The 42,241-nt window shown below is 66.7% G+C and carries 38 protein-coding genes and 1 other RNA gene; 22 read left to right on the top strand and 17 right to left on the bottom strand.

Annotation, left to right across the window (positions count from 1 at the left end):
- The 8 genes from ACYP33_RS18050 to ffs form a co-directional block, all read right to left on the bottom strand.
- A partial coding sequence (locus ACYP33_RS18050; protein WP_459623193.1) for a LysM peptidoglycan-binding domain-containing protein occupies positions 1-440 on the bottom strand: 440 nt, incomplete at its 3' end.
- 5 nt (positions 441-445) lie between these two features.
- The gene (locus tag ACYP33_RS18055) at positions 446-1,345 is read right to left on the bottom strand and encodes a protein-L-isoaspartate(D-aspartate) O-methyltransferase (protein ID WP_459623098.1); all 900 of its coding nucleotides are present in this window, start codon (positions 1,343-1,345) and stop codon (positions 446-448) included.
- A complete protein-coding gene (gene surE / locus ACYP33_RS18060; RefSeq protein WP_459623100.1) occupies positions 1,342-2,103 on the bottom strand; it encodes a 5'/3'-nucleotidase SurE in 762 nt (253 codons plus the stop codon). Before surE ends, ACYP33_RS18055 begins: the two co-directional genes overlap by 4 nt.
- A 74-nt stretch (positions 2,104-2,177) precedes the next feature.
- Positions 2,178-3,383 carry a CaiB/BaiF CoA transferase family protein gene (locus tag ACYP33_RS18065; RefSeq protein WP_459623102.1) on the bottom strand — a complete coding sequence of 402 codons (1,206 nt, stop codon included), beginning with the start codon at positions 3,381-3,383 and terminating at the stop codon, positions 2,178-2,180.
- A 48-nt stretch (positions 3,384-3,431) separates the two neighbouring features.
- Positions 3,432-4,028: a recombination mediator RecR gene (gene recR / locus ACYP33_RS18070; protein ID WP_414451786.1), complete on the bottom strand. Its 597-nt coding sequence runs from the start codon at positions 4,026-4,028 to the stop codon at positions 3,432-3,434.
- 28 nt (positions 4,029-4,056) lie between these two features.
- Positions 4,057-4,383: a YbaB/EbfC family nucleoid-associated protein gene (locus ACYP33_RS18075; RefSeq protein ID WP_414445441.1), complete on the bottom strand. Its 327-nt coding sequence runs from the start codon at positions 4,381-4,383 to the stop codon at positions 4,057-4,059.
- 86 nt (positions 4,384-4,469) lie between these two features.
- Positions 4,470-7,112, bottom strand: coding sequence for a DNA polymerase III subunit gamma/tau (locus tag ACYP33_RS18080; RefSeq protein ID WP_459623104.1), 2,643 nt, complete (start codon positions 7,110-7,112; stop codon positions 4,470-4,472).
- Between the two features lie 206 nt (positions 7,113-7,318).
- Positions 7,319-7,417: signal recognition particle sRNA small type (gene ffs / locus ACYP33_RS18085), an RNA gene on the bottom strand.
- A gap of 478 nt (positions 7,418-7,895) precedes the next feature.
- Here ffs and trxA point away from each other — a divergent pair.
- From trxA to ACYP33_RS18135, 10 genes are all read left to right on the top strand, one after another.
- Positions 7,896-8,222, top strand: coding sequence for a thioredoxin TrxA (gene trxA, locus ACYP33_RS18090; protein WP_414445443.1), 327 nt, complete (start codon positions 7,896-7,898; stop codon positions 8,220-8,222).
- Positions 8,223-8,424: 202 nt separating this feature from the next.
- Entirely contained in the window at positions 8,425-9,687 is a 1,263-nt protein-coding gene (gene rho, locus ACYP33_RS18095) for a transcription termination factor Rho (protein ID WP_015875474.1), read from the top strand.
- Between the two features lie 164 nt (positions 9,688-9,851).
- Positions 9,852-10,355 (top strand): MerR family transcriptional regulator, encoded by a 504-nt coding sequence (locus ACYP33_RS18100; protein ID WP_414451784.1) that lies wholly within the window; start codon positions 9,852-9,854, stop codon positions 10,353-10,355.
- On the top strand, positions 10,352-11,908 hold the full coding sequence (locus tag ACYP33_RS18105) for an MFS transporter (RefSeq protein WP_414451783.1): 1,557 nt from the start codon (positions 10,352-10,354) through the stop codon (positions 11,906-11,908). The genes ACYP33_RS18100 and ACYP33_RS18105 overlap by 4 nt, the downstream gene beginning before the upstream one ends.
- A 38-nt stretch (positions 11,909-11,946) precedes the next feature.
- On the top strand, positions 11,947-12,789 hold the full coding sequence (locus ACYP33_RS18110) for a M90 family metallopeptidase (RefSeq protein WP_459623105.1): 843 nt from the start codon (positions 11,947-11,949) through the stop codon (positions 12,787-12,789).
- 196 nt (positions 12,790-12,985) lie between these two features.
- On the top strand, positions 12,986-13,246 hold the full coding sequence (locus ACYP33_RS18115; RefSeq protein WP_414451782.1) for a type B 50S ribosomal protein L31: 261 nt from the start codon (positions 12,986-12,988) through the stop codon (positions 13,244-13,246).
- A 202-nt stretch (positions 13,247-13,448) separates the two neighbouring features.
- A complete protein-coding gene (locus ACYP33_RS18120) occupies positions 13,449-15,212 on the top strand; it encodes an ArnT family glycosyltransferase (RefSeq protein ID WP_459623108.1) in 1,764 nt (587 codons plus the stop codon).
- 2 nt (positions 15,213-15,214) lie between these two features.
- Positions 15,215-16,570, top strand: coding sequence for an MATE family efflux transporter (locus ACYP33_RS18125; protein WP_459623110.1), 1,356 nt, complete (start codon positions 15,215-15,217; stop codon positions 16,568-16,570).
- Between the two features lie 311 nt (positions 16,571-16,881).
- Positions 16,882-17,475 (top strand): ComEA family DNA-binding protein, encoded by a 594-nt coding sequence (locus ACYP33_RS18130; RefSeq protein WP_459623111.1) that lies wholly within the window; start codon positions 16,882-16,884, stop codon positions 17,473-17,475.
- A 111-nt stretch (positions 17,476-17,586) separates the two neighbouring features.
- The gene (locus ACYP33_RS18135) at positions 17,587-18,015 is read left to right on the top strand and encodes a YidB family protein (protein WP_414445451.1); all 429 of its coding nucleotides are present in this window, start codon (positions 17,587-17,589) and stop codon (positions 18,013-18,015) included.
- A gap of 97 nt (positions 18,016-18,112) precedes the next feature.
- Here ACYP33_RS18135 and clpB read toward each other — a convergent pair whose 3' ends face one another.
- Both clpB and ACYP33_RS18145 read right to left on the bottom strand, forming a co-directional pair.
- The gene (gene clpB / locus ACYP33_RS18140; protein WP_459623113.1) at positions 18,113-20,710 is read right to left on the bottom strand and encodes an ATP-dependent chaperone ClpB; all 2,598 of its coding nucleotides are present in this window, start codon (positions 20,708-20,710) and stop codon (positions 18,113-18,115) included.
- Positions 20,711-20,943: 233 nt separating this feature from the next.
- Positions 20,944-21,417, bottom strand: a complete 474-nt coding sequence (locus ACYP33_RS18145; RefSeq protein ID WP_414445453.1) for an Rrf2 family transcriptional regulator — start codon at positions 21,415-21,417, stop codon at positions 20,944-20,946.
- 176 nt (positions 21,418-21,593) lie between these two features.
- Here ACYP33_RS18145 and ACYP33_RS18150 point away from each other — a divergent pair, with 176 nt between their 5' ends.
- Entirely contained in the window at positions 21,594-22,163 is a 570-nt protein-coding gene (locus tag ACYP33_RS18150) for a group III truncated hemoglobin (protein WP_459623115.1), read from the top strand.
- A gap of 42 nt (positions 22,164-22,205) precedes the next feature.
- Here ACYP33_RS18150 and ACYP33_RS18155 read toward each other — a convergent pair whose 3' ends face one another.
- From ACYP33_RS18155 to ACYP33_RS18185, 7 genes are all read right to left on the bottom strand, one after another.
- Positions 22,206-23,408, bottom strand: coding sequence for a J domain-containing protein (locus ACYP33_RS18155; RefSeq protein WP_459623116.1), 1,203 nt, complete (start codon positions 23,406-23,408; stop codon positions 22,206-22,208).
- A gap of 97 nt (positions 23,409-23,505) precedes the next feature.
- Positions 23,506-23,988: a molybdopterin synthase catalytic subunit MoaE gene (gene moaE / locus ACYP33_RS18160; protein WP_414445456.1), complete on the bottom strand. Its 483-nt coding sequence runs from the start codon at positions 23,986-23,988 to the stop codon at positions 23,506-23,508.
- Positions 23,989-23,997: 9 nt separating this feature from the next.
- Positions 23,998-24,255 carry a molybdopterin converting factor subunit 1 gene (gene moaD, locus ACYP33_RS18165; RefSeq protein ID WP_414445457.1) on the bottom strand — a complete coding sequence of 86 codons (258 nt, stop codon included), beginning with the start codon at positions 24,253-24,255 and terminating at the stop codon, positions 23,998-24,000.
- Between the two features lie 31 nt (positions 24,256-24,286).
- On the bottom strand, positions 24,287-25,555 hold the full coding sequence (locus ACYP33_RS18170; RefSeq protein WP_459623118.1) for a molybdopterin molybdotransferase MoeA: 1,269 nt from the start codon (positions 25,553-25,555) through the stop codon (positions 24,287-24,289).
- Between the two features lie 207 nt (positions 25,556-25,762).
- The gene (gene thrC / locus ACYP33_RS18175) at positions 25,763-27,214 is read right to left on the bottom strand and encodes a threonine synthase (RefSeq protein WP_459623120.1); all 1,452 of its coding nucleotides are present in this window, start codon (positions 27,212-27,214) and stop codon (positions 25,763-25,765) included.
- 8 nt (positions 27,215-27,222) lie between these two features.
- Entirely contained in the window at positions 27,223-28,545 is a 1,323-nt protein-coding gene (locus tag ACYP33_RS18180) for a homoserine dehydrogenase (RefSeq protein ID WP_414451772.1), read from the bottom strand.
- A 50-nt stretch (positions 28,546-28,595) separates the two neighbouring features.
- Complete coding sequence (locus tag ACYP33_RS18185) at positions 28,596-29,834, bottom strand: pyridoxal phosphate-dependent aminotransferase (protein WP_414451771.1); 1,239 nt, start codon at positions 29,832-29,834, stop codon at positions 28,596-28,598.
- Between the two features lie 342 nt (positions 29,835-30,176).
- On the opposite strand from ACYP33_RS18185, the gene ACYP33_RS18190 reads away from it, so the two are divergent.
- The 11 genes from ACYP33_RS18190 (at position 30,177) to ACYP33_RS18240 (ending at position 42,129) form a co-directional block, all read left to right on the top strand.
- A complete protein-coding gene (locus tag ACYP33_RS18190) occupies positions 30,177-30,560 on the top strand; it encodes an Mth938-like domain-containing protein (RefSeq protein WP_414445462.1) in 384 nt (127 codons plus the stop codon).
- Positions 30,561-30,791: 231 nt separating this feature from the next.
- The gene (locus ACYP33_RS18195) at positions 30,792-32,513 is read left to right on the top strand and encodes a glycosyltransferase family 39 protein (RefSeq protein WP_414451770.1); all 1,722 of its coding nucleotides are present in this window, start codon (positions 30,792-30,794) and stop codon (positions 32,511-32,513) included.
- A 22-nt stretch (positions 32,514-32,535) separates the two neighbouring features.
- The gene (locus ACYP33_RS18200; protein WP_414445464.1) at positions 32,536-32,907 is read left to right on the top strand and encodes an SMR family transporter; all 372 of its coding nucleotides are present in this window, start codon (positions 32,536-32,538) and stop codon (positions 32,905-32,907) included.
- Positions 32,908-33,053: 146 nt separating this feature from the next.
- Positions 33,054-34,205: a DegT/DnrJ/EryC1/StrS family aminotransferase gene (locus tag ACYP33_RS18205; RefSeq protein ID WP_459623124.1), complete on the top strand. Its 1,152-nt coding sequence runs from the start codon at positions 33,054-33,056 to the stop codon at positions 34,203-34,205.
- 6 nt (positions 34,206-34,211) lie between these two features.
- On the top strand, positions 34,212-35,216 hold the full coding sequence (locus tag ACYP33_RS18210; protein ID WP_414451767.1) for a glycosyltransferase: 1,005 nt from the start codon (positions 34,212-34,214) through the stop codon (positions 35,214-35,216).
- Positions 35,213-36,169: a formyltransferase gene (locus ACYP33_RS18215; protein ID WP_414451766.1), complete on the top strand. Its 957-nt coding sequence runs from the start codon at positions 35,213-35,215 to the stop codon at positions 36,167-36,169. Before ACYP33_RS18210 ends, ACYP33_RS18215 begins: the two co-directional genes overlap by 4 nt.
- Positions 36,166-37,221: a bifunctional UDP-4-keto-pentose/UDP-xylose synthase gene (locus tag ACYP33_RS18220; protein ID WP_414451765.1), complete on the top strand. Its 1,056-nt coding sequence runs from the start codon at positions 36,166-36,168 to the stop codon at positions 37,219-37,221. Before ACYP33_RS18215 ends, ACYP33_RS18220 begins: the two co-directional genes overlap by 4 nt.
- 4 nt (positions 37,222-37,225) lie before the next feature.
- Positions 37,226-38,122, top strand: coding sequence for a polysaccharide deacetylase family protein (locus ACYP33_RS18225; RefSeq protein WP_414451764.1), 897 nt, complete (start codon positions 37,226-37,228; stop codon positions 38,120-38,122).
- Between the two features lie 75 nt (positions 38,123-38,197).
- Positions 38,198-38,659, top strand: a complete 462-nt coding sequence (locus ACYP33_RS18230) for a peroxiredoxin (protein ID WP_414445470.1) — start codon at positions 38,198-38,200, stop codon at positions 38,657-38,659.
- Positions 38,660-38,992: 333 nt separating this feature from the next.
- A complete protein-coding gene (locus tag ACYP33_RS18235; protein ID WP_414451763.1) occupies positions 38,993-40,783 on the top strand; it encodes a PhoH family protein in 1,791 nt (596 codons plus the stop codon).
- 239 nt (positions 40,784-41,022) lie between these two features.
- Positions 41,023-42,129, top strand: a complete 1,107-nt coding sequence (locus tag ACYP33_RS18240; protein WP_459623128.1) for a C40 family peptidase — start codon at positions 41,023-41,025, stop codon at positions 42,127-42,129.
- The last annotated feature ends 112 nt before the right edge of the window (positions 42,130-42,241 follow it).

A 42,241-nucleotide genomic window follows, 5' to 3' on the forward strand; every position in this document is an offset into this window, starting at 1 on the left:
CTCGACAGCGGCGGCACCGGGGCGTTCGAAGCACCCGGCGGCGGCATCGCGCCCGCGACGGCGCCGTTCGGCGGCGCAACGCGCAGCAGTTGATCGACTTCGATCTGATTCGGGTTCGACAGGTTGTTCCACGAGGCGATGTCGCGGTAATTCTGGCCGTTTTCCAGGGCGATCCGATACAGCGTATCGCCCGGTTTCACGCGGTAATAGCCGGGCGGCGGCGGGCCGAGCGGCACGGCCGGCTGCGTGGCGGCCAACGGCGCCGACGGCGACGTGCCGAGTGCGCCGGAGCGATCCACCACCGGCGCCGGGTCCATGCGCGATGCGCAGGCGGCAACGAGCAGGAGTGCGGCTGCACAGATGGCGCGCTGGCCGATTCGCTGGCCGGATGTCAGCGGAATAGTCGATTGTTTGTTTTGCATCGCGCGCAACGTAATCATCAGTGTCAAATCACTCCGGATTTTAAAGGGACAAAGAAAACGCGATCAAGTCGCGACTCTCGCCATTGCGTCGGCCCGACGCGTTCGACGAGCGTCAGCACTTGCGAATCGCCGCTCTGCGCGCCGACCGGCGCGACCAGCCGGCCGCCCACGGTCAGTTGCTCGAGCAGCGCTTGCGGTATATCCAAGCCGGCCGCCGCGATCACGATCGCATCGAACGGCGCGGCCGCGGGCAAGCCGAGGCGGCCGTCGCCGTAATGCAGCCGGATGTTCGGCACGCGCAATGGCCGGAGATTGCGTTTCGCGCGTTCGAACAAAGGTTTCACGCGCTCGATCGAATAGACGTCGCGCGCGAGATGACTCAATACCGCAGCCTGATAACCGCAGCCGGTGCCGATCTCGAGCACGCGCTCGGGCGAACGGCCCGCGAGCGCCAGCTCGATCATGCGCGAGACCACGGACGGCTTCGAAATCGTTTGCTGATGGCCGATCGGCAATGCCGCATCTTCGTATGCCTGCGCGGCCAGGCCGGGATCGACGAACAGATGGCGCGGCACGGCGGCCATCGCGGCCAGCACGCGCGTATCGGTGATGCCGTTCGCGCGCAGTCGTTCGACCATGCGCTCGCGAACCCGTTCCGAGGTCAGCGCCAGCGCACCGGTCACGGCGGGTTTTCCCGCATGAGCGGCGCCCTTCGCAACCGCCGCCGAGGCAGTGTTGCCCTGCAGCGCCGCGCGCGTCAGGCCGGCCGGCCGCGCCGGCGACCCGGCCACCGACGCGCCGAGCGTCGGCCGTGCGGGCGAGGCCGGATGGGATCGCTCGTTCGTGCGGGCGGCCGCCTTGCGCGGCGCCCGCTTCAGATCCTCGAGCGCAAGCGGAAACCGCTTGGCGCGCTCGCCGCTCATGCGACGTCGCTCCGCGAGCGCGCCCAATCGCGCGTCGCAGCCAGTTTCTGCGTATCGGTAAGGTCGAGCTGCAACGGCGTAATCGACACATGGCCGTTCGCCGTCGCGTGGAAATCGGTGCCCTCGCTCGCGTCGAGCGCGGCACCCGTGGCGCCGATCCAGTAGATCGCCTCGCCGCGCGGGTTGTTCTGGCGGATCACCGGTTGCGACGGGTGACGCTTGCCGAGCCGCGTGACCTGCCAGCCCTTGAGCTGCTCGTACGGTAAATTCGGGATATTGACGTTCAGAAAAGGCTGGCCCGGCATCGGCGTTTCGATGAAATGCCGGACGATGTCGGCGGCCACGCGCGCGGCCGATTCCAGTTCAACCCAATCCTTGTCGACCAGCGAGAACGCGATGGCCGGGATGCCGAACATGATGCCTTCGGTGGCGGCGGCGACGGTGCCCGAATAGAGCGTGTCGTCGCCCATGTTCTGACCGTTGTTGATGCCCGACACGACGAGGTCGGGCCGGCCCTCGAACATCCCCGTCAGCGCGAGGTGGACCGAGTCGGTCGGCGTGCCGTTCACGTAATGAAATCCGGTGGTGGCCGAGCGATGCAGCGACAGCGGCCGCGACAGCGTCAGGGAGTTCGACGCCCCGCTGCAATTCTGCTCGGGCGCCATCACGGTCACATCGGCGAACGGACGCAGCGCTTCGTAGAGCGCGGCCAGGCCGGGCGCCAGATAACCGTCGTCGTTGCTGAGTAGGATTCGCATCCGGCGATTGTAACCGAGGAAACATGGCGTGCGAACGACAGTCCGGCCACCTGCCGGCGCATCGCCGCGCGGCGCTAGATCACACGTTTTTCGCGCAGCGCAGCGATCGCCGGAGCGTCGTAGCCGAGTTCGGCGAGCACCGCGTCGGTGTGCTCGCCGAGCGCCGGCCCGAGCCAGCGCGTGTCGCCCGGCGTGTCCGACAGCTTCGGCGTGATCGACGGCAGCGCAATCTCCTGTCCGTCCGGCAAACGGAAACGCTGGATCATCTGGCGCGCGACGAACTGCGGATCGACGAACATGTCGGCTGCGCTGTAAATGCGCCCGGCCGGCACGTCGGCCGCATTGAGCACCTCGAGCGCGGCGTCGATGGTGCGCGGCGCGAGCCAGGCGGCGATCGCATCGTCGATCTCCTGCGTGCGCGGCACCCGGCCATCGTTGTGCGCGAGCGCCGGATCGTCGGCCAGATCGGCGCGCTCGATCGCCTTCATCAGGCGCTTGAAGATCGGATCGCTGTTGCCGCCGATCACGATGCTGCCGTCGGCGCAGGCATAGGTATTCGACGGCACGATGCCCGGCAGCGACGCGCCGGTGCGCTCGCGCACCATGCCGTAGACGCCGTACTCGGGCACCACGCTTTCCATCATGTTGAACACGGCTTCGTAGAGCGCGACGTCTACCACCTGCCCCTTGCCGCCGTTCATGTTGCGGTGATGCAGCGCCATCATCGCGCCGATCACGCCGTGCAGCGCGGCGATCGAATCGCCGATCGAAATGCCGATGCGCGGCGGCGGCAGCTCGGGATAGCCGGTGATATGGCGCAGGCCGCCCATCGATTCGGCGATCGCACCGAAGCCGGGACGGTCGCGATACGGGCCGGTCTGCCCATAACCGGACAGCCGCACCATCACGAGGCCCGGGTTGTTCGCCGACAGCACGTCGTAGCCGAGGCCGAGCTTTTCGAGCAGCCCCGGGCGGAAATTCTCGACGACAATATCGGCCTCGGCCGCGAGCTGCTGCGCGATGCGCCGGCCTTCGTCCGTCTTGAGATTGAGCGTGACCGATTTCTTGTTGCGCGCCTGCACCGCCCACCAGAGCGACGTACCGCCCGCTTCCGGGTAGAGCTTGCGCCATTTGCGCAGCGGATCGCCGCCGTTCGGATCCTCGATCTTGATCACTTCCGCGCCGAACTCGGCGAACAGGCGGGCCGCGAACGGCCCCGCGATCAGCGTGCCGAATTCAAGCACCTTGACGCCCGCGAGCGGGCCTGGCGTTGCGCTCATCTGTGTGGATTCTCCGGAACGGCGTACGGCCGAATGGCCGGTGCCGCGTTACAGGGTGCGGCGGTCGAGCATCGCGCGGGCGATGGTGCCCGCATCGACATATTCGAGTTCGCCGCCCACCGGCACGCCGCGCGCGAGCCGCGTGACGGACAGGCCGCGCGCTTTCAAGGTTTGCCCCAGGTAATGGGCGGTGGCCTCGCCCTCGTTCGTGAAGTTGGTCGCGAGCACGACCTCCTTGACGACGCCGTCCGACGCGCGCTTCACGAGCCGGTCGAAGTGGATTTCCTTGGGGCCGATGCCGTCGAGCGGGCTCAGCCGTCCCATCAGCACGAAATAGAGGCCGCGGTAGGTCAGTGTCTGCTCGAGCATGATCTGGTCGGCCGGCGTCTCGACGACGCACAGCAGGCTCGGATCGCGCTCGGTATCACTGCAGACTTCGCAGATGCGCGCCTCGGTGAAGGTGTTGCACTTCTCGCAGTGCTGCAGGTGCTCGGTCGCGAACAGCAGCGATCGCCCGAGCCGCTCGGCGCCATCCCGATCGTGCTGCATCAGGTGGTAGGCCATCCGTTGTGCGGATTTCGGCCCGACGCCGGGCAGCACGCGCAGTGCTTCGACGAGGGCGGACAGGGCGGACGGCTGTTTCATGCGATACCGATATGCGAAAGGAACTGCCTTAGAACGGCAGCTTGAAGCCCGGCGGCAGCGGCAGGCCCGATGTCATGCCGCTCATCTTTTCCTGCGATGTGGCTTCGGCCTTGCGCACGGCATCGTTGAACGCCGCGGCCACCAGGTCTTCGAGCATGTCCTTGTCGTCCGCGAGCAGGCTCGGGTCGATCGTCACGCGGCGCACTTCGTTCTTGCAGGTCATCGTGACCTTGACGAGCCCGGCGCCAGACTGACCTTCGACTTCGATGAGGGCGAGCTGCTCCTGCATCTTCTTCATGTTGTCCTGCATTTGCTGGGCTTGCTTCATCAGCCCGGCGAGTTGGCCTTTCATCATGGACGTGCTCCTTGGTATTCGTGTGAGACCGGCGCGATCTTAGCGCCGGTTCCGGGATTAGGGAATGGGACGGTTGGGGGCCGCGCTCAATGCAGCGTCGGCGCGCCGCCGGCCGAACCGGCGTGGTCGGCCGCCACCGGGCGGACCGAACCCTCGACGATCCGCGCGCCGAAATCGCGGATCAGTTGCTGGACGAACGGATCGGCGCCGATGTCCTGCTCGGCGTCGCGCTGACGCGCCGCGCGCTCGCGGGAGTCGAGCGCTGCGGCCGTGCGGCGCGCCGGACCGACGTCGACCGCGACGTCGACCGCCTTGCCGAGCGCTTCGGCCAATGCGGTCTTGAGCTTCGCGACCTGCGCGGCATCGGCGTATTGCGGGACTGGCACCGACAACTTCAGCACGCCGCCGTCGACCGCCGTCAATTCGCTATTGAAGGCAAGTTGGTAGGCAACGCCCTTGAGCGGCAGGCTGGCGGCCAGTTGCGGCCATTCACCGTCGTAGCCGACCGCGTCGAGCGAGATCGCGGGCGGCAGCGGGCGGGCATCGACCGGCGCCGGGGCCGGCTGCGGCGGTGCCACGCGCACGTCATCGGGACCGCTGTCGAATACGGGGAAATAGCCGTCGTCGGGCGGCGGGCCGTAGTGCTCGTCGGCCGACATCGACATCGGCATGTAATCGTCGGGAGGCATGTCGTCCCACGACGGCGGCGCGGACGGATCGGCCGAGCTGGCGTGAACCGGCTGTTCGGCACGCGGGCGCGGCGTCGGTACGTTGACGCGCGGCGCGGCGGGCTTCGGCGCGGCGGCCGCAGCTTTCGGTGCCGCCGTGGCCGCGCGGTCGCGATCGGACGACACGCGCATGCCGCGGCTGCGCAGCACGTCGAGCGCGGCGGCGGCGCCACCGGCGCGAGCGGGCGCGGGGCGCGCGGCCGGTTCGCTGGCGATGGCGGCGATCGGCTCGGGAGTGACGGTTGGTGTGCGTGCCGGTTGCGGCTCGGCGGCCGGTTCCGGCGACGGCGCGCTCGGCACAACCGCCCGTTCTGCGGCGGCAGGCGCGGGATCGGCTTGAGGCGGTGCAATCTCGGCGGGCAGCCCATCGGCTATCGCGGCGGGAGCCTCAATTTCGGGAGCGGCAGCCGGCACTGCGGCTGGAGCGGCTACGACAACCGGCTCGGCAGCGACATCGGCTTCATCCAACCACGGTGCGAGTTCCGGCTTCGACGTCGCAGCGGCTTCGGTGGCGACCGGATCGACAGCCACCGCCGCAGGCTTGGCTGGCTCGGCCACTGCAGGATCAACCACCGCAGCAGGCTTGGTCGGCTCGGCCACTGCAGGATCAACCACCGCCAAAGGCTTGGCCAACTCGATCGCAGCGGGCTCAACCACCGCAACGGGCTTGGTCGACTCGGCCACTGCAGGATCAACCACCGCGGCACCATGCGCAGCAGCAACCGGCAACGCGGCCGGGGGCTCCACCGGCTTCGGCACCGCAACCGGAACCACCGCGGGCTTCGGCGCGAGGGCCGGCATCGCGCGGGCGGCCGGCGCGGCGCCAGCCGCAGCGGTCACCGCCGGCGCTGCCGCGCGGCTCGCGCCCACCTTTGCGGCGGGTGCCGCGCCCGGCACGCCCCCGCCACCGCCCGGACCGGACGGCGCGAAAGCCAGCATGCGCAACAGCGTCATCGTGAAGCCCGCGTATTCGTCGGGCGCCAGCCCCATTTCGCCACGACCCACCGTCGCGATCTGGTAATAGAGCTGAACCTGCTCGGGGCCGAGCAACTCGGCGAAGCGGCGCAGATCCGACGCTTCGGGCCATTCATTGAGCACCGAAGCCGGCGCGAACTGCGCCCAGGCGATCCGATGCAACAGGCCGGCCAGATCCTGCAGCGCCGTCGAGAACGACAGGCTGCGCAGCGCCATTTCATCGGCGATCGTGAGGATTTCCGGGCCGTCGGCCGCGGCAATGGCGTCGAGCAAACGCACCATGTAGGTCTGGTCGAGCGCGCCGAGCATGCCGGACACGGCGGCTTCGGTCACCTCGTTGGCCGAATAGGCGATCGCCTGATCGGTCAGCGACAGCGCATCACGCATGCTGCCCTGCGCCGCGCGCGCGAGCAGCCGCAGCGCCTGCTGCTCGAACGCCACGTGCTCCTCGCCGAGAATCCGCTCCAGGTGCGTGACGATATGCCCCGCCGGCATCTGCTTCAGATTGAACTGCAGGCAGCGCGACAACACGGTCACGGGAATCTTCTGGGGATCGGTGGTGGCGAGGATGAACTTGACGTGCGACGGCGGTTCCTCGAGCGTCTTGAGCATCGCGTTGAACGCGTGGTTCGTCAGCATGTGCACTTCGTCGATCATGTAGACCTTGAAGCGCGCATCGACGGGCGCGTACACGGCGCGCTCCAGCAGCGCGGCCATTTCATCGACACCGCGATTGCTGGCCGCGTCCATTTCAACGTAATCGACGAAACGCCCTTCGTCGATTTCGCGGCAGGCGCGACAGACGCCGCACGGCTGCGAGGTCACGCCGGTCTCGCAATTGAGCGCCTTGGCGAAGATCCGGGACAACGTCGTCTTGCCGACGCCGCGAGTGCCCGTAAACAGGTAGGCGTGATGCAAACGCCCGCCATCGAGCGCGTGCGTAAGCGCCCTGACGACGTGCTCCTGGCCGACGAGCGAAGCGAAATCCTTCGGACGCCACTTGCGGGCGAGAACTTGATAGGTCATCACGAAATTGTATCAGCAACATATCGCGCCGCCGACAGCCAAGCCACCGATGCCGGCGAGATTTGCGCGCACAAGGATCGGCGGCGGCACACGACGCAATCGTGCCGAACCGCATGACGCTGCTCAGCGATCAACAAGGGGGGAACAGCAAATATCGAGGCGCCGCGAGTGCGACAGAGGGATACAGCAGAACAACTAGAGGGAGGGGTGACGAGCCTGACCCTCGGCACTGGCGGAAAACGGTTGTGGCTGCTTCGTTCCCGACCTGACCAGGTTCACCGGCCCACCATGCGAGGAGGCCCGTCACGGCGTATTCTAGCACCGGTTCGATTCGAACGCGACCGATTTATCGGCAACATCGCACTTCGGGCGAGGCGGGACATCGAATTGGCGCTCCTGTGCGCAATATATAAGCACCCTTCTCCGGAATATCGCAATCGATGAACGCCCTCGACCCAAAGGCGGCATCGTTTAAATGTGCTGCCCGTTCTTATTTCATCCGGAAAGATTCCCACCGCCCCACTGCCCTTGCATTCCGCCGCGCCATACCCACATCGGTTACGTCGCCCGTAGTGCCCTACAGCCCTACTCGCGAAGCGGATACTATCGCCGCCAACGGCAGATAGCAATTTAGGCTAATATGACGCCCGAGTGACCCGCGAGCCCACGGTTTGCAGCGCTTCACGCCACCATTTTCGCGGGGCGGAGCTGCCTGAACCGGCGGCCGGCGCACCCGACCGGCGCCCGCAGGCAGCCCCCCGAAACAAATGAGGTATCGACCCAATGAGCGAATTGATCAAACACATCAGCGACGCGTCGTTCGAACAAGACGTCATCAAATCCGACAAGCCCGTCCTGCTCGATTTCTGGGCCGAATGGTGCGGCCCGTGCAAGATGATTGCCCCGATTCTCGACGATGTCTCGAAGGAATATGGCGACAAGCTGAATGTCGCGAAGATCAACGTCGACGACAACACTGCAACGCCCGCCAAGTTCGGCGTGCGAGGCATCCCGACGCTGATCCTGTTCAAGAATGGCGTGCTCGCCGCTCAAAAGGTTGGCGCGCTGTCCAAGTCGCAACTGACGGCATTCCTCGACAGCCACCTGTAAAAAGCCGTATTCTCCAAAGCGCCTGTTGCCAACCGGCAACAGGCGCTTTGTGTAAGCGCCGAACGGCAAGGCAAGCCCGAATCGGCGTGTGGTAGAATTTGAATCGACGTCGCCATCCGACGCAAAAGTCTCAGAGCGTTTCCGCTCGCCCCCCTCCCTATATTCTTTCTCTGCATCTTCTCCTCCCTGGCGGGTTCTCCGTATGCATTTATCCGAGCTCAAGTCTCTGCACGTCTCCGAATTGATCGAAATGGCCAATGGCCTGGAGATCGAAAACGCGAACCGCCTGCGCAAGCAGGAGTTGATGTTCGCCATTCTCAAAAAGCGCGCCAAGACGGGCGAGACGATCTTCGGTGACGGCACGCTCGAAGTCCTGCCGGACGGCTTCGGCTTCCTGCGCTCGCCCGAAATGTCGTACCTCGCGAGCACGGACGACATCTATATCAGCCCGTCGCAGATCCGCCGCTTCAATCTGCACACTGGCGACACGATCGAAGGGGAAGTGCGTACGCCGAAAGATGGCGAGCGCTATTTCGCACTGGTCAAGGTCGACAAGGTCAACGGGCAGCCGCCCGAGGCCTCGAAACATAAGATCATGTTCGAGAACCTCACGCCGCTGCACCCGAACAAGCCGCTGTCGCTCGAGCGCGAAATGCGCGGCGAGGAAAACGTCACGGGCCGCATCATCGACATGATCGCGCCGATCGGCAAGGGCCAGCGCGGCCTGCTGGTCGCCTCGCCGAAGTCGGGCAAGACGGTCATGCTCCAGCACATCGCGCACGCGATCAAGCAGAACCACCCGGATGTGATTCTGTTCGTGCTGCTGATCGACGAGCGCCCGGAAGAAGTGACGGAAATGCAGCGTTCGGTGGCGGGCGAAGTGATTGCCTCGACGTTCGACGAACCGGCCACGCGTCACGTGCAGGTCGCCGAAATGGTGATCGAGAAGGCCAAGCGCCTCGTCGAAATGAAGCACGACGTGGTGATTCTGCTCGACTCGATCACGCGTCTCGCCCGCGCCTACAACACCGTGATCCCGGCTTCGGGCAAGGTGCTGACGGGCGGTGTCGACGCCAACGCGCTGCAACGCCCGAAGCGCTTCTTCGGCGCGGCCCGCAACATCGAGGAAGGCGGTTCGCTGACCATCATCGGCACGGCGCTGATTGAAACCGGCAGCCGCATGGACGACGTGATCTACGAAGAGTTCAAGGGCACCGGCAACATGGAAGTGCACCTCGAACGCCGTCTCGCGGAAAAGCGCGTCTACCCGTCGATCAACCTGAACAAGTCAGGCACGCGCCGCGAGGAAATGCTGATCAAGGCCGACATCCTTCAGAAGATCTGGGTGCTGCGCAAGTTCATCCACGACATGGACGAAGTCGAAGCGATGGAATTCCTGCTCGACAAGATCCGTCAGACCAAGAGCAATTCCGAGTTCTTCGATCTGATGCGCCGCGGCGGCTGACCAGCACGCGCCGGCAAGAAAAACCGCCTTTCGAGGCGGTTTTTTTACGCCTGTTTCAAACGATTCCCCCGATTCGGGCAGTAATCCATTGCCCACCCCAACCTATACGTGAACGTACAGGTTGATCTACAATCCGGGCGATTCCATCACTTCGACTCGCACGTATGCCCCGCCCCGCCGATTCCACGCTGTTGACCGTGCGCGACGCCGCCGAGCGGCTTGGCGTCACGCCGCGCACGCTTAAGTATTACGAAGAACGCGGGCTGGTCACCCCGAGCCGCAGCGAAGGCCGTTACCGGCTTTACGACGAAGCCGATCTCGACCGCTTCGCACGCATCCTGCGGTTACGCGCGATCGGCTTCTCGCTGCACGGCATCACGGAAATGCTCAAGCGCCCGCTGGAGCCGGCCGGCGACAACGGGCGCCGCCGCTACTCGGACCATTCGCTGCGCGACATCCACGCCGACCTCGCCGGGCAGATCGCGCAGCTCGACGAGCGCATCACGGCGGCCCGCCGCGAGCTGCGCGAAGTCGAGGCCGTTCGCGCCGAACTGCGGCACGACCTCGACTACGTCGAACGCCGCCTCGCCGGCGACGATCCCGACGACCTGATCGTCAAGCGCCAAGCCGCCGCGAAACTCGGCCGCCCCCGCAAGGCCCGCCCATGAATGGCACCGGCGCGCGCCCCGCGTTCTGGAGCCTCGCCACCTTGCGCGGCGACCTGTTCCCATGGGTCATCGCGCTCGTCACCGGCCTCGATTACTTCGACAACGCAATCTTTTCGTTTTTCGCGAGCTATATCGCGGGCGGCATCAACGCGTCGCCCGACGAGCTGGTGTGGTCGTCGAGCAGCTATGCGATGGCGGCGGTGCTCGGCATCCTGCAGCAGCAATGGTGGATCGACCGCGTCGGCCATCGCCGCTACGTCAGCGGCTGCATGCTGTTCTACGCGGCCGGCGCGGTGGCCGCGACGCTGGCCGATACCTCGCTTCAACTCGCCTTCGCGCGCGGCCTGCAAGGCTATTTCATCGGCCCGATCATGGGTGCCTGCCGCATCCTGATCCAGATCAGCTACACGCCGCAGCAGCGGCCGCGGGCCACGCGCGCGTTCCTGATCCTGCTGCTGCTCGGCACCTCGCTCGCGCCGATCGTCGGCGGCGAACTGGTCGCGCATTTCACGTGGCGCGCGCTGTTCGCCTGCACGGTGCCGCTGGCGCTGGGGTTCGGCGCCCTCGCGTTCGGCGCGCTGCCCGATTCCGGTTACGCGCCGCCCGAGGAGCGCACCAATACGCATATCTGGCCTTACGTGATCTTCGCGTTTGCGCAGGCCGCATTGCAGATCGTCATGCAGCAAGTGCGCTATCAACTGTTTTTGTCGTCGCCGTTCCTGATCCTGCTGACGGCGGCCGGCTTCGTCTCGCTGGCCTGGTTCGCGCGCCAGCAATGGAACCATCCGTCGCCGCTGGTGCGGATGTCGGCATTTCGCCAGCGCACGTTCCAGATCGGCCTGCTGCTGTACGTGTTCTATTACTACATCACCACGTCGTTCAGCTATCTGACCTCACGTTTTCTCGAGGCCGGGCTCGGCTACCCGGTCGAGAACGCCGGGCGCCTGACCGGCATCACCTCGCTGATCGCGGCCAGCGCGCTGTTCGTCTACCTGCGTTACGCGAAATACGTGTCGCACAAGAAATGGGTGATCGTGCCGGGCTTCGCGCTGGCGGCCGGCACCGCGTTCGCGATGTCGCGCATGACGCCGGCCGTCGGCGAGGCGCAACTGATCGTGCCGCTGCTGATCCGCGGCCTGTTGCTGCTGTTCATCGTGCTGCCGGTGGCGAACCTGACGTTCCGCGTGTTCTCGATCGACGACTACACGCACAGCTATCGCCTGAAGAACATCTTCAAGCAACTGACGCTGTCGTTCGCCACGGCCTCGGTGATCATCGTCGAACAGCATCGCGACGCACTGCACCGCGAGCGCCTGTTCGAGCAGGCCAACCCGTTCAATCCGATGTTCGTGCAAACGCTCGATACGCTGACGCACGGCTTCGCCGGCGCGGGCTACGCGGCCAACGAGGCGCATGCGCTCGCGCTGGCCACCATCGGCCAGACCATCGCGCGCCAGGCCGCGTTCCTGACCTCGCTCGACGGCTTCCTGTTCGTGGCCGGGGTAGCGTTGTGCGGCGGCGTGATCGCCGCCTGGCAAAAAGCCATCGATTGAGCTAACGTGCGCGTGTTTCGTCACGCCCTTGGCACCCGATGCTCTCCCGACTTTCCCGGTGGCTCGACACGCGCCGCCGCGACCGCGCGCTGCGCAGCTTTCCGATTCCCGACACGCTGTGGGCGGACACGCTCGCCCGCCTGCCGTTCCTGTCGACGCTGTCGGACGCGGATCGCGCGCGGCTGCGCGACATGACGAGCGGCTTTCTCGCCGAGAAATCGTTCTCCACGGCGCACGGGCTCGAACTGACCGATGCGATGACGGTCGGCATCGCCGTGCAGGCCTGCCTGCCGGTGCTCAACCTGGGCCTCGACCTGTATCGCGGCTGGGTCGGCGTGGTGGTGTATCCGGGCGAGTTCGTGATCCGCAAGACGGTGGAGGACGAGGACGGCGTGGTGCACGAAGTCGAACACGACGCGAGCGGCGAAGCCTGGCAAGGCGGCCCGGTGATCCTGTCGTGGGAAGACGTGCAGATGTCGGACGGCAGCGACGCCTATAACGTCGTGATCCACGAGTTTGCTCACAAGATCGACATGCTCGGCGGCGAAACCGATGGCCATCCGCCCCTCTTTCGCCGCCTGCATGCGCCGCATCTGGATGCGGCGCGCTGGGAGAACGTGTTCGATCACGCGTACGACCGCTTCTGCGATCGCGTCGACGCCGTGCCCGAGCGCGCCTGGGCACGCTTCGAGCGCAATTCGCTGATCGACCCCTATGCGGCCGATCATCCGTCGGAGTTCTTCGCCGTCTGCAGCGAGGCGCTGTTCGTGCGTCCGACCGGCTTCGAGGCCGAATTTCCCGAGCTGTACCGGCTGCTCGCGCACTATTACCGGCAGGACCCGGCCGGCACCGGCGCACTCGATGGCCTGCCGGCCGTTTGAAGGCCGGAAACGGCCGCCGCAGGCCCGCCCGGCACGGCTTCGCGCCGCCGCGACAGACGTTGCAAATAATCGCCAACCGCCTGATTTTCTGGCATAATCGCCGTTTTTCGACCCTAGGCAAGTGGCTCGTCAGGCATCGGTTCCGGTTCACAGGACGGCGCGGCGGGTTGGCTACCGCTCCATTACAGGAAACATCATGAAACCTGGCATTCACCCGAATTACCGCGATGTGGTCTTCCAAGACATGTCGAACGGCTTCAAGTTCGTGACGCGCTCGACCATCCAGACGCGCGAAACCATCGAACTCGACGGCAAGACCTACCCGCTCGCCAAGATCGAAGTGTCGTCGGAATCGCACTCGTTCTACACCGGCCAGCAAAAGATCATGGACACGGCAGGCCGTGTCGAGAAGTTCCGCAACAAGTTCGGCGTCCGCGCCAGCGGCAAGGCTTCGTAAGCCAGTCGCGCGCGACACGGGCCGGCAGTTTGCCGGCTCGGCACGCCACGAAAAGGGCAGCCCCAGGCTGCCCTTTTTTCGTCTGCGGCGGCGGCGCGCGTTGAGGCACCGGCTGCCCGCAACGTCTACAATGCCGGATGCCCGAAAACGGCGACACCTCGCGACGCCGCCCGGCGCCCACTCATAACAAGTCATTCACTGCATGAAGCCCGTCGTTCGTCTCACCGCCTCTGCCACGCGCGCGCTGCCGCGCTGGCTGCTGCTCACGCTCTGCATCGTCTACGCGGGATTCGGCCTGTTCGCGCGCGACCCGTGGAAGAACGAGGATGCAGCCGGCTTCGGCGTGATGTGGACGATGGCGGGCGGCTCGGCGCACGACTGGCTGCTGCCGAACCTGGTCGGCAAGTTCGTCACGTCGGACGGCCCGCTCGGCTACTGGCTCGGCGCACTCGGCATCCAGACGTTCGGCCCGTGGATCTCGGCGAGCAACGCCTCGCGGATCGCCACCGGCATCCTGTTCTGCGTCGCCAGCGCGTTCGTCTGGTACACCGCCTACCTGCTCGGCCGCCGCGCCGAGGTCCAGCCGTTCAAATATGCGTTCGGCGGCGAGCCCGAGCCGCGCGACTACGGCCGCACGCTGGCCGACGGCGCGCTGCTGGTGCTGCTCGCCTGCTTCGGGCTGGCCGAGCGCGGCCACGAAACCACCCCGCAGCTCGCCCAGTTCGCCTGGATCGCGATGTTCGTGTACGGGCTCGTGCGCCTGACCGACAAGCCGCTGCATGGCGCCGCGTGGTGGGGCGTGGCGGTGGGCCTGCTGCTGCTGTCCGGCAACCCGGTGCTGACCGTCGCGCTGCTGGTCGGCACCGTGGTGCTGATCGCCATCACGCCCGAGGTGCGCCATCGCCATCTCGCGCTGGTCGGGCTGCCGATTGCCGCCGTGCTATTCGCGCTGTGGCCGCTCGCCGCGCTGTCGTTCTACCCGGACGACGCGTCATGGTTCTTCGACCAATGGCTGCACGGCAGCCTGATGCGCTTCTCGGGGCCGCCCACCACGGTGCTCAAGTACGCCGCCAAGAACCTGCCGCTCTTCACCTGGCCGGCCTGGCCGCTCGCGATCTGGGCCTGGGTCAGCTGGAAGGGCTGGCGCCGCCGCCCGCACATCGCGATTCCGGTCGCCGTGGCGGTGCCGCTGGTGGCGCTCGTGATCCTGCAAAGCCAGGAAACCAACCGCGTCTACATGCTGCTGCTGCCGCCGCTCGCGGTGCTGGCCACGTTCGCGCTGCCCACGCTCAAGCGCGGCGCGATCAACGCGTTCGACTGGTTCGCGGTGCTCAGTTTCACGATCCTCGGCAGCTTCGTGTGGCTGGTCTGGCTCGCGTCGTTGACGGGCTTCCCGCATCCGCTCGCGCGCAACCTCGGCCGCCTCGTGCCGGGCTACGAATCGCGCTTCAACGTGCTGGCGTTCGCCTGTGCGCTGATCGCCACGCTGTGCTGGTTCGCGCTGGTGCGCTGGCGCATCTCGCGTCAGCCGAAAGTGCTGTGGCGCAGCGTGGTGCTGTCGGGCGCGGGTACCACGCTGATGTGGGTGCTGCTGATGACGCTATGGCTGCCGTTCGTCAACTACAGCCGGACCTACCGCGACGTGGCCGTGCAGATCGCCGCGCACCTGCCGGCCGACTACGAGTGCATTTCGCCGGTGCGGCTCGGTGATGCGCAGATCGCCACCTTCGCCTACTTCGGCGACATGCATTTCTCGTTCACGGACGACTGCGACGTGATCCTGCGCCAGGACCCGGCCGATTACGGCGAGCCGAGCTCGATATCGCAATACGTCTGGCGCCTGGTCTGGGAAGGCCGCCGCGCGGCCGACCGCGACGAGCGCTTCCGCCTCTACGAGCGCATCGAGCGGCCCCAGACGCCGGTCCGCCGCCGCTACACGCGTGGCGCCCGCGTGCCGCGCGATTGACCATGCTGGCCGACATCCGCCGGATCGCCGGCCTCGCCTGGCCGGTGCTGATCGGCCAGCTTGCGATCATCGCGTTCGGCGTGATCGACACCGCGATGGTCGGACGCTATTCGGCCGTCGACCTGGCCGCACTGGGCCTCGGTTCGTCGATCTACGTGTCGATCTATATCGGCCTGACCGGAATCCTGTCGGCGCTGCAGCCGATCGCCGGGCAGTTGTTCGGCGCGCGGCGCTTCCACGAAATCGGCGAGGAAGTGCGCCAGGCGATGTGGCTGGCCGTGATGCTCGCCGTGCCCGGCTTCCTGCTGCTGCATTCCCCCGAACTGTTGCTGCGCCTCGCACACACGCCGAGCGCACTGCACGACCGCACCGTCGATTACCTGCGCATCCTCGCGTTCGGGCTGCCGGCCAGCCTGATGTTCCGGATCTACAACGCGCTCACCAATGCGGCCGGCAAGCCGCGGCTCGCGATGATCCTGCAGATCGGCGCGCTCGCGCTGAAGATCCCGCTCAATATCTGGTTCATCTTCGGCGGCCTCGGCGTGCCGGCGCTCGGCGGCCCCGGCTGCGGGCTGGCCAGCACGCTGATCAACTGGGGGCTGGCGCTGATCGCGTTCACGCTGGTGGCACGCCTGGACGTGTTCGCGCCGCTCGGCATCTTCGCGCGTTTCTGCACGCCGACCTGGGCTCGCCAGAAGGCGCTGCTCAAGCTCGGGCTGCCGATGGGGCTGTCGTACCTGATCGAAGTGACCTCGTACACGTTCATGGCGTTGTTCATCTCGCATTTCGGCACCACGGTGCTGGCGGGCCATCAGATCGCCGGCAACCTCGGCGCGGTGCTCTACATGACGCCGCTGTCGATCGGCATCGCCGCCTCCACGCTGGTGGCGCGCGCGCTCGGCGCGGGCCGGCCGGACGAGGCACGGCTGCTCGCGCGGCGCGGCGTGATGTTCGCCGGCATGACGGCGATCGGCTATGCGTGCGTGGTGCTGCTGCTGCGCCACGCGATCATCGACGGCTATACGCCGAACCCGGACGTGATGGCCGCCGCGCTGCCGCTGGTCACGATCGTGGCGTTCTACCACTGCGTCGACGCGATCCAGGTCACCACCGCCTTCGTGCTGCGCGCCTACAAGGTGGCCGTGGTACCGACCGTCATCTATGCCGTGGCGCTGTGGGGCGTGGGCGTGGGCGGTGGCTACCTGCTCGGCTTCGATATCGGCGGCTGGGTGCCCGCACCGCTGACGGGCGCGCGCGGCTTCTGGAGCGCGAACTTCGCGAGCCTGCTGATCGCGGGCGCGGCGCTTCTGACCTATCTGAATCACATCAGCCGGCAGCGGCTGCGCGGCGAAAGCTGACGGAGCCGCCCGCGCCAAGAGCCTTCGCGACGAGCGCTCCGCGACACCGCACCAGCGGCCTGCCGCCTCCCCGAACCTGCCGTCCCACCGCATTCCCGCCCATCTCCGGCCCACGTCAAACTTCGTCAAAACCGAGACGACCGGCACCCGCCCCCTTTACAGCCCCCGCTGCAATGCGCAACACTGCGCGCGCCGGCTCCGAAAAGCGCGCGCGTGTCCTATGCTTGATCGCATCACCCGGCCGTTTTGCATCGCACCATCGTCTGTCCGTTCCAACAGCGGTTGCACCGCTCAACTGGGGAGTCCTTGTCATGCTGAAGAAGCTGCTGATGCTGTTCGTCGCGTTGTCGTTGTCACTGAGCACCGCGATCGCGGCCGCCGTCGAGGTCAACACGGCCGATCAGGCCACGCTCGAATCGGTCAAGGGCCTCGGCCCGGTGAAGTCGAAGGCGATCATCGACGAACGGGCCAAGAACGGGCCGTTCAAGAGCGCCGACGATCTGGCAAGCCGCGTCAAGGGCTTGGGGCAGAAATCGGTCGCGAACCTGGAAACAGCCGGGTTGACGATCGGCGGCTCGTCCGCGCCGCCGACCGGCGCGAAGGCCACGCCCGCACCGGAGCGCGCCACCAAGACGCAGGCCGGCACCAGCACCGGCGCACCGGCGCCGGCCCCGACGGCCGCCACTCCCACCCCGTCGCCCGCACCGGCCGCCACCACGCCGGCCGACAACGGCAAGCCGGCCAAGGCCACGCGCGCCTCGAAGAAGAAAGACAAGGCGGCAGCCGCCGCCAGCGCCGCCGCGGCAACCGGCGCATCGGCCCCGACCGGCGCGTCGGAGCCGAAGGCCAAGAAATCGCGCAAGGCGAAGAAGAGTCAGGGCGCATCGGCCGCGTCAGGCGCCTGATCGACGGCCGGCCGCGCACGACGCGGCGGGCCGCAAGTTCAATCCGGCGTCGCCCGACCACCGCGACGCCGGTTCGTGAAACCGGAAACACGCAACATCTGAGAGGACATCATGGGTCTGTTCGATATCGTAGGCGGCATGCTCGGCGGCCAGAACGGCGGCAACCAGAACGCGCTGCTCGCAACCGCGCTCGAATTCATCAACAACCAGCCCGGCGGCCTGAACGGCCTGATCGAAAAGTTTCGCCAGGGCGGCGCCGGCGAAGTGATCGGCTCGTGGGTCGGCAACGGCGAAAACCAGCCGATCTCGCCCGACACGCTGCAGAACGTGCTCGGCTCGGACACGGTCACGGCGCTGGCCAACAAGGTCGGCATCGATCCGTCGGCCGCCTCGGGCCTGCTCGCCCAGGTGCTGCCGCACGTGGTCAACCACGCCACGCCGAACGGCGAAGTGCCGGCGGACGGCCAGGTCGACAGTTCGAACGTGCTCGGCGCCCTCTCGCAACTGGCCGGCCTGTTCGGCGGCGGCAAGACGGCCTGAGCCCGGCCGCCGCCGGCCCACGCTCAGAGACGGCAACGGCCGCGCCCATCAAAAAACCCCGCCGAGGCGGGGTTTTTTTCATGCCGTTGCAGCCGGCTCAGTGCACGACGCGATCGAACACGAACGTGCCGTCCTGCACGTCGACCGGAATCACGTCCTTCGGCCCGAAGCGGCCCCCGAGGATCAGCTTGGCGACCGGATTCTCGATCTCCTGCTGAATCGCGCGCTTGAGCGGACGCGCGCCGAACAGCGGGTCATAGCCGACCTTGCCGATCTGGTCGAGCGCCGCATCCGACACGTCGAGCTGCATGTCGAGCTTGGCGAGCCGCTCGCGCAGACGTTCGAGCTGGATCTTCGCGATCGACTGGATGTTGCTGCGGTCGAGCGCATGGAACACCACCACGTCGTCGATCCGGTTCAGGAACTCGGGGCGGAAGTGCAGCTTCACCTCTTCCCACACTGCGTCCTTGACCGCCTCCTGCGGCGAGCCTGCCATCGACTGGATCACCTGCGAACCAAGGTTCGAGGTCATCACGATCACCGTGTTCTTGAAATCCACCGTGCGGCCCTGCCCGTCGGTCATGCGGCCGTCGTCGAGCACCTGCAGCAGCACGTTGAACACGTCCGGGTGCGCCTTCTCGATCTCGTCGAGCAGGATCACGCTGTACGGCTTGCGGCGCACGGCTTCGGTCAGATAGCCGCCTTCCTCGTAGCCGACATAACCCGGCGGCGCGCCGATCAGCCGCGCGACGCTGTGCTTCTCCATGAACTCGCTCATGTCGATGCGGATCAGGTGATCTTCCGAATCGAACAGGAAGCCGGCCAGCGCCTTGCACAGCTCGGTCTTGCCGACGCCCGTCGGCCCGAGGAACAGGAACGACCCATACGGGCGGTTCGGATCGGACAGCCCGGCGCGCGAGCGGCGGATCGCATCGGACACGGCGTTGATCGCCTCGTCCTGGCCGATCACGCGCTCATGCAGCTTTTCCTCGATATGAAGCAGCTTCTCGCGCTCGCCCTGCATCATGCGCGATACCGGAATGCCGGTGGAACGCGACACCACTTCCGCGATTTCCTCCGAGCCGACCTGCGTGCGCAGCAGGCGCGGCTTGGTCGGGTTCTGCTGCTCGCGCTCCTCGGCCTGCGTGACCTGCTTCAGTTGCGCCTCGAGTTGCGGCAGCTTGCCGTATTGCAGCTCGGCCACCTTCTCGAGCTTGCCTTCGCGCTGCAGCTTGGCGATATCGGCGCGCACGCGGTCGATCTCTTCCTTCAGATGCGCGCTGCCCTGCACCGCGGCCTTCTCGGCCATCCAGATTTCCTCGAGGTCGGCGTATTCGCGGCCGAGCCGCTCGATTTCTTCCTCGATCAGCTGGAAGCGCTTCTGCGACGCCTCGTCCTGCTCCTTCTTGACGGCCTCGCGCTCGATCTTCAACTGGATCAGGCGGCGGTCGAGCTTGTCCATCGATTCGGGCTTCGAATCGATTTCCATCTTGATCTTCGAGGCGGCCTCGTCGATCAGGTCGATGGCCTTGTCCGGCAGGAAACGGTCGGTGATGTAGCGGTGCGACAACTCGGCCGCCGCGACGATCGCCGGATCGGTGATGTCCACGCCGTGGTGCAGCTCGTACTTTTCCTGCAGGCCGCGCAGGATCGCGATGGTCGCCTCGACGCTCGGTTCGTCGACGATCACCTTCTGGAAGCGACGTTCGAGCGCGGCGTCCTTCTCGATGTACTTGCGGTATTCGTCGAGCGTGGTCGCGCCGATGCAATGCAGCTCGCCGCGCGAGAGCGCCGGCTTCAGCATATTGCCGGCGTCCATCGCGCCCTCGGCCTTGCCCGCGCCCACCATGGTGTGGATCTCGTCGATGAAGACGATGGTGCGGCCTTCATCCTTGGCCACGTCGCTGAGCACCGATTTCAAACGCTCCTCGAATTCGCCGCGATATTTCGCGCCGGCCAGCAGCGCGGCCATGTCGAGCGACAGCACGCGCTTGTTCTTCAGCGTCTCGGGCACTTCGCCGTTGACGATGCGCTGCGCCAGCCCTTCGACGATGGCTGTCTTGCCCACGCCCGGCTCGCCGATCAGCACCGGGTTGTTCTTGGTGCGGCGTTGCAGGATCTGGATCGAGCGGCGGATTTCGTCGTCGCGGCCGATCACCGGATCGAGCTTGCCCGAGCGGGCGCGCTCGGTCAGGTCGACCGTGTATTTCTTGAGCGCCTCGCGCTGGCTTTCGGCATCGGCGCTATGCACCTGCGAGCCGCCGCGCACGGCCGCGATGGCCGCCTCGATGGCCTTGCGCGTCACGCCGTGCTGGCGCGCGAGCTTGCCCGCGTCACCCTTGTCGTCGGCCACGGCCAGCAGGAACATTTCGCTGGCGATGAAACTGTCGTTGAGCTTCTGCGCTTCCTTGTCGGCCTGGTTCAGCAGGCCGGCCAGCTCGCGGCCGATCTGGATCTCGCCGCCGGTGCCCGTGACTTGCGGCAGGCGCGAGATCGATTCGCTCAGCGCGCCTTGCAGCGCCTGCACGTGCACGCCGGCACGCGACATCAGCGAACGCGCCGAGCCGTCCTGCTGCGCGATCAGCGCGGCCAGCACGTGGGCCGGCTCGATGTATTGATTGTCACGGCCCGCGGCGAGGCTCTGCGCGTCGGCCAGGGCTTCCTGGAACTTGGTGGTGAGCTTGTCGATTCTCATGAAGAGACCTCCAATTTTCGAATAGCACCAACATGAGGATGGATATCGGCCTTTCAAGCGTCTCGACAGCAAGAGACGTGCCTTGACGCGAGTCGATGGATATGTCGCCGATAATTAATTGGCGGAGCGCCCAACTCGATGCCTGCAATGGGCGCAGCGCGTCGGCAGGTGGCAAGCTGGCGCCAGGCGGGTTCGGGCAAAAAGCGCGCCGATGCGTCGCGCCGACGCAAACCTCAGGCCGACTCGACGACGACCGGTATGCCGATCCCGAGTGCCGCGGCGAGCGGCGAGGCCGGTTGCGCCAGTTCGCCGATCGTGTGGCGGTCGAGTTCGGCGAAAAACGCGTCGCGGGCGGCAACCAGCACGCCCTTGAGCCGGCAGTGCGGCTCGATCACGCAGGAGCGGTGCTCGACGCCGTCGTTCGCGCCGCCGAAGCAGCCCACCAGCGCAAAATCGTTCTCGCTCGCGCGCACCACCTCGCCCACCGTCAGCGCCGACGAGCGTGCGCTCGCGCGCAGTCCGCCGTTGCGGCCGCGCACCGTCTCCACCCAGCCCAGTTCGCCAAGCCGCTGCACCACTTTCATCAGGTGATTTTTCGAAATCCCATACGCATCCGAGATTTCCTGGATCGTCGACAGCCCTTCGCCGCGAACCGCCAGAAACAGCATCACGCGCAGCGAATAATCCGTGTAGTCGGTCAGTCTCATGAGCGAAATCGATCGTGTCGTTGGAGTGCCCGGCTATCCGGCACGCTGCGATGGGCAAACGTACCGTCTCAGGAATCGCGGGATAATATGCGCCCTTGAAGCACTTTTTTTGGATGGCCGAGGGCTATTGTGCGACAAAATCACGCCCCCGTACCTGCCTCATTCCCAGCCCGACGATGACGCTCTCCCACGATTCGGCCTCGAACGCCGCCTCCGCGCCGGCCCCGCGCGCCACCGAACCGACCGCCGACAACATCCGCGAGCTGGTCGACGCGTTCTACGACCAGGTGCGTGCCGACCCGCTGCTCGGCCCCGTGTTCGGCGCGAAACTCGACGGCCACTGGGACGAGCATCTGCCGAAAATGCAGGCATTCTGGTCGAACCTGGTGCTCGGCACCAAGGGCTATCGCGGCAACGTGCAGGCCAAGCACCAGCCGCTCGACGGCCTCGAACCGGCGCATTTCAGCCGCTGGCTCAAGCTGTTCCTCAAGACGGTCGATGCGCGCTATGTGCCGGCCGCGGCCGTGCGCTTCATGGAACCGGCGCTGCGCATCGCACAAAGCCTGCAATTGAGCCGCTTCGGCTGGGATTACGTGATTCCGGCCGAGCAGCAGGCGCTGCTCGATGCGATCTCGCCGAAACGCGTGCGCGACGACGACGATGCGCACCCCGCCCCGCCCGAACGGCCACGCGGCGAGCCGTTTCCGGCCCGGATCATCGGCCGTTCGGCGGACGAGGATGCCTGAGGCGCAAAGCGCAAGCCCGAGGTTTGAAATGGCGGGCCGGCCCTAGCCGACGAAGCCGTCCAGCCAGCCCTTGAGCGCACCGATGTCGCGGAACGCCAGCAGATCGCCGGCCAGTTCGGCCTGCGCCCGTTGGAGCGCGGCGATATCGTCGCCGAGCGTGCGCAGTGCATTCTCGGGCGACAGCACCGTGGATGCCCCGATCCCGTAGCCATGCCGGAAATCGTTCTCGACGCGATGCAGTTCGCGATCGAGCGAGCCCAGTTGCGCCTTCAGCATGCCGTTGTAATGTTGCAACAGATCGTCACCGGCACCGGCCAGCCGTTCGGCGTCGGCCGGCCCCAGATCGCGTTCGAGTTCGAGCAGTTGCAGCAGATCCTGCTTGTCGTACGCGCGGTTCAGGCGCTGCATCAGCGCGGTCTTGCGCTCGCGCTCGACCGGATCGGGCTCGCGGTCGGGATGCAGCGCGCTGGCGAGGCGGCGATAAAGGTCGCGCAGCGAGCGGCTGACCTGGGCTGGCGGCAGGTCCGGCACGCCGCTGGCGGCAGCGGCCGCTTCGTCCTCATCGGCCTGCGGCCGTTCGCCGCCCTGACCCGAGGCAGCCTCTTCATCAGCGGATTCGACTTTGCGCCTGGCCGCGCGCTGACGCTCCGAGCGCTCGCTCTGACGCGCCTGCCGGGCCTCGGCGTGGGCGTTCGCACGTGCTTCCTGCTCGTCGAGTTCGGCCTGAATCCGCGCCATCATCGCTTCTTCCGATTCGGCTTCCGGCTCGGCGGCCGGCGCATCCGCATCCGGCGCCGATGCGGCCCGATCGCGCGAACGCGAGCGCGCGCGCCGCGACGAGCCGCCGGAACGAGCCTCGCCCTCGGCCTGCCCCGGAAAGCGATGGCGCGCCACGATCGCGCGCAATTCGCGATCCGTCTCGCCGCCGAGCAGCGGCCGCACGAAATGGACGATCAATTCGGCCACCAGCGCACGCTCGGCACGCGTCAGCCCCTTCATGTCGAACGCCACGTCGAGCTGGCGCACCAGCTCCGTCTCGCGCGCCGTCACGTCGCGGGCCAGCGGCACCCATTCGTCGACGTAGCGCTGCTGGAACGCCGGCCAGACCGTTTCCCACGCGCGCAGCCGCTCGCGTCGCGCCGCGACCTGGCGGGTCAGTGCGTTGAACTGGCGTTGCGAGGCAGACAAACCGGCGGAGCCGGTGGCGGGCACCAGCAGGATGGCGCTGGACGATGCGTCGGTCATGAGCGGAAACGGCGTGAGCATTCGGGAAAGCCGCGATGGTAGCGGGCGCGTGGCGCGCCGTCGAGGCGCGAGCCGCCAGCGGGCGATGCCGCGCGCATCAACCCGCGTCGCGCGGTTCGCCGTCGCGACGGCCCCAGCGCGCGAGCGCCGCATCGTCGCTGCTGCGCGCATCGACCCAGCGTTCGCCGGCCGGCGTGCTTTCCTTCTTCCAGAACGGCGCCTGGGTCTTCAGGTAATCCATCACGAACTCGCACGACGCGAACGCCTCGCCGCGATGCGCGGAGACGGTCGCCACGAACACGATCTGGTCGAGCGGCACGAGCCGGCCCACGCGATGGATGATCGCCACCTCGATGCCGGGCCAGCGCGCGATCGCCTCGGCGGCGATCCCCTCCAGCGACTTCTCGGTCATGCCCGGATAGTGCTCGAGCTCCATCGCGGCGACCGTTTCGCCTTCGTTGAGATCGCGCACGGTGCCGACGAAGCAGGCCACCGCGCCGATCTTCGGGTTGCGCGCGCGCAGCGCGGCCAGCTCAGTGCTGACGTCGAAATCCTCGGTCTGAACGCGTACCGTCGCCATCGCGCCTCCTCAGCCGCCCGTCACGGGCGGGAAAAACGCGACTTCGCAGCCGTCGGTGATGCGCGTGCCGGCATCGGTCATCACATGGTTGCAGGCCATGCGCAGCGCGCGGCCGTCGGCCAGCGTATCGGCCCAGACACCGCCGCGCGCGCGCAGCCAGCCGCGCACGTCGCCGACGGTCGCGATGCCGTCCGGCACCGTCACGGATTCGCTGGCGACACCGAGCGCCTCGCGCACGCTGGCAAAGAATTTCAGTTCGATGTTCATTTCGATGTTCATCTGTCACGCAGCCCGGCCGTCAGCCGAGCAGTTCGGAAAAGGGAATGAAACGGACCGTCTCGCCCGCGCTGATTGCGTGGTTCGGCGGATTGTCGATCAGGCCATCGGCCCAGACGGTCGAGGTCAGCACGGCCGAACTCTGGTTCGGGTACAGATCGAGGCCGCCGGCGTCGTTGACGCGCGCGCGCAGGAATTCGTTGCGACGATCGCCGCTGCGCTGCGTGAAATCGGCCCGCAGCGACAGCGCACGCGGCGCCACCTGCGTCGCACCGGCCAACCGCAGCAGGAACGGCCGCACAAACAGCAGGAACGTGACGAAGCTCGACACCGGGTTGCCGGGCAGGCCGATGAAATGCGCCTCGCCCGCCGGCGCCCCATCGCTCGCGCTTCCGCCCTCGCGGCGCACCGCGCCGTAGGCGAGCGGCTTGCCCGGCTTCATCGCGATCTGCCACAGCGACAGCCGGCCTTCTGCCTCGACAGCCGGCTTGACGTGATCCTCATCGCCCACCGACACGCCCCCACTCGTCACGATCAGGTCGTGGCCGCGCGCCGCCTCGCGCAGCGTGGCGCGCGTCGCATCGAGCGAATCGGGCACGATGCCGAAATCGCTGACCTCGCAGCCGAAGCGCGCCAGCAAGCCGCGCAGCGTGAAACGGTTCGAGTTGTAGATCGCACCGGGCTTGAGCGGCTCGCCCGGCATCGTCAGTTCGTCACCCGTGAAGAACACCGCCACCTTCACGCGCCGCCGCACCGTGAGGCTCACGCAGCCCACCGAGGCGGCCAACCCGAGCGCCTGCGGCCCGAGCCGCGTGCCGGCCGGCAGGATCACGGCCCCGCGCCGGATGTCGGCACCCTGCGCGGTGATCCATTCGCCGGCCTTCGGCGTGTGGAGGATGTCGACCTCGTCGCCGGCCGCCGCAGCCTGCTCCTGCATGACGACGGCATCGGCGCCGGGGGGCACCGACGCGCCCGTGAAGATCCGCGCCGCGGTGCCGGCCGCCAGCGGCGCGGCCGGATGGCCGGCCGGAATCCGCTGCGAGACGGGCAGGCGGCGATCGCCCTGCGTCAGGTCGGCCACACGCACGGCGTAGCCGTCCATCGCGCTGATCGCCATCGGCGGCACGTCGAGCGGCGACACCACGTCGGCCGCGAGCACGCGGCCCAGTGCATCGAGCGTCGGCACGGTTTCGGCATCCGTGAGCGGCACGGCCGCGCCGAGCAAGGCGGCAAGCGCGTCGGCAGTCGACAGCATCGGGGCGCGGGGAGCCTGGGGAGCGGGATTCGACATCTCGGTGATCGTCGGGGAAAGCGGAAGCCACATTGTAGCGAGCGCGCCGGCCGGCTGTGCGCTCAACGCGCAACGTCCGGCGAACGACGTCGGCCCCAAAAGAAAACGGCCGCGACGGCGTGGAGCCGTCGCGGCCGTGGCGCACGGCGGCGAGCCGAACCGGGCAGCCGAAGCCGTCCGTTTCCACCCGCGCGCCGTGGCGGCGGATCAGTCGCCCGTATGCGCGGCGATGAAATCCTTGACGTGCTGCGCGTCGGCCTTGACCACCTCGAAACGCTGCGGCAGCGCCTCGATGCCGTCGAACGCCGACGGACGCTCGGCCTCGCGGCCCAGCGCCTCGCGGATCGTCTCGCCGAACTTGATCGGCTGCGCCGTTTCGAGCACCACCATCGGCACACCCGGCTGCAGATGTTCGCGCGCGACCTTCACGCCGTCGGCCGTGTGCGTGTCGATCATCGTCGAATAGCGCGCGTAGACATCGCGGATCGTCGCCAGGCGGTCGTCATGCGTGCTGCGGCCCGACACGAAGCCGAACTGCGCGACGCGGGCGAAATCGCCGCTCTTCGCCAGGTCGAAGCCGCCGTGCTGCTCGACATCGCGGAACAGTTGCACGACGCGCGCCGGGTCGCGGCCGAGCAGATCGAACACGAAGCGCTCGAAGTTCGAGGCCTTCGATATATCCATGCTCGGGCTGCTGGTGTGATACGTGTTCTCGGCGCCGCGCACGCGATACGCGCCGGTGCGGAAGAATTCGTCGAGCACGTCGTTCTCGTTGGTGGCCACCACCAGCTTCTCGATCGGCAGGCCCATCATGCGCGCGATATGGCCCGCGCAGACATTGCCGAAATTGCCCGACGGCACCGTGAACGACACGCGCTGGTCGTTGCTCGTGGTGGCCGCGAAATAGCCCTTGAAGTAGTAGACGACCTGCGCCACCACGCGTGCCCAGTTGATCGAATTGACCGTGCCGATCTTGTGCTTCGCCTTGTAGGCGTGATCGTTCGAGACGGCCTTGACGATGTCCTGCGCGTCGTCGAACACGCCTTCCACGGCCAGGTTGAAGATGTTCGGGTCCTGCAGGCTGTACATCTGCGCCGACTGGAACGCGCTCATCTTCTTGTGCGGAGACAGCATGAACACGCGCACGCCGGCCTTGCCGCGCATCGCGTATTCGGCGGCGCTGCCGGTGTCGCCCGAGGTCGCGCCGAGGATGTTCAGCGTCTCGCCGTGCTTGGCCAGCGTGTACTCGAACAGGTTGCCGAGCAACTGCATCGCCATGTCCTTGAACGCCAGCGTCGGGCCGTTCGACAGTTCGAGCAGCGCGAGCGTGGTGCCGCCCTCGGTGCCGAGCGGCTTGATCGGCGTGATGTCGGCCGCGTTCTCGCCATGGCGCGTGTTGCTGTAGACGTCGGCGCGGTAGGTCCGGCGCGTCAGGTCGCGCAGGTCGTCGGCCGGGATGTCGTCGCTGAACTTCGAGAGGATCTCGAACGCCAGTTCCGCGTACGGCAGCGCGCGCCAGCGCGCCAGTTCGTCCGCCGACACGCGCGGGTACGCGGCCGGCAGATACAGGCCGCCGTCTTTGGCCAGGCCACCCAGCAGGATGTCCGAGAACGTGTGGCGCTCGCCGATGCCGGCGCCGCGCGTCGAAATGTAATTCATGTCGTGTCTCAGTTGAGCGCTTCCATGCGCAGCTTCGTGACCTGCGAGCGGACCGTCGAGAGCGCCTCGATGCGGGCGATCGCCGCGTTCACGTTGCGTTCGATCGTCACGTGCGTGATCAGGATGATGTCGGTCTCGCCGTTGTTGCTGTCGACCTGCTCGGATTCCTTCTGCAGCAGCGCGTCGATCGAGATGCCCGAATCGGCCAGGATGCGCGTGATGTCGGCCAGCACGCCGGTTTCGTCGGCCACGCGCAGGCGCAGGTAGTAACCGCTCGTCACGTCCTCGATCGACAGGATCGGCGTGTTCGACAGGCTTTCCGGCTGGAACGCCAGATGCGGCACGCGGTGCTCCGGGTCGGCGGTGTGCAGGCGCGTGACGTCCACCAGGTCGGCCACCACGGCCGAGGCGGTCGGCTCGGCGCCGGCGCCCTTGCCGTAGTACAGCGTGGTGCCCACCGCGTCGCCGTGCACCACGACCGCGTTCATCGCGCCTTCCACATTGGCCAGCAGGCGCTTTTCCGGGATCAGCGTGGGATGCACGCGCAGCTCGATGCCCTTCTCCGCGCGACGCGCGATGCCGAGCAGCTTGATGCGGTAGCCGAGTTCCTCCGCGTAGCGCAGATCGGTGGCCGCGAGCTTGCTGATGCCCTCGACGTAGGCGCGGTCGAACTGCACCGGCACGCCGAACGCGATCGCGCTCATGATGGTGGCCTTGTGCGCGGCGTCCACGCCTTCGATGTCGAAGGTCGGATCGGCTTCCGCGTAGCCCAGTTCCTGCGCGGCCTTCAGCGCCGTCGCGAAATCGAGGCCGCGGTCGCGCATTTCCGACAGGATGTAGTTCGTGGTGCCGTTGATGATGCCGGCGATGTACTGGATGCGATTGGCCGTCAGGCCTTCGCGCAGCGCCTTGATGATCGGGATGCCGCCGGCGACGGCGGCCTCGAAGGCCACCATCACGCCCTTCGCGCGCGCGGCCGCGAAGATCTCGCTGCCGTGCACCGCGAGCAGCGCCTTGTTGGCGGTCACGACATGCTTGCCGTTGGCGATCGCGCGCAACACCAGCTCGCGGGCGATGCCGGTGCCGCCGATCATTTCGGCGACGATCGAGATCGACGGGTCATCGACGGCGGCGTGGAAATCGCTGGTCACGTCGAGGCTCGCGCCGCCGAGCGCGGCTTGCGCCTTCGCCGGGTTGCGGACCGCGATGCGCGTGATCTCGATGCCCCGGCCGGCGCGCCGTTTGATTTCTTCCTGATTGCGGCGCAGCACCTCGAAGGTGCCGCCGCCGACGGTGCCGAAGCCCAACAGGGCGACTTTGATCGGTTCCATGCTGCGTGTAGTCTTGTGTGAAGTTGAATGAAGGCGGAACGGGCAGCCGGTCAGGCGGCGTGGCGTTTGCGGTAGCCGTCGAGGAAACGCGCGATTCGGTTGATCGAATCGGTCAGATCGTCGATGTTCGGCAGGAACACGACCCGGAAGTGATCGGGCGTGGGCCAGTTGAAGCCCGTGCCCTGCACGAGCAGCACGCGTTCCTTGAGCAGCAGGTCGAGAATGAACTGCTGGTCGTTCTGGATCGGGTAGAGCTTCGGATCGAGGCGCGGGAACATGTAGAGCGCCGCGTCGGGCTTCACGCAAGTGACGCCCGGAATCGAGGTCAGCATGTCGTAGGCCACCTCGCGCTGGCGGTACAGGCGACCGCTGGGCACGATCAGCTCGTTGATGCTCTGGTAGCCGCCGAGCGCGGTCTGGATCGCGAACTGGCCGGGCACGTTCGCGCACAGCCGCATCGACGACAGAATGCCGAGCCCTTCGAGATAATCCTTCGCGCGGCGGCGGTTTTCGCCCGTCAGGCCGGACACGAACATCCAGCCGGCACGGTAGCCGCACGAACGGTAGCTCTTCGAGAGGCTGTTGAACGTGACCGTGATCACGTCCTCGGACAGCGAGCCGAGCGCGGTGTGGGTCTTGCCGTCGTAGATGATCTTGTCGTACACCTCGTCGGCGAAGATCACCAGGCCATGCTCGCGCGCGATCGCGATCAGCTCGCGCAGCAGGTCGTCCGAATAGAGCGCGCCGGTGGGGTTGTTCGGGTTGATCACCACCAGCGCCTTGGTGTTCGGCGTGATCTTGCGGCGGATGTCGTCCGGGTCGGGCATCCAGCCGTTCTGCTCGTCGCAGATGTAATGCACGGGCGTGCCGCCCGACAGGCTGACCGCGGCCGTCCACAGCGGGTAGTCGGGCGCCGGCAGCAGCACTTCGTCGCCGTCGTTGAGCAGCCCCTGGGTGGCCATCACGATCAGTTCCGACGCGCCGTTGCCGATGTAGATGTCGTCGAGTTCGACGCCTTTCACGCCCTTTTCCTGCGTGTAGTGCATGACGGCCTTGCGCGCCGAGAACACGCCCTTCGAATCCGAGTAGCCCGATGCGTTCGGCAGCGCGCGGATCATGTCCTGAATGATTTCATCCGGGGCTTCGAAACCGAACGCCGCCAGGTTGCCGATATTCAGCTTGATGATCTTGTGGCCTTCGTCTTCGAGGCGCTTGGCGTGCTCGAGCACCGGGCCGCGAATGTCGTAGCACACGTTGAGCAGCTTGTTGGATTTCTGAATCGGTTTCACGGCAGGCACGTTCCTGGGCAAGGCTTGGCGAAGCTGGGGGAAGGAGGTCCACAACTGGAGAGCGGCCGGTCGGTGCGCGCTGTTCAGGAGACGGTCGGAAGCGAGGCCGGACGCGGCTTGTGGCAACGCGCGACGCAAATGCCGCCCGGTGGCAGCTAAAAAGCTATAATTTAGCGGATTTTCACCCGCTTTCGCAATGCACCAATCCGGCTCGACCACCTGCGCACGGCACACCGGCGCCGCGCGCGGCCACCGGCTGCGGCGCCCGGCAGCCGCCTCCGGCGGCCCTGCCCGGCCAGTCGGAGCCGTCGGAGCGGCCCACCCGACACCGCGGACAACGATTTGAAACTACACCAGGAACCGAGCGACGCGCTCAATACCGTCACCGGCTACGGCCCCGATTACGTCGAGATCAACCTGCAGCGCCATGACGGCAGCGTGCTCGTCCTGCCGGACGCGCCCGTCGCACCGTGGCCCGTCGAGGCGTTCGACGCGCTCGCCGCCGAGCATTTCGCGATGCTGCTCGATTCCGCCCCGGAAGTCGTGATCTTCGGCAGCGGCGCGCGATTGCGGTTCCCCCACCCGCGGCTGACTGCCGCACTCACGGCGCGCCGGATCGGCGTGGAAACGATGGATTTCCAGGCCGCCTGCCGCACCTACAACATCCTGATGTCCGAGGGCCGCAAGGTCGCCGCCGCGCTGCTGATCGAACGCGCGGCGCAATAAACGGCAACAGGCAGACGAACCGGCGCCCGCTCCCATCGAACCCGGCCCGCGTGACACCCGTTTGAAAGCGACGTTAATTGAACGTTAAGGCGCGATGCGTTACAAAGCCGGGCGGCATCGGTTCCCCTACCGGGAAACGATGCCGTACGTCGATGCCGCACCGCCCCCGGGCCGTACCGGTTTCCGATCTCCGCCATTCCAACAACGACCGTCTGACAGGCTGACCGACTCATGAACGATACGCCATCGAGGCTACCGCTCAACCGCGCCGCACTCCTCCTGATCGTGCTGGCACTCGCCCTGATCTGGTTCGGCCCGCTCGGGCTGCGCCATCTGATCCCCAGCGACGAGGGCCGCTACGCCGAAATGGCGCGCGAAATGTTCGCCACCGGCGACTGGATCACACCGCGCTACAACGGCTACAAGTATTTCGAGAAGCCGCCGATGCAGACCTGGATGAACGCGCTGACGTTCGCCTGGTTCGGCCTCGGCGAATGGCAGGCGCGCCTGTACACGGCGCTGGCCAGCTTCGCCGGCATCCTGTTCGTCGGCTACACCGGCGCGCGCGTGTTCAACCCGCTGGCCGGCCTGTGCGCCGCCGTGGTGCTCGCGTCCTCGCCGTACTGGAACCTGATGGGCCACTTCAACACGCTCGACATGGGCCTGTCGTTCTGGATGGCCGTCACGCTCGGCGCGCTGCTGCTGGCGCAACGCCCCGGCCTGCCGACGCGCGCCACGCGCGGCTGGATGTGGCTGTGCTGGGCGTCGATGGCCGTGGCCGTGCTGTCCAAGGGGCTGATCGGCGTGGTGCTGCCCGGCGCGGTGCTGGTGCTCTACACGCTGATCGCCCGCGACTGGGCGCTCTGGAAGCGCCTGCACCTGGTGAGCGGCCTGCTGATCTTCTTCGCGATCGCCGCGCCGTGGTTCGTGCTGATGCAGCAGCGCAACCCCGAATTCTTCAACTTCTTCTTCGTGGTCCAGCAGTTCCGCCGCTACCTGACGCCCGAGCAGAACCGCCCCGGCCCGGTGTATTACTTCGTCGGCGTGCTGCTGGTGGGCTTCCTGCCGTGGCTGTCGATCGCGGGCCAGAGCCTGCGCCACGCCTGGCGCATGCCGCGTCAGCCGAACGGCTTCGCGCCGATGCTGGTGCTGCTGATCTGGACCGGGTTCATCTTCGTGTTCTTCAGCGCCTCGCACTCGAAGCTGGTGTCGTACGTGCTGCCGATCGCCCCGTCGCTGGCGCTGATGCTCGGCGCCTACCTGCCGCTGGTGGCGCGCGAGCGCTACCGCTGGCACCTGATCGGCTATCTGCTGTTCCTGATCGCGGCCGCCTGCGGCTGCATCGTGCTGGGCCGCCTTGGCGACGCCCGCACGCCGAACGCGCAGTACGTCGATTTCCAGCACTGGGTGTATGCGGCGCTGGCCGTCGCGTTCGTGCTGACGCTGCTCGCGCTGTCGATCAACCGCCGTGGCAAGGCCGGCATCGCCGCCACCGCCTTCGTGTTCGGTGCCGGCTGGCTGCTGTTCGGCACCATCGGCGGCACCGGCCACGACGCGTTCGGCCGCTACAGTTCGGGCGCGCTGCTCGCGCCTGCCGTGCGCGCCGAGTTCGCCAGGTTGCCGCCCGACACGCCGTTCTACTCGATCGAGATGCTCGACCACACCGTGCCGTTCTACGTGCGCCACACCACCACGCTGGTGGCCTATCAGGACGAACTGAGCTTCGGCATCGGGCAGGAACCGCAGAAATGGGTGCCGACCATCGCCGAGTGGGAACGCCGCTGGCGCAGCGGCAGCCCGGCGCTGGCGATGATGCGCCCCGAGCGCTACGACGCATTCGTCAAGCAAGGCCTGCCGATGACGGTGATCGCGCGCGACAATCGCCGCGTGATCGTCGCCACGCCGGCCGCGGCGTCGGCTGCAACACCGGCCGCCACGCCGCCCCAATCCTGAGCCTCCCAAGGACCGCCGTTCCGTGAATCCCGTTTCCCTCGTCTGCATCCTCACCGGCGTACTGCTCAACGCCGTCGCGCAATTGCTGCTCAAGGCCGGCGTCAACGCCGTCGGCCATTTCGACATTTCGCGCGCCAACATCATCCCGATCGGCTTCAAGATCGCCACGCAACTGCCGATCATCGGCGGCCTGAGCTGCTATGTGCTGAGCGTGGTGGTGTGGATCGTCGGGCTGTCGCGCGTGGACGTCTCGATCGCCTATCCGATGCTCTCGCTCGGCTACGTGCTCAACGCCTTCGCCGCCTGGTATCTGTTCGGCGAGGTGATGAGCCTGCAACGCCTGATCGGCATCGGCATCATCCTGATCGGCGTGGTGGTGCTGGCGCGCGGCTGAAGCGCCGCAGGAGGCCGCCGGCGCCATCGCGGCAATCCCCCCTTCCCCCCACAAAAAGAGACGTTGTACTCTCGCGAACCAGTGTTTAATGCGCATGCCGGATCGCATGAGATCCAGCCCCATTTAAAGTCTACTCACCAGCCGACATGAGCCAGCCATCCGTTCCGTTTCTGCCGATGACCCGCCCGGAAATCGACGAGGACACCATTCAGGGCGTCACCGAAGTGCTCCGCTCCGGCTGGATCACGACCGGCCCGCAGAACCAGCGCTTCGAAGCGGCGCTGTCCGACTATTGCGGCGGCCGCCCGGTGCGCACGTTCAACTCCGGCACCGCCACGCTCGAGATCGGCCTGCGCATTGCCGGCGTCGGCCCGGGCGATGAAGTCATCACCACGCCCGCGAGCTGGGTTGCGACCAGCAACGTGATCCTCGAAGTGGGCGCCACGCCGGTGTTCGTCGATATCGACCCGGTCACGCGCAACCTCGATCTCGACGCGCTCGAACGCGCGATCACGCCGCGCACCAAGGCCGTGATTCCGGTCTACCTCGGCGGGCTGCCGGTCGACATGGACCGCCTGTACGCCATCGCCCGCGCAGCCGGCCTGCGCGTGATCGAGGATGCCGCGCAGGCGCTCGGCTCGTCGTGGAAGGGCAAGCGGATCGGCGCGTTCGGCGATCTGGTCTCGTTCAGCTTCCACCCGAACAAGAACGTCACCTCGATCGAGGGCGGCGCGCTGGTGCTCAACGACGAAGACGAAGCACGGCTCGCGCAGAAATACCGCCTGCAGGGCGTGACGCGCACCGGCCTCGACGGCATGGACTGCGACGTGCTCGGCGGCAAGTACAATCTGACCGACGTCGCGGCCCGCGTGGGCCTCGGCCAGCTCGGCCAGATCGACCGCTTCACGGAAGTGCGCCGCCAGCTCGCCCGCGCCTACTTCGACGGCTTCGCCGGCGGCCCGGCCGCGGCGCTCGGCATCGGCCTGCCGGTGGCCGAGTTCGAGCACGGCAACTGGCACATGTTCCAGATCACGCTGCCGCTCGAACGGCTCGCGATCACGCGCGGCGACTTCATGGCGCAGCTCAAGGAGCACGGCATCGGCTCGGGCGTGCACTACCCGGCGATCCACCTGTTCACGCTGTACCGCGCGCTCGGCTTCCGCGAAGGCATGTTCCCGCACGCCGAGCGCTTCGGCGCGTCGACCGTCACGCTGCCGCTCTTCACGCAGATGAGCGAGGCCGACGTGACGCGCGTCGTCAGCGCCGTCAACCAGATTTGCGAACGATACGGAAAATAAGCGGAAATGACTCACCCCGAAACACGCGCCATGAACCCGGAAGTCTCGATCGTCATCCCCGTGTACAACGAGGAAGCCGGGCTGGCCGCGCTCTTCTCCCGCCTGTATCCGGCGCTCGACGCACTCGATGCGTCGTACGAAGTGATCCTGATCAACGACGGCAGCCGCGACCGCTCCGCCGCCCTGCTCGCCGAGCAGTTCCGCAAGCGCCCGGACACGACGCGCGTGGTGCTGCTCAACGGCAACTACGGTCAGCACATGGCGATCCTGGCCGGCTTCGAGCAGTCGCGCGGCCAGATCGTCATCACGCTCGACGCCGACCTGCAGAATCCGCCCGAGGAAATCGGCAAGCTGGTGCACAAGATGCGCGAAGGCTACGACTACGTCGGCACGATCCGCATGCAGCGCCAGGACAGCCTGTGGCGCCGCAAGGCCTCGGCCGTGATGAACCGGTTCCGCGAGCGCATCACGCGCATCAAGATGACCGATCAGGGCTGCATGCTGCGCGCGTACAACCGCCAGATCATCGACACCATCAACCGCTGCGGCGAGGTCAACACGTTCATCCCGGCGCTGGCCTACACGTTCGCGCAGAACCCGACCGAAATCGACGTCGCGCACGAGGAACGCTTCGCCGGCGAATCGAAGTATTCGCTCTACAGTCTGATCCGCCTGAACTTCGACCTCGTCACCGGCTTCTCGGTGGTGCCGCTGCAATGGCTGTCGTTCGTCGGCGTGATCCTGTCGATCGGCTCGGCCGGGCTGTTCCTGCTGCTGCTGATCCGCCGCTTCGTGATCGGCGCCGAAGTCCAGGGCGTGTTCACGCTGTTCGCCATCACGTTCTTCATGCTCGGCGTGATCATCTTCGCGCTCGGCCTGCTCGGCGAATACATCGGACGAATCTATCAACAGGTACGCGCGCGCCCGCGCTACCTGATCCAGACCGTGCTCGAGGAGCGCCACGACCGTGCGTCGCTGCCGCTGCCCGGCACCCAGGAGGCATCGCGATGAAATCGCGCGCGGTGGTATTCGCGTATCACAACGTCGGCGTGCGCTGCCTGCAGGTGCTGCTCGCGCGCGGCGTCGAGGTGGCGCTGGTCGTCACCCACGAGGACAGCCCGACCGAGAACATCTGGTTCGGCAGCGTCGCGTCGGTGGCGCGCGAGCACGGCATCCCGGTGCTGACGCCGGCCGATCCGGCCGCCGCCGAACTGCGCGAGGCCGTCTCGGCGGCCCGGCCCGATTTCATCTTCTCGTTCTATTACCGGCACATGCTGCCGGTCGCGCTGCTGGCGCTCGCGCCACGCGGCGCCTACAACATGCACGGCTCGCTGCTGCCGAAGTACCGCGGCCGCGTGCCGACCAACTGGGCAGTGCTGAACGGCGAAACCGACACCGGCGCGACGCTGCACGAAATGGCCGCCAAGCCCGATGCCGGCGCCATCATCGGCCAGACGGCCGTGCCGATCCTGCCCGACGACACCGCCGCGCAAGTGTTCGACAAGGTGACGGTGGCCGCCGAGCAGACGCTCTGGCGCGTGCTGCCGGCGCTGCTGGCCGGCGAGGCGCCGCATCTGCCGAACGATCTGTCGCAGGGCAGCTACTTCGGCGGGCGCAAGCCCGAGGACGGCCGCCTCGACTGGTCGAAACCGGCCGCCGAGGTCTACAACCTGATCCGCGCGGTCGCGCCCCCTTATCCGGGCGCGTTTGTCGACCTGCACGGCACGCGTTTCGTGGTCGCGCGCGCGCGGCTCGCGGCGCCCGGCTCGCCGGCCGCACAGGCCGCGCGGGAATTGCCGGCAGGCCTGCACGTAAGCGATAATGCGCTATTCGGCGTCTGCGGCGACAGCCGCGCCGTCACCATCCTCGAGCTGCGCGAGCAGCCCGACGGCCGTCCGGAACACGAAACGGTCGTCTCTCCCGCTCAATTCGCGCAGTTCATTGATTCTTCCCGTCAGTCATGAAAGCAAAAAAAGTCCTGATCCTGGGTGTGAACGGCTTCATCGGCCATCACCTGTCCAAGCGCATTCTTGAAACCACCGATTGGGAAGTGTTCGGGATGGACATGCAGACCGATCGGCTTGGCGATCTCGTCAATCACGAGCGGATGCACTTCTTCGAAGGCGACATCACGATCAACAAGGAATGGGTCGAGTACCACGTCAAGAAGTGCGACGTGATCCTGCCGCTGGTCGCGATCGCCACGCCCGCCACTTATGTGCAGCAGCCGCTGCGCGTGTTCGAACTCGATTTCGAGGCGAACCTGCCGATCGTGCGTTCGGCCGTCAAGTACGGCAAGCACCTGGTGTTTCCGTCGACCTCCGAGGTCTACGGCATGTGCTCGGACGAGCAGTTCGACCCTGACGCCTCGGCGCTGACCTACGGCCCGATCAACAAGCCGCGCTGGATCTACGCGTGCTCGAAGCAGTTGATGGATCGCGTGATCTGGGGCTACGGCATGGAAGGCCTGAACTTCACGCTGTTCCGCCCGTTCAACTGGATCGGGCCGGGCCTCGACTCGATCTACACGCCGAAGGAAGGCAGCTCGCGCGTGGTCACGCAGTTCCTCGGCCACATCGTGCGCGGCGAGAACATCAGCCTCGTCGACGGCGGCTCGCAAAAGCGCGCGTTCACGTACGTGGACGACGGCATCAGCGCGCTGATGAAGATCATCGACAACCCGAACGGCGTCGCCTCGGGCAAGATCTACAACATCGGCAACCCGAGCAACAACTACTCGGTGCGCGAACTGGCCCACAAGATGCTCGAACTGGCCGCCGAATTCCCCGAGTACGCCGACATGGCCAAGCAGGTCCAACTGGTGGAAACCACCTCGGGCGCCTACTACGGCAACGGCTACCAGGACGTGCAGAATCGCGTGCCAAAAATCGACAACACGATGCAGGAGCTCGGCTGGGCGCCGGTCTCGACGTTCGACGACGCGCTGCGCAACATCTTCGAAGCGTATCGCGGCCACGTGGCCGACGCGCGCGCGCTGGTCGAGCAGCAAGGCTGACGCGTTGGCCCGCATCGTCCTCAAGATCGACGTCGATACCCTTCGCGGCACCCGCGAAGGCGTGCCGAACCTCGCCCGCATCTTCGATCGTCACGCCGCACGCGCCACCTTCCTGTTCAGCCTCGGCCCCGACCACACCGGTTGGGCCATGCGCCGCGTGCTGCGGCCGGGCTTCCTCAAGAAGGTATCGCGCACCTCGGTGGTCGAGCACTACGGCATCCGCCAGTTGATGTATGGCGTGCTGCTGCCCGGGCCGGACATCGGGCGGCGCGCGGTGGGCGAAATGCGCGCGATCCACGAGGCCGGCTTCGAGTGCGGGATTCACACCTGGGATCACGTCTACTGGCAGGACAACGTGCGGGCCCGCCCGCGCGACTGGACCGCCGGCGAGATGGGCAAGAGCCACGCGCGCTTCATCGAGATTTTCGGCGCGCCGCCGGCCACGCACGGCGCGGCCGGCTGGCAGATGAACGACAGCGCGTTCGAGCAGATCGACGCCTGGGGCATGCTCTACGCCTCGGACGGCCGAGGTCACGGCCCGTACCGGCCGGTCGTCGCGGGCCGTACGCTCGCGCATGTGCAGATGCCCACCACGCTGCCCACGCTCGACGAGGTGCTCGGCATCGACGGCATCGACGAATCGAACGTCGCCGCGCACCTGCTCAAGCTGACCGAACACAACTCGCACGATCAGGTGTTCACGCTCCACGCCGAGCTCGAAGGCCAGAAACTCGCGCCGATCTTCGAGCAACTGCTCGCCGGCTGGCGCGCGCAAGGCCACACGTTCGCCACGATGGGCGACTATCATGCCGCGCTGGATTTCGATTCGCTGCCATCGTACCCTGTCATGTGGGGCGAAATTTCCGGCCGCTCCGGCGAGCTGATCGTCCAGCCCGACTGACTGCTCCCGCCTCCGTTTTCCCTCCCTCACGGCACGCCGCACGCGGCGTGCCGCCGATAACAACAGGAGAATCCCGTGTCCGTCGAAATCGACCGCGCCGTTCCCGATTTCACCGCGCCGGCAACAGGCGGCGACTTCACGCTGTCCGCGCTGAACGGCAAGAAGCTCGTGCTGTATTTCTATCCGAAGGACAACACGCCGGGCTGCACGACCGAGGGTCTGCAATTCCGCGATCTGTATCCGAAATTCCAGAAGGCGGGCGCGGAGATCGTCGGCGTGTCGCGCGACAGCCTGCGCTCGCACGACAATTTCAAGGCCAAGCTCGAACTGCCGTTCCCGCTGGTTTCAGATCCCGAAGAAACGCTCTGCGCGCTGTTCGGCGTCATGAAAATGAAGAAAATGTATGGCAAGGAAGTGCGCGGAATCGAGCGCTCGACCTTCCTGATCGACGCCGCCGGCGTGCTTCGCCAGGAGTGGCGCGGCATCAAGGTGCCGGGCCATGTCGACGAGGTGCTCGGCGCTGTACAAGCGCTTTGAGGCGGGTTATATTGGCCCGCAATGAATGCCCGTCAGCCCACTCTTTTTCGTAGCTGTGCAGGCGGTCAGCGCGAGGGTCGCTGGCCCGTAAGGTGCGCCGCTACGCTGCAAGAATCCGAGCCGCTTGTCCCTGTTCGGGGGAAGCGGCTTTTTTCATGGCCGTTTGCGGCGCGCACTGTCCGTCGCGACACTTCCGCCCAGGAGCTGATCGAAAAATAGGCGAACCGGCGTTTTGACACTCCTTTGCGCCACGCCGCGCAAACTGCACGCTTTGCGTGACAGGATGCGAACCGCGGCGCATTCCAAGCGACACGATTCCTTCCGAGGGACACCATGCCTTTGCCTACTCCTCCCAGCAAGCTCGGCAGCCTGCTGCCACCCGATGAATACAAGGTGAAAGCGCGCACGACCCGCACCACGGCGAAACGCGCCGCCGATGAGGGCACGGCCGATTACGCCGACGCGAACGTCGCCGACCCGATGGCGCCCGCCGCGAACACCCCGGCCGCACTGCACGCCGTTGCGCCCGCCGCCGAGGCCGCGCCCGGCGCAGCGCGCCCGCGCAAATCCAGGCAAACCGCCGCCCTGCTGACGCCCGTGCAAACGCCGGCTGCGCCGGCCGCTCCCGTTGCACGCGCCGAGGCGCCCGTCGCCAAGGCTGCCGCCGCACCGGCCGCGCCCGCCCGCGAGGCGGCCCGCACCTCGCGTGGCCGCAAGACGGCTGCCGTCGAGCAGCAGAAGCTGTTCGTGCTCGACACCAACGTGCTGATGCACGATCCGAGCAGCCTGTTCCGTTTCGAGGAACACGACGTCTATCTGCCGATGATGACGTTGGAAGAACTCGACAACCACAAGAAGGGCATGTCGGAAGTGGCGCGCAACGCGCGCCAGGTCAGCCGCACGCTCGACGCACTGGTGGCCGACGCCGGCACGATCACGGCCGGCATAGCGCTGTCGCGCCTCGGCAACCGCGATGCGCTCGGCCGCCTCTACTTCCAGACCACGCTGACCACGATCGAGCCGGTCGAAGGCCTGCCGGAAGGCAAGGCCGACAACCAGATCCTCGGCGTGGTGCGCGCGCTGCAACGCGAGCGCAGCGACCGCCTGGTGGTGCTGGTGTCGAAAGACATCAACATGCGGATCAAGGCCCACGCGCTCGGTCTGCCCGCCGAAGATTACTTCAACGATCAGGTGCTCGAGGACAAGGACCTGCTGTACTCGGGCGTGCGCGAGTTGCCGCAGGACTTCTGGACCCGCCATGCCAAGGGCATGGAAAGCTGGCAGGACACCAAGACGGGCACCACGTATTACCGCGTGACCGGCCCGCTGGTGAACTCGATGCTGGTCAACGAGTTCGTGTTCCTCGAACCGCAGAACGGCGAGCCGACCTTCCACGCGATCGTGCGTGAGCTGAACGGCAAGACGGCGCTGCTGCAGACGCTGCGCGACTACAGCCACCACAAGAACAACGTGTGGGGCATCACGGCGCGCAACCGCGAGCAGAACTTCGCGCTGAACCTGCTGATGAACCCGGAGATCGACTTCGTCACGCTGCTCGGCCAGGCCGGCACCGGCAAGACGCTCGTCGCGCTCGCGGCCGGCCTCGCGCAGGTGCTCGACGACAAGCGCTACAACGAGATCATCGTGACGCGCGCGACCGTGCCGGTCGGCGAGGACATCGGCTTCCTGCCCGGCACCGAGGAAGAGAAGATGCAGCCGTGGATGGGCGCATTCGACGACAACCTCGAAGTGCTGCAGAAAACCGACGATGCCGCCGGCGAATGGGGCCGTGCCGCCACGCAGGAACTGATCCGCTCGCGCCTCAAGGTCAAGAGCATGAACTTCATGCGCGGCCGGACCTTCGTCGACAAATACGTGATCATCGACGAGGCGCAGAACCTGACGCCGAAGCAGATGAAAACGCTGGTCACGCGTGCCGGCCCGGGCACTAAGATCGTCTGCCTCGGCAATATTGCGCAGATCGACACGCCGTACCTGACCGAAGGCAGCTCCGGCCTGACCTACGTGGTCGATCGCTTCAAGGGCTGGGGCCACAGCGGCCACGTCACGCTGGCGCGTGGCGAGCGCTCGCGGCTGGCCGACTACGCGTCCGACATCCTCTGATCGCTCACCCGATCGATGCAAGAAAGCGCTCCCGACGGAGCGCTTTTTTTTCGCCTGCGCTTCGGTCGATTCTTATTAGGGTCCGACTTTTTGCGCAAAAACTCTGACGACCTGCCTACAAATCAGGCAATACTTCAAGTCCTGCCTGAAGATTGCTTGCCGCTGCCCCGTCGGACCGACTACTATCCGCAATACCCGTGGTCATACGATAGGTGCTTATCGGCACTCGTCCTTTTCCAATGCTGCGAATCTGGCTGTCCGTCGTCGTGCTTTCCCTGCTTGCCGCGTGCTCCACCGCACCGCAGCAATCGGCGCGCACCGGTTCATCGATGCGCATCACCACGCCGCGCGCCTTCGCGCCGCCACGCGGCTTCCCGAATTTCGTCGATCACAGCATCGGCCGCGAGGAAATTCCGATCCAGGCGATGAGCCTCGTCGGTATTCCCTATCGCTGGGGCGGCAATACGCCCGATGCCGGCTTCGATTGCAGCGGGCTGGTGCGCTACATCGTGTCGCGGGCCGCCAACGTATCGCTGCCGCGCACCACCGCCGAGATGAGCACACGCGGCGTGTCCGTCGAACCCGACGAGATTGCGCCCGGCGATCTCGTGTTCTTCAACACCACGGGCCGCCCGCATTCGCACGTCGGCATCTATGTCGGCAAACTGCGCTTCGTCAATGCGCCGTCCACGGGCGGCACGGTGCGTCTCGACTATCTGACCAACCCTTACTGGGCCAAGCATTTCGACGGCATCCGCCGGGTTGCGCCGCCGCGTCACGCGCCCTCGCCGTTCGATACGCCGACTTATGAAGCCGACAACCGTCAAGCCGAGCCGGCAGCCGATAGCGCACCTCCGGCCGTGGCAGCCGCTGCGCCGGCCGTGACGGCGGCATCGATCGAGCCGGCGCGGACACCCCAACCTGTCTACAGCGCGCCGCCGCCTCGAATTGCCGCCACCGCAGCGCCCGCCGCCAGCAGCGACGATCCGTTCGAACCGCCGCCCAACGCACTGTCGGCGGCGCAGCGGCAAGCGCGCGCCGCAGGCGCAACGTCGGCCACCTCATCGGCCGACGACACTCCGGTTGCCACTCCCCCGCGCTACGCCGCCTCACCCGATCCAGGCCGGTCCGGCACGACCACCGCCTCGCGCGACCCGATCGACGCGGCGGCCGATGCGTTCGAACCGCCGCCGCCCACAGCCCGCGCAGCAGCGCGCCAGGCGCAGATGGTATCGCCGGACGGCGCAGGCGGCATCATCCGCGCCTCGACTGCATCGGGTGCCCCCACAAGCGGCAACGCTGGCGGCGACGATCCGATCGCCCGCTTCGCCACCGGCAGCTACTGAGCGACACCCTGCGCAGCGCCTGTCCCGACTGGCGGCAATCAACCCAAATTCACAAAACAAAGCGCCGCGGCCTTTCGGCTCGCGGCGCTTTTTTGTCGCTGCTCGAAGCAAC

It is taken from the genome of Burkholderia sp. 3C (assembly GCF_054589155.1).

What these genes read in the sequence shown, in the direction of transcription:
- ACYP33_RS18100 (WP_414451784.1), top strand. Translation starts at nt 9,852, where the DNA reads ATGCCCCGCCCCGCCGATTCCACGCTGTTGACCGTGCGCGACGCCGCC.
- ACYP33_RS18215 (WP_414451766.1), top strand. Translation starts at nt 35,213, where the DNA reads ATGAAATCGCGCGCGGTGGTATTCGCGTATCACAACGTCGGCGTGCGC.
- ACYP33_RS18155 (WP_459623116.1), bottom strand. Translation starts at nt 23,408, where the DNA reads ATGACCGACGCATCGTCCAGCGCCATCCTGCTGGTGCCCGCCACCGGC.
- ACYP33_RS18210 (WP_414451767.1), top strand. Translation starts at nt 34,212, where the DNA reads ATGACTCACCCCGAAACACGCGCCATGAACCCGGAAGTCTCGATCGTC.
- ACYP33_RS18145 (WP_414445453.1), bottom strand. Translation starts at nt 21,417, where the DNA reads ATGAGACTGACCGACTACACGGATTATTCGCTGCGCGTGATGCTGTTT.
- moaD (WP_414445457.1), bottom strand. Translation starts at nt 24,255, where the DNA reads ATGAACATCGAACTGAAATTCTTTGCCAGCGTGCGCGAGGCGCTCGGT.
- thrC (WP_459623120.1), bottom strand. Translation starts at nt 27,214, where the DNA reads ATGAATTACATTTCGACGCGCGGCGCCGGCATCGGCGAGCGCCACACG.
- ACYP33_RS18150 (WP_459623115.1), top strand. Translation starts at nt 21,594, where the DNA reads ATGACGCTCTCCCACGATTCGGCCTCGAACGCCGCCTCCGCGCCGGCC.
- recR (WP_414451786.1), bottom strand. Translation starts at nt 4,028, where the DNA reads ATGAAACAGCCGTCCGCCCTGTCCGCCCTCGTCGAAGCACTGCGCGTG.
- surE (WP_459623100.1), bottom strand. Translation starts at nt 2,103, where the DNA reads ATGCGAATCCTACTCAGCAACGACGACGGTTATCTGGCGCCCGGCCTG.
- ACYP33_RS18075 (WP_414445441.1), bottom strand. Translation starts at nt 4,383, where the DNA reads ATGATGAAAGGCCAACTCGCCGGGCTGATGAAGCAAGCCCAGCAAATG.
- moaE (WP_414445456.1), bottom strand. Translation starts at nt 23,988, where the DNA reads ATGGCGACGGTACGCGTTCAGACCGAGGATTTCGACGTCAGCACTGAG.
- ACYP33_RS18235 (WP_414451763.1), top strand. Translation starts at nt 38,993, where the DNA reads ATGCCTTTGCCTACTCCTCCCAGCAAGCTCGGCAGCCTGCTGCCACCC.
- ACYP33_RS18180 (WP_414451772.1), bottom strand. Translation starts at nt 28,545, where the DNA reads ATGGAACCGATCAAAGTCGCCCTGTTGGGCTTCGGCACCGTCGGCGGC.
- clpB (WP_459623113.1), bottom strand. Translation starts at nt 20,710, where the DNA reads ATGAGAATCGACAAGCTCACCACCAAGTTCCAGGAAGCCCTGGCCGAC.
- trxA (WP_414445443.1), top strand. Translation starts at nt 7,896, where the DNA reads ATGAGCGAATTGATCAAACACATCAGCGACGCGTCGTTCGAACAAGAC.
- ACYP33_RS18130 (WP_459623111.1), top strand. Translation starts at nt 16,882, where the DNA reads ATGCTGAAGAAGCTGCTGATGCTGTTCGTCGCGTTGTCGTTGTCACTG.
- rho (WP_015875474.1), top strand. Translation starts at nt 8,425, where the DNA reads ATGCATTTATCCGAGCTCAAGTCTCTGCACGTCTCCGAATTGATCGAA.
- ACYP33_RS18205 (WP_459623124.1), top strand. Translation starts at nt 33,054, where the DNA reads ATGAGCCAGCCATCCGTTCCGTTTCTGCCGATGACCCGCCCGGAAATC.
- ACYP33_RS18065 (WP_459623102.1), bottom strand. Translation starts at nt 3,383, where the DNA reads ATGAGCGCAACGCCAGGCCCGCTCGCGGGCGTCAAGGTGCTTGAATTC.
- ACYP33_RS18220 (WP_414451765.1), top strand. Translation starts at nt 36,166, where the DNA reads ATGAAAGCAAAAAAAGTCCTGATCCTGGGTGTGAACGGCTTCATCGGC.
- ACYP33_RS18080 (WP_459623104.1), bottom strand. Translation starts at nt 7,112, where the DNA reads ATGACCTATCAAGTTCTCGCCCGCAAGTGGCGTCCGAAGGATTTCGCT.
- ACYP33_RS18115 (WP_414451782.1), top strand. Translation starts at nt 12,986, where the DNA reads ATGAAACCTGGCATTCACCCGAATTACCGCGATGTGGTCTTCCAAGAC.
- ACYP33_RS18110 (WP_459623105.1), top strand. Translation starts at nt 11,947, where the DNA reads ATGCTCTCCCGACTTTCCCGGTGGCTCGACACGCGCCGCCGCGACCGC.
- ACYP33_RS18195 (WP_414451770.1), top strand. Translation starts at nt 30,792, where the DNA reads ATGAACGATACGCCATCGAGGCTACCGCTCAACCGCGCCGCACTCCTC.
- ACYP33_RS18120 (WP_459623108.1), top strand. Translation starts at nt 13,449, where the DNA reads ATGAAGCCCGTCGTTCGTCTCACCGCCTCTGCCACGCGCGCGCTGCCG.
- ACYP33_RS18105 (WP_414451783.1), top strand. Translation starts at nt 10,352, where the DNA reads ATGAATGGCACCGGCGCGCGCCCCGCGTTCTGGAGCCTCGCCACCTTG.
- ACYP33_RS18240 (WP_459623128.1), top strand. Translation starts at nt 41,023, where the DNA reads ATGCTGCGAATCTGGCTGTCCGTCGTCGTGCTTTCCCTGCTTGCCGCG.
- ACYP33_RS18135 (WP_414445451.1), top strand. Translation starts at nt 17,587, where the DNA reads ATGGGTCTGTTCGATATCGTAGGCGGCATGCTCGGCGGCCAGAACGGC.
- ACYP33_RS18170 (WP_459623118.1), bottom strand. Translation starts at nt 25,555, where the DNA reads ATGTCGAATCCCGCTCCCCAGGCTCCCCGCGCCCCGATGCTGTCGACT.
- ACYP33_RS18055 (WP_459623098.1), bottom strand. Translation starts at nt 1,345, where the DNA reads ATGAGCGGCGAGCGCGCCAAGCGGTTTCCGCTTGCGCTCGAGGATCTG.
- ACYP33_RS18125 (WP_459623110.1), top strand. Translation starts at nt 15,215, where the DNA reads ATGCTGGCCGACATCCGCCGGATCGCCGGCCTCGCCTGGCCGGTGCTG.